Annotated in this window: 34 protein-coding genes and 2 tRNA genes (1 of these 36 running past the window's edge); 13 read left to right on the top strand and 23 right to left on the bottom strand. The window is 49.4% G+C overall.

Annotation, left to right across the window (positions count from 1 at the left end; all coding sequences use genetic code 11):
* The 6 genes from QL223_RS19430 to QL223_RS19405 form a co-directional block, all read left to right on the top strand.
* On the top strand, positions 1–3,660 hold a 3,660-nt coding region (locus tag QL223_RS19430), incomplete at its 5' end, for an Ig-like domain-containing protein (protein WP_281545678.1).
* An 89-nt stretch (positions 3,661–3,749) separates the two neighbouring features.
* Entirely contained in the window at positions 3,750–5,927 is a 2,178-nt protein-coding gene (locus QL223_RS19425) for a type I secretion system permease/ATPase (protein WP_002540305.1), read from the top strand.
* Positions 5,920–7,302 carry an HlyD family type I secretion periplasmic adaptor subunit gene (locus tag QL223_RS19420; protein WP_002540307.1) on the top strand — a complete coding sequence of 461 codons (1,383 nt, stop codon included), beginning with the start codon at positions 5,920–5,922 and terminating at the stop codon, positions 7,300–7,302. The genes QL223_RS19425 and QL223_RS19420 overlap by 8 nt, the downstream gene beginning before the upstream one ends.
* A gap of 22 nt (positions 7,303–7,324) precedes the next feature.
* The gene (locus QL223_RS19415) at positions 7,325–8,731 is read left to right on the top strand and encodes a TolC family outer membrane protein (RefSeq protein ID WP_281545677.1); all 1,407 of its coding nucleotides are present in this window, start codon (positions 7,325–7,327) and stop codon (positions 8,729–8,731) included.
* A complete protein-coding gene (locus QL223_RS19410) occupies positions 8,731–9,324 on the top strand; it encodes an OmpA family protein (protein WP_281545676.1) in 594 nt (197 codons plus the stop codon). Before QL223_RS19415 ends, QL223_RS19410 begins: the two co-directional genes overlap by 1 nt.
* Positions 9,325–9,385: 61 nt before the next feature.
* Entirely contained in the window at positions 9,386–11,323 is a 1,938-nt protein-coding gene (locus QL223_RS19405) for an EAL domain-containing protein (protein WP_281545675.1), read from the top strand.
* A 48-nt stretch (positions 11,324–11,371) separates the two neighbouring features.
* Here QL223_RS19405 and rimI read toward each other — a convergent pair whose 3' ends face one another.
* From rimI to QL223_RS19385, 4 genes are all read right to left on the bottom strand, one after another.
* Complete coding sequence (rimI, locus tag QL223_RS19400; protein ID WP_281545674.1) at positions 11,372–11,818, bottom strand: ribosomal protein S18-alanine N-acetyltransferase; 447 nt, start codon at positions 11,816–11,818, stop codon at positions 11,372–11,374.
* The gene (locus QL223_RS19395; RefSeq protein ID WP_281545673.1) at positions 11,808–12,203 is read right to left on the bottom strand and encodes a DNA polymerase III subunit psi; all 396 of its coding nucleotides are present in this window, start codon (positions 12,201–12,203) and stop codon (positions 11,808–11,810) included. The genes rimI and QL223_RS19395 overlap by 11 nt, the downstream gene beginning before the upstream one ends.
* 115 nt (positions 12,204–12,318) lie before the next feature.
* Complete coding sequence (locus tag QL223_RS19390) at positions 12,319–12,822, bottom strand: N-acetyltransferase (RefSeq protein ID WP_281545672.1); 504 nt, start codon at positions 12,820–12,822, stop codon at positions 12,319–12,321.
* Positions 12,806–13,333 carry an SCP2 domain-containing protein gene (locus QL223_RS19385; protein ID WP_281545671.1) on the bottom strand — a complete coding sequence of 176 codons (528 nt, stop codon included), beginning with the start codon at positions 13,331–13,333 and terminating at the stop codon, positions 12,806–12,808. The genes QL223_RS19390 and QL223_RS19385 overlap by 17 nt, the downstream gene beginning before the upstream one ends.
* Positions 13,334–13,532: 199 nt before the next feature.
* Between QL223_RS19385 and QL223_RS19380 the strand changes: the two genes are divergently transcribed.
* From QL223_RS19380 to QL223_RS19370, 3 genes are all read left to right on the top strand, one after another.
* Entirely contained in the window at positions 13,533–15,575 is a 2,043-nt protein-coding gene (locus QL223_RS19380) for a GGDEF and EAL domain-containing protein (RefSeq protein WP_281545670.1), read from the top strand.
* Between the two features lie 172 nt (positions 15,576–15,747).
* Positions 15,748–16,743: a peptidase U32 family protein gene (locus QL223_RS19375; protein WP_281545669.1), complete on the top strand. Its 996-nt coding sequence runs from the start codon at positions 15,748–15,750 to the stop codon at positions 16,741–16,743.
* Positions 16,744–16,754: 11 nt separating this feature from the next.
* A complete protein-coding gene (locus QL223_RS19370) occupies positions 16,755–17,639 on the top strand; it encodes a U32 family peptidase (protein ID WP_281545668.1) in 885 nt (294 codons plus the stop codon).
* Between the two features lie 202 nt (positions 17,640–17,841).
* Here QL223_RS19370 and nlpI read toward each other — a convergent pair whose 3' ends face one another.
* Both nlpI and pnp read right to left on the bottom strand, forming a co-directional pair.
* Positions 17,842–18,747 carry a lipoprotein NlpI gene (gene nlpI, locus QL223_RS19365; RefSeq protein WP_281545667.1) on the bottom strand — a complete coding sequence of 302 codons (906 nt, stop codon included), beginning with the start codon at positions 18,745–18,747 and terminating at the stop codon, positions 17,842–17,844.
* A 78-nt stretch (positions 18,748–18,825) separates the two neighbouring features.
* Positions 18,826–20,955, bottom strand: a complete 2,130-nt coding sequence (gene pnp / locus QL223_RS19360; protein WP_046303875.1) for a polyribonucleotide nucleotidyltransferase — start codon at positions 20,953–20,955, stop codon at positions 18,826–18,828.
* A gap of 74 nt (positions 20,956–21,029) precedes the next feature.
* Here pnp and QL223_RS19355 point away from each other — a divergent pair, with 74 nt between their 5' ends.
* Positions 21,030–21,164, top strand: coding sequence for a hypothetical protein (locus QL223_RS19355; protein WP_256481771.1), 135 nt, complete (start codon positions 21,030–21,032; stop codon positions 21,162–21,164).
* 191 nt (positions 21,165–21,355) lie between these two features.
* Here QL223_RS19355 and rpsO read toward each other — a convergent pair whose 3' ends face one another.
* The 13 genes from rpsO to rlmE all read right to left on the bottom strand — a co-directional run bounded on the left by rpsO (position 21,356) and on the right by rlmE (position 33,732).
* A complete protein-coding gene (rpsO, locus tag QL223_RS19350) occupies positions 21,356–21,625 on the bottom strand; it encodes a 30S ribosomal protein S15 (RefSeq protein WP_002540321.1) in 270 nt (89 codons plus the stop codon).
* A gap of 131 nt (positions 21,626–21,756) precedes the next feature.
* The gene (gene truB, locus QL223_RS19345) at positions 21,757–22,707 is read right to left on the bottom strand and encodes a tRNA pseudouridine(55) synthase TruB (protein ID WP_281545666.1); all 951 of its coding nucleotides are present in this window, start codon (positions 22,705–22,707) and stop codon (positions 21,757–21,759) included.
* Positions 22,707–23,099 (bottom strand): 30S ribosome-binding factor RbfA, encoded by a 393-nt coding sequence (rbfA, locus tag QL223_RS19340; RefSeq protein ID WP_281545665.1) that lies wholly within the window; start codon positions 23,097–23,099, stop codon positions 22,707–22,709. Before rbfA ends, truB begins: the two co-directional genes overlap by 1 nt.
* Before the next feature lie 85 nt (positions 23,100–23,184).
* On the bottom strand, positions 23,185–25,884 hold the full coding sequence (gene infB, locus QL223_RS19335; protein WP_046303873.1) for a translation initiation factor IF-2: 2,700 nt from the start codon (positions 25,882–25,884) through the stop codon (positions 23,185–23,187).
* Between the two features lie 21 nt (positions 25,885–25,905).
* The gene (gene nusA, locus QL223_RS19330; protein WP_165016980.1) at positions 25,906–27,393 is read right to left on the bottom strand and encodes a transcription termination factor NusA; all 1,488 of its coding nucleotides are present in this window, start codon (positions 27,391–27,393) and stop codon (positions 25,906–25,908) included.
* A 21-nt stretch (positions 27,394–27,414) separates the two neighbouring features.
* A complete protein-coding gene (rimP, locus tag QL223_RS19325) occupies positions 27,415–27,870 on the bottom strand; it encodes a ribosome maturation factor RimP (RefSeq protein ID WP_002540328.1) in 456 nt (151 codons plus the stop codon).
* 169 nt (positions 27,871–28,039) lie between these two features.
* Positions 28,040–28,116, bottom strand: a tRNA-Met gene (locus tag QL223_RS19320).
* Between the two features lie 74 nt (positions 28,117–28,190).
* Positions 28,191–28,277: transfer RNA gene (locus QL223_RS19315), tRNA-Leu, on the bottom strand.
* A gap of 8 nt (positions 28,278–28,285) precedes the next feature.
* Positions 28,286–28,618, bottom strand: coding sequence for a preprotein translocase subunit SecG (gene secG, locus QL223_RS19310; protein ID WP_002540329.1), 333 nt, complete (start codon positions 28,616–28,618; stop codon positions 28,286–28,288).
* 211 nt (positions 28,619–28,829) lie between these two features.
* Positions 28,830–30,167, bottom strand: coding sequence for a phosphoglucosamine mutase (gene glmM, locus QL223_RS19305; protein ID WP_046303871.1), 1,338 nt, complete (start codon positions 30,165–30,167; stop codon positions 28,830–28,832).
* Positions 30,164–31,015, bottom strand: coding sequence for a dihydropteroate synthase (folP, locus tag QL223_RS19300; RefSeq protein ID WP_281545664.1), 852 nt, complete (start codon positions 31,013–31,015; stop codon positions 30,164–30,166). The genes glmM and folP overlap by 4 nt, the downstream gene beginning before the upstream one ends.
* Positions 31,016–31,102: 87 nt before the next feature.
* On the bottom strand, positions 31,103–33,052 hold the full coding sequence (gene ftsH / locus QL223_RS19295) for an ATP-dependent zinc metalloprotease FtsH (protein ID WP_281545663.1): 1,950 nt from the start codon (positions 33,050–33,052) through the stop codon (positions 31,103–31,105).
* 50 nt (positions 33,053–33,102) lie between these two features.
* Positions 33,103–33,732, bottom strand: a complete 630-nt coding sequence (rlmE, locus tag QL223_RS19290) for a 23S rRNA (uridine(2552)-2'-O)-methyltransferase RlmE (protein ID WP_002540334.1) — start codon at positions 33,730–33,732, stop codon at positions 33,103–33,105.
* Between the two features lie 131 nt (positions 33,733–33,863).
* Between rlmE and yhbY the strand changes: the two genes are divergently transcribed.
* Positions 33,864–34,160 carry a ribosome assembly RNA-binding protein YhbY gene (yhbY, locus tag QL223_RS19285; protein WP_002540335.1) on the top strand — a complete coding sequence of 99 codons (297 nt, stop codon included), beginning with the start codon at positions 33,864–33,866 and terminating at the stop codon, positions 34,158–34,160.
* A gap of 81 nt (positions 34,161–34,241) precedes the next feature.
* On the opposite strand, the gene greA is transcribed toward yhbY, so the two are convergent.
* On the bottom strand, positions 34,242–34,715 hold the full coding sequence (greA, locus tag QL223_RS19280; protein WP_192815517.1) for a transcription elongation factor GreA: 474 nt from the start codon (positions 34,713–34,715) through the stop codon (positions 34,242–34,244).
* Positions 34,716–35,191: 476 nt separating this feature from the next.
* On the opposite strand from greA, the gene QL223_RS19275 reads away from it, so the two are divergent.
* Complete coding sequence (locus tag QL223_RS19275) at positions 35,192–36,166, top strand: porin (protein ID WP_281545662.1); 975 nt, start codon at positions 35,192–35,194, stop codon at positions 36,164–36,166.
* A 102-nt stretch (positions 36,167–36,268) separates the two neighbouring features.
* Positions 36,269–37,684 (top strand): serine-type D-Ala-D-Ala carboxypeptidase, encoded by a 1,416-nt coding sequence (gene dacB, locus QL223_RS19270; RefSeq protein WP_281545661.1) that lies wholly within the window; start codon positions 36,269–36,271, stop codon positions 37,682–37,684.
* Here dacB and QL223_RS19265 read toward each other — a convergent pair.
* The 3 genes from QL223_RS19265 to carA all read right to left on the bottom strand — a co-directional run.
* Positions 37,659–38,510: a magnesium transporter gene (locus QL223_RS19265; protein WP_281545660.1), complete on the bottom strand. Its 852-nt coding sequence runs from the start codon at positions 38,508–38,510 to the stop codon at positions 37,659–37,661. The two genes, dacB and QL223_RS19265, sit on opposite strands and share 26 nt — an antisense overlap.
* Positions 38,511–39,000: 490 nt before the next feature.
* Positions 39,001–42,234, bottom strand: a complete 3,234-nt coding sequence (gene carB, locus QL223_RS19260) for a carbamoyl-phosphate synthase large subunit (protein ID WP_281545659.1) — start codon at positions 42,232–42,234, stop codon at positions 39,001–39,003.
* 16 nt (positions 42,235–42,250) lie between these two features.
* Positions 42,251–42,468, bottom strand: partial view of a glutamine-hydrolyzing carbamoyl-phosphate synthase small subunit gene (carA, locus tag QL223_RS19255; RefSeq protein WP_281545658.1) — the 3' portion only. The gene runs 922 nt beyond the window's last position; only the last 218 of its 1,140 coding nucleotides appear in the window; the start codon falls outside the window, past its right edge — the gene reads right to left on this strand; the stop codon is at positions 42,251–42,253.

Genomic DNA, 42,468 nt, shown 5'->3' with positions numbered 1-42,468 from the left:
CCAAGTGCCTATCAGTACCTTGGTGAGGGAGAGAAAGAAGTCATCACCTATACCTACGATGTTGTTGAGTATGAAGGCGACACAGAAATCTCTCGCACGCCGACCACGGCAACAATCACGATTGATGGTAAGAATGATGCGCCTCAAGCTGGGGACAATTTGAACAACCCAGATACCGGTGAAGCGTATTGGACCAACAATGATGTGGGGCAAATCGTCACTATCCCCGCAAACCTTATCCTCAGCAATGCCTCTGATACCGATAAGAATGATGCGATTAAGATCGTCTTAAGTAGCCTCAAGCTTGATGACCCTAACGCGGGTGACTTTGAGCTTGTTGTGAAAGTGTCTGAAAGCGAAACGAAAACCGTATCGAAAGACTACCAACTGAAAGATGGCGAGTCGCTGGAAAGCATCATCTTCACCCCTAACCCTGACTATAGCGGACAGGTGAACCTCAGCTATCAGGTCACTGATGGTATCAGCTATTCAAACATCGCCAACGTGCCGATCATTGTGAATGCCGTTTTTGCGGATAATGATGGCCTCACCTCTGCGTTCACAACCAGCAGTGCTGACGGATGGCAGAACCTCGATGGGAATGAGTACTTCACCATCAAAGCCCTGAAAATTGGTGATGACGGTAAACGCGTTAAAGACGGCGAGTTAGTCACGGAAGGCTCTGAGCACATTCACAGCACGGGTATTGGTGTGGCAGATACTGCACGCCCTGAGCACACAGGTGCGTCACACCAAATTGAACACAACCATCAGTATGATGTTTCTGAAGCCATTCAAATTGACCTCAACAATCCGACGTTCAGCATGGATGTGGGTATTGCGAGGCTCTTTGCTACAGAAAACGGTGGTGAAGTCGGTAAATACCTGATCTACGACGGTGATGTGTTAGTTGATGAAGTGACCTTCTCATTTGATGAGGGACACGCCGGTATCATCAATATCAGCTCAGATGTTCCTTTTGATCGTGTCGTTCTTGAGTCTGCTGAACGACAAAATGATGGTGACAGAAACAGTGGCGACTCTACGGATTTCACTATTACTGAAATCACCGTCCATAGCACGGGTGTTTATCAAGTTGTCGAAGGTGACACGTTAGATTCCACAGCAACTATTCAAGGCTCTCTGTTTAGCAACGACATCGATCCTGAAGACCACACGTTTAGCATCACTGAGGTCAACGGCGAACCACTCACCTTTAACGGTGATGAAGCGACTGTCATCTTTGATGAAGGGACACTGACCATTAATAGCGTGACGGGAGAGTTTAGTTTCACAGCCAATGATCGTGATGAGTTGGGTCAAGGTGAAACCGATACCTTTACCTTCGACTACACCATCAAAGACGCGAAGGGCGATACCGATACGGCGAAAGTATATATAGACATTATTGGTAAGGAAGCCGTTGTAAAGCCTCAAGCACCTGAGATTATAATTTCCCCACCTAGTGAGTCACTTCAAGAAGCCAAGCTCGCAGATAACGATGTCGCATTGCCAATCGTATCGGGAACAATTGATATCTCAGATCCCGATTCAGAGCTGGTAGAAAGTAGCGTTTCGCTAAGTATCAATCTGCCTGAAGACAAATCTATTAAAACTGCCTCCGGTGAAACATTGTCTTGGAAATGGATACCTGCAGAAAATGGCGAGACTGCCAAGCTTGTAGGCTATTACCAAGATGCAACCCTAAGCGAGGTGGCTGTTGTCACCGTTGCGCTAACACCACCAGAGAAAGATGCTGAAGGTAAATGGAGTTATGACGTCACATTGCATGAAGCCATTAAGCATTCTCATACGAATAAATCTAACGATGTCCTAAATATCCCAGTAAAAATCACTGTGACTGACGGAGTTCTGACGGATACCGCCGACTTGAATATTCAAGTTGAGGATCACGGGCCTTCAGTCTCAGCACAATCCCCGACGTATGATTCGAACGATAGCAGTTCATTCAAACTTAGCGACAACGACGGAGGAATAACGTTAAAAGGTTATGTGTATACCTCAAACTATCAAAAAATAGATGTCAGCCATGGCGTCGATTCTCACGGTAGTCATGGGTATGGCGTCGTTTCGGGAAATGATCATGGGGAAAATGCTTCAAACAAGCATGAAGTACAGTATTTGGGTACTGATAGCTTTGAATCGATAGAGGCGGTGCTACCTGAAACGGGTTATAGCGCGAAAATCACTCTGGGCTCTCTTCAGGAGAATGACTCATTTGAGACCGAGTTTATTGTCCGCTTCTACAAAGATGGTTCAGTCATCGGCCAAATGCAATTGAGTGAATCTGATCTGGAGTTTACATCGAAAGGACCTGATAAGTTTGGTTCTGTCACTATCAGCACAACTCAAGGTTTCGATCGTGTCGAACTTATCGCTGTAAATAACGATAACGACCGTGACAACAGTGACTTTACGCTAAAAGATCTTGAAATATTTACTGAGCCTCAAACTGATTCCCATCAACAGTCTGGTTCTATCACTGCCAACTTTGGTGGTGATGGTGAAGCGGCGACGTTGCCCTTGCAACTATTGCTGCCAGCTACTCAGCCAAGTCTAACCGTCGCTGGTGAAGCTGTTATCGTGAAGCTAATTGATGGCAATTTGGTCGGTTTGATTAACGAAGATGAAAACCAGCCTGCATTTAAAATAACGCTAAACACCAATATTTCCCCACCAGAATGGGAGCTTGAGCAGTATGAAGCCATTGATGGAGATTCATTCAGCTTTGATATCCAGATCACCGACAAAGATGGAGACACTAACTCGGATTCAGTGACCGTTGAATTCTCCGATGTCCTTCAACTTCCATCACCAGAAGGACCAACACCAACAACGTCAGGGCTTGGTGCAGACGATAGCATTACCATCGACAACAACTCTGACATTAGATTTGTCGGCGGTGCTTTCCCTACAGGCTCAGGGCAAGCGTATACGGAAGAAGCACTTCGAGAGGCTGGTTGGACGGAATCAGAACACGGCTGGGAGCTCCCTCAACCCATCGTTAAGACCGAGTATGACCCACTAACGGGCGCTTACATTAACGGTGGTGGTGGTAACGACAACATTGTTGGAGGAGACGGTGCTGACATCATCCGAGGTGGTTCAAACGGACACGGCTCATCTGGCAACGTCGGAGCCCGCGAAGGGGACCGACTTGAGGGTGGAGCCGGTTCAGATACTTTCCTTTGGATGAAAGAGGATTTAGTCAACATTGGCACGGTAGGCGGATACGACCATATCACTGACTTTATTGGTGATTTCAATCAATACGAGGACAAATTAAACCTTAGCGATCTGGTTGTATTAAGCGACGATAACACTTTGGAAAACATGACTGTCAAATACGATGCTGAATCTCGGATTGTCATTTCCATCGATGTAGACGGTATCGACGAGACCGGCAGCAACGCCGAAGCCGATGGAGAAGTGACACAACATATTGTGTTGGATGAATTCAGCCAAGGTGGTGTCCACAACTCGACAATCTACGAGAGCGACGGCAGCCTGAAAAATGATGGAATTGTTATCAATACCTTGATTAATGGCGAAGAAAAGCGACTCGCTATTACTGATAGTGGTGGCGAATTAAGTGTGCAGGTTATCTCGCCGATGCCCGCACCTGAAGAGTTGCCATAGTTCAAAGATGGTGTTCTGGAGCATCGGCTATGTGGCCGATGCTCTTTCGTTAACTCTTTTTGTTTTTATTTTTTCATAGAGAGAAATAGGTGACTGACGCAGCGATTGCCGAACGCAAACCGCAGCAATGGCGCATTAGTGCGTCAACGCAAGCGGTAGACGACCCGTTGTTAGATTGCTTGGTCTTTTTGACTGAGCACTATGGTTCGCCGTGCTCGGGAGATGCCTTAACGGCAGGTCTTCCGATGACAGATGCCCTGCTGACACCGGATTTATTTCCTCAGGCTGCAGCCCGTGCAGGGCTGACGGCCAAGCTTTCCCGCAGGCAATTAAAAGCACTACCAAAGCTTTTATTGCCCTGCATACTTCTTTTGACCGACAAAAAAGCTTGTATTCTTCGTGAGATAAGCACCAAAGAAGGTACAGCATTAATCCAAACTTCTGAGACTGGAGGCGAGGAAGAAATCTCCTTAGCAGATCTGGAAGCCATGTATACCGGCTATGCGTTTTTGGTTAAACGCCAGTACCGTGGTGACAACAGCATCGATCTGCACCTCCACGACACCAAAATCCATTGGTTCTGGCAGACCGTTAAGGATGCCTCGCCCATTTATCGCGATGCGCTGATTGCCTCTGTGCTGGTAAACATTTTCGCGTTGGTTTCACCTCTGTTTGTCATGAATGTCTACGACAAAGTGGTACCTAACCTTGCGTTTGAATCACTTTGGGTACTGGCAACCGGTGCGCTGATAGCCTTTAGCTTTGACTTTCTGATGAAAAAGATGCGCTCTTACCTGATTGATATTGCAGGTAAGAAAGTCGATATCATTGTGTCTTCTCGTCTGTTCGCTCGCCTTATGGGGATCCCACTTGAGAAGCGAGCAAAAAGTGTCGGCGGTATGGCGAAGCAGCTTGGCGAATTTGACGGCATCAGAGATATGCTGACCTCTGCCACCATCACCACCTTAGTAGATTTGCCGTTCGCGCTTTTCTTCCTGTTTGTGATTTATATCTTCGCTGGTGATTTGGCAGCTGTCCCTGTCGTCGCTGGCATTCTTATTGTCGGCTATGCCCTGCTGGTTCAGCCAAAGCTCAAAGCCGCCATTGAAGAATCAAACAAATATGCCAGCCAAAAGCATGGCCATTTGATTGAAAGTCTCTCGGCACTGGAAGGCATCAAAGCCAATGTCGCGGAAGGAATAGTTCAAAAGAGCTGGCAGCAGATGACCGCTCACACGGCAAACTGGAACCTCAAGGTGAAACAAATCACCAACTCAGTTTCCTACTTTGCCTCTTTTATTGTGCAGGTCACCTCTGTTGCGGTTGTTGTCCTCGGTGTTTATCGCGTAGCAGATGCGCAAATTACCATGGGTGGGATTATCGCAGCGGTAATGCTTTCAAGCCGAGCCGTGTCGCCAATGGCGCAACTGGCAGGTCTCATGAGCCGCTGGAATCAGACACAATCCGGTATGCGTCAGCTCAATGCCATGATGGATCAGGAAGATGAGTTTGCAAACAAAGGCCACTTGGTTAGCCGCAAGCGCCTTAAAGGTGATATCTACGCAGACAATATTGGTTTTAGCTACCCAGAGTCAGAAAAACCAACCCTCCACCCCACCAGCCTGACCATCAACGCTGGCGAGAAAATTGCCATTCTTGGTAAGAACGGTACAGGTAAAAGTACCCTTATCCGAATGCTATCAGGCCTTTATCAGCCAACTGCAGGGAGCTTGCGATTTGATGGTATCGATGCCAAGCAAATTCACCCAGCAGATCTGCGTCGCAATGTGGGTTATCTGGCGCAGGATGTAACGTTATTTCACGGTACGATACGCGAAAATATCATGTTTGGCACAAGACAGGTGACAGAGCACCAGTTAATCCGTGCCACACAACTGTCAGGTGTGGGGATATTTACCTCGCAGGACAGTGAAGGACTTGATAAGCAGGTGGGAGAACGTGGTGAGGCCCTCTCCCGTGGTCAGCGACAATCTGTCGCACTGGCTCGTGCTCTGCTCAATGACCCGCCACTACTCATCATGGACGAGCCAACCGCCAGCCTTGATGCCCATGCGGAAAACCAATTTATTCATGCCATGAAGTTCGCCTCGAAAGACCGCACTTTGGTGATGATCACTCACAAGATGGCGCTGCTTCAATTGGTTGACCGTGTGATTGTGATGGACAAAGGCCGCATTGTCATGGATGGACCAAGGGATAAGGTGCTTGAGCGTCTAAACGCCAACGGAGGAGGTCAAAATGACTAACGCACTAAAGCGTGATGACATTGAAATGACCGATGACGTCTATGGTGCCATGCTGACAGACGCGCCGGTGCGTTACCGTCTTGTTATCTGGGGCGTATTTGCTTTCTTCGCTGCCATTATCGCCTGGGCGGCATTTGCTTCTTTAGACCGTGTCACCCGCGGTGAAGGCAAGGTTATTCCTTCCTCTCAGGTCCAGCTCATTCAAAGCTTGGATGGCGGTATTTTACAAGCCATGTATGTGCAAGAAGGCCAGTTAGTCAAACAAGGCGAGCCCCTAGCCCGCATTGATGATACCCGCTTCCGTTCTGACTTTGCGCAGCAAGAAGAAGAAGTCTCCAGCCTACGTGCCAACATTATTCGTATGCGATCAGAGCTTCGCAGCATTGAGCTGTCTCCTACCGCGCCAAATTGGCGGGAACAAATTGCCATCACCCTGTCTCCGCTTGAGTTTCCTAGCGAGCTTGAAGAGTCAGAGCCTGCGCTTATTGAAGGGCAGCGTCAGGAATACGAAGGCCGTTTATTGGATCTGAAAAACCGCCTTGAGATTTTGGCTCGCCAAATTTTACAAAAACAGCAAGAGAGTCAGGAAGTCGAATCCAAAATTCGCACTTTGTCAGACAGTTTCGGCCTGATAAAGCGTGAACTCAAGATTACTATTCCATTGGCGAAAAAAGGCATCGTTTCAGAAGTCGATTTGCTCAAACTCGAGCGCCAGGTCAATGATCTCAAAGGCGAGTTGGACTCCCTTCGCCTAATGCAGCCGAAAATCAAAGCGACGGTCGATGAAGCCATTTTGAAACGTCGCGAAGCGGTTCTTGCATTCAGCAATGAAACCCGCTCAAAGATGAGTGAGTTGGAAACCCGTCTTTCTCGCTTAAGCCAAGCCCAGGTAGGCGCACAAGATAAAGTAGACAAAGCCGTTATCACTGCGCCAGTCACCGGCACTATCAAAACCATTCATATCAATACCCTTGGAGGCGTCGTTCAGCCGGGTGTTGATTTGATAGAAATCGTTCCTGCCGAGGATCAGCTTCTTATCGAAGCCAAGATCGCACCGAAGGATATCGCGTTCCTGCACGCGGGCCTGCCTTCCGTCGTTAAGGTAACGGCATACGATTTTACGCGTTATGGCGGCCTCAACGGTACGTTGGAGCACATCAGCGCGGACACTACGCAGGATGAAGAGGGTAACAGCTTTTATCTGGTTAGGATCAGGACAGAGAAATCCAGTCTAGAGAAAAAGGATGGCAGCGAACTGCCGATCATTCCGGGCATGTTGACCTCTGTCGACATCATTACCGGTAAACGGACAGTTCTCGACTATTTGCTAAATCCCATACTGAGAGCGAAAGAGTCAGCGCTCCGTGAGCGCTGATAATAATAACAAGGAGAGAGTAATGAAAAACAGTGTTGGCCACTCGCTCAGAAGAAGTGTTACCGCTTTGGCAGTTGCGGCGACCTTACTTCCTGCAGCGGCTGCTGCTCAATCACTCGAGCAGGCAGTAGCAACAGCACTGGATACCAACCCGCAAATCAGGCAAGCATTCAATCGCTTTAAGGCAAGCGAAGAGCAAGTCAATCAAGCCAATGCGGGCTACTATCCAACCATCGACTTTGATGCTGGTATTGGCCGAGAGTGGACGGAAAGTCCGTCTACCAGACGAGACTCTGTAACCTACGGTGTCGATGAAGAAGTTGAATTGACGCGCCGCGAAATCGGCGTATCACTTCGTCAGGTGCTTTTCAGTGGTTTCCAAACCACTAATGAAGTGAAACGGACCGAATTCGAAGCCAGTGCCGAACAGTGGACCCTATACGCTACTGCAGAAGATTTGGCACTAGAAGTCTCGCGCGCTTATCTCGAGTTCTTGCGTGCAGAGCAAATAGTAGGGCTCGCACAACATAACTTGGAAAGCCATCAGGTTATCTATGATCAGGTCAAACAGAAAACCGACTCTGGTCTTGGCTCAACCGCTGACTTGTCCCAAGTCACCGGTCGACTGGCTCGTGCACACTCAAACCTAATCTCAGCGCAGAACAACCTCTCTGATGCCAAAATTTCCTACCAACGCATTGTGAACCGCGCGCCAGAAGATACTCGTATTCCGGTGCCGGATGCCGTGATGCTGCCAACCTCTTTGGAATCAGCAATGGAAATGGCAAAAGCAGTGCATCCAACCTTACGAGCTGCAGGCAATGACATCAAAGCAGCCAAAGCACAACGCGCGGCCGCAAAAGGTAACTACTATCCGGAAGTGACTTTTGACTTGTCAGCCAGCTGGGATGACAACCTAGATGGTAACGACGGCACTTCTTTGAGTGGTGGTCCTGATGTTGGCGGAAACAATGATGAAATCCTTGCTATGGTTCGTGTCAATTACAACCTGTTCTCTGGCGGTGCAGACAAAGCCCGTGAGCGTGAAGCGGCATACAACATCAATGAATCAAAAGCAGTTCAGCTCAATGCCTACAGGGACATTGAAGAAGGCACCACCCTAGCTTGGAATGCCCGCGTTTTCCTGAAACAGCAAATGCAGTACCTCCGCCAGCACGTTGAAGCAGCAACAGAAACACGAAATGCTTATGAAGATCAGTTCAAACTGGGTCAACGCACACTGATTGATGTGCTGGATTCAGAAAATGAACTGTTCCAGGCACGTCGGGAATATCTAACAGCGGAATATGATGATCTGATTGCCCAATATCGACTGCTGAATGCCATCGGGCAGTTGTTGGCATCACTGCGCATCACCACCCCCGAAGTATGGAAAGGTGACGAGAACTACGAAGGAGGGGTACAGTAATGAAAAAGACACTAGCTATTCTTTCAGTACTGCTCTTGTCAGGCTGCAGCTCACAAGACATCGTGACCATGCAGGACGAATCACCACAAGTGAACGATCTTCGCGACCTTGACTATGACGGCGTGATCAAAGCCCGTGAAAAATGTGAAGAGACACTGCATGGAGCAGCTGTCGACAACGATGGTTGCCCGAAAGATAAAACCGTTAAGCAGAGCTTTCGTCTGAATGTCACATTCCCGAATGACTCTTCAGAATTACGTCCAAGCAACTATGCCAAACTTGAGCAGTTGGCGGATTTTCTAAACGATCAAACTGATGCCAATGTCACCATCGAAGGCCACGCTAGCAAAGTCGGAAGTCCCGACTATAACCTCGCACTGTCTCAACGTCGCGCTGACGCAGTAGCGAAAGCATTAGTCAACGACTTCGGTATCGATGCATCTCGTGTTGAGGCCATTGGCTACGGCGACACCGTACCACTGATCGACGAAGACTCTGAATATGCACATGATGTGAACCGACGTGTCATGGCAACCCTTTCAGGTAGCTACAGCACTACGGACATGCGCTGGACCATTTTCACAGCCAATTGATGGGTAAAGGCCGGCAGCCCATGCCGGCCTGCACTTACTGTGTGTTAATTAGAGATTCACTATGTTTACACGACGCTCGCCACTGGTTGGGGTTTACCTGTCGGCCATTTTGTTACTCATGCTGTCGCTACTCGCCATGTTGTCGAGCGGCATTAGTCAACAACGACAACAATTGACCCGATATGCTGACACTGTCGAAAGCCAGTTGAACCAGGTTCTGCCTACCTTGGTGGCTTATTACGACACAGATGCAATTTCTCGTATCACTGAAGCAACTCTTTCATCTGAATTGACCCAAATAACATTGACCGACCAGATCACGGCGGAGCAAGGTATTTGGTCTAGGGAAGACGCCGTTGTCCAAACAGCCTTCTGGTTTGAAAAACTGGATTCAGTGCAGCCTATCGAGCGGGCTATTCAACTGCGCCACGATGGTTCAGAAGTGGCGACCTTGACTCTGTCATTCTCATCCCATTTCGCCAACCAGCAAATTGCGAAAGACTTCAATCAAAGCGCACTGACATTGAGTGCGGCGATTGCTGCATTGCTGGCTATTTTCACACTCGCGTTCAACCGTGGAAAGAGAGCCGTAGCACGCGTCACTAAAACACTAAATAGCCTGGCTGAACAAGACTTCACGTCCTCTCAGGCAAAGCAACGTTCTGGAGTGCAATCGTTGGATGCCGCACTGGATAACCTTTCTTCCCACATCCAGCGGATGATCCAATCGCTCCACAAAGAACTGAAAACCCTGAACAACAGCATGATGTATGATGCTGCCTCCGGTCTCCCCAACCGTCAGTTTTTTATTCACCAGCTCAACAGTTGGATGGGCGATGATGAAAGTGTCCCGGGTGCTGTTGTGATCGCTAATATGGGGTGGCTGGACACCATCTACCGCCGCTATGGCTATGCCGCACGCGATGAAACCTGGCGCCTGCTGTCCACTTCATTGCAATCAGCTTTCAGTGCCTTCCCCAATGTGTGCGTGGCACGCATCAGCGAAACGGAAATTGCACTGATCCTTCCCGAGTGCAGCGAAGAGCAAAGCCGCAATAGTCTTCACACTCTTATCAGTACCCTCAACAACGAAGTGAACATGGCAGGGTTTGATACCAATGAGGGTTTTCACATTGGTGTGGTGCATGGTCATGGTTTGCCAGGAACGAAGCTGATGTCATTAGCTGACAACGCTCTGCAACGCGCTATAAAACAGCATGATGTGTTTGTGTTTAACCGTGGTTCAGAAGAGCAGGTTATCGACCGAGAAACCTGGCGTTCATTGCTCAATGGTGCGTTGAAAAATAAGGCTGTTCGCCTGTTATCCCAGCCCGTATATCGTTTATCTGGCAACACAACAGAGCCACTACACCAAGAAGTCTTTACTCAGGCCAATATTGAAGGAACCTGGCAATCCGGTGGCAGACTGATGCCTTATATCCAGTTGTTTGAGAAAGGCGTTGAGTTTGATCGTGTGGTGGTGGAGCAGTTAGTGAAACTTCACAAAGAAGCCCCTATTACCCAACCTTTTGCCTTGAACCTGACAGATGAAAGTCTGGAAAACAGACTTTTCACCAGTTGGCTTCAGGACTTGCTGAAAAGTGAACTGCCAGCAGATAAAATCTGTTTTGAGATCAGTGAAGCCAGTGCCCGGAATAATCTCACGGCTTGCATCAGCTTTAGCGAAGCAATGCGAAAAGTCGGCGCCACGATAGGCATCGATCACTTTGGGCGCTATTTGCAGGAGGTCGAATATCTGTCTGCATTGAAGCCAAATTACGTGAAGTTGGACCAGGCATTCAGCCAGAACCAGAATGCACAGAACCGCGTGTTTACTGAAACGCTGGCTAACATTGCTGAGTCAAAAAACATCATTGTGATTGCCACTGGCGTAAAAGACGATGAAAGTAAATCGAGGATAAATGCCAATTTCATCGATGCTTACCAAGGATTTATTCACCCACCAGCGCCAATCAGCCAACCAGAACAAACCGCGTAAACAAGAAAACCCGCTAGTGCGGGTTTTCTTTTAAGGCATCTGGCCGATTTATTCGAACCAGTAGCTCATGATGAGCGCATCTTCTCTGCCGGATGTTGTCGGGTAATAATCATACCTGCGGTCAAACTCGTTAAAACCGAGTGCTTCATATAGCCTGATGGCCGCTTGATTACTCTCTCGCACTTCCAGCCAGGCTTCTTCTCCACCCGCTTCGCGCATGCAATCAAGAAATGCCTGAAGTAGCTGCTTGCCATACCCCTTTCCCTGACATTCTGGAGAAACAGCAATATTTAACAAGGATGCTTCGCCCACCACACATTGAGCAAAGAAGTAGCCTATCAGTTGATTATTAAGAACCAATACGCGGTTGCAGCCAAATTTGGTTTCGGGTTTTCTTAGCAGGCTTTCAGCCCAAGGGTGGGTATGTGCAGCTTTTTCTACGCGCACGACTTCATCCAGCCACTGGCTGTCCATCGGAAGAATTTCAGGATTCATATTGCTTTATCTGCTGCCAAAGCTGTTTTTTGGCGAGTTGATCATTATCGAGGGCGGACAATGAGGGAGAGATTAAACGCTTTACACCCTCAATATCTGCATCTTGGGTGCCAGCAAACCAACACCAATCCAACTGGTGCTTTCCAAGTAAATTAACTGCCTGCGGAGGAAGATAAAGTGCCTGCTCAACAGATAACTTCATGCTGGCAAGCACCTTACTGAATAGCCAAGCTTCCTGCTCAGTCGGCTTGGATTCACACACCAGCAGCAGCTTACAATCATCAGGCAAAGAAACAAGCTGAGGAGACACTCCGGGATAACACTCAGGGCGTCTCACATCCCATACTGTGATCCCCATTTCCTTGAGCCTCTGTAAATCATTCATACCTGCCTCGCTTACTCTGCTGTGTGAATAAATGCTATCAAAACTAAGGGAGAACAACACAAAGAAAAAGAGCTGCCGATGCAGCCCTTAACATTTTCAGTTAGACCAAGATGACTTACAGCGCATCAAACTCTGGGCAGTAAGCCACTTCACCACTGGCTTGCTCGAATGCACCTTGAGCAAATTCAAACGCCATGAAGGCTTCTGCCGGTACATCCCATGTACAGCTAAGGCCGAAGTCGGCTGCTGGCTTAAAGCCAAATCGACTGTAGTAAGCCGGGTCACCCAGCACCACACAAGCGGGATAACCAAATTCGTTCAGTGTATCAAAGCCTTCACGAACCAGCTGAGCCGCAATGCCCTGTTGGCGATAATCAGGGTGCACACACAAAGGGGCTAAACCCTGAACGCCAGTATCAGTCTCACCAACTTGTACAGGGCTGAACATAAGATGTCCCACCACTTCACCGTCATCGTTACAGGCAACCAGTGACAAGGTGTTATGACCATTCTCACGCAGCGCACGGACCAAAGCTGCTTCCGCCTCGGTCGGGAATACGTTTTTCAGCAATCTATCAATGGCCAGCTGATCAGCCAGCGCTTCAGATCTTATGAGCATATTGGGCCTCGTTGACATTGGGTGTCGATTGTAGCCCTTTTTGTACGAAGTCTGCCAATGTAAATAGAGCTTGGCGCAATGCGGAAGGCAGTGAATCCAAGTCGACGCTGTCCATCAGATTCTTCACTTCCAGACCCAGCTCAGTGTCACCCTCGATCAGTAATCGACGTTGGAAGAACAGAGTGTCTGGATCTTCCTTTCGAGCGGCAATAAGGATCAGGTCGTTAATATCGCCACTAAAACGCACATCGGCATTATCAATGTCACTGCGCACCACCAGCTTATCATCGACAAAACTGATGAAGCTCTTCAAATTGATGTCGCGCACATGCACTTCAAGCCAACGGTTTTCAAGAAACTCGAATTCACCATCATCCAGAGCTTCATGAAAAACACGCTTCAGGGTTTCCAGCATAACTTTTTGCTGAACCGAAGCAGGAACAAGCTTTACAGGAAAGCGCAGAAATCCAGGTGCCTGTTGCACCAGCGTTGAATGGAGTTTGTCGAACAAAGTGATGTTCCAATATGAATGGGCCGAAAGTATTCGCCATTGTATGACACTGCTCGCGTGTTTTTTCATGCCTTGAGTCAAAAAAACAAAGCTCTTCCCCATAAAGGTTTAACGTTGAGCTCTCACATTATATAGTGTTGTCTCAATAATGGAGTTGAATTTGGATATAGCTTCACTAGCTACGATGTATGGTGCCTAAATGCCCGTTGAGCAGTTGACCTATTGGTTTTCACGTCTTACGCAAAACAGTCCGTTTCTCTTTGCCGTTCTCGATAAACATCACCAATACCTCTGGGTGAGCCAGCGCTATTGTGAAATCAGCGGACTGGATCAGGACGAGCTGGTAGGAAAACAGGATCGAGAAATCCTTGGCGCCAGTTTTTATGATGCGCTAAAGCCTCACTACGAACGTGCCTTTGGTGGCGAAGCCACTGAAGGAGAAATCGTCCTGAACGATGGCATTCATGACTCCAGCTTCCATTTCAGCGTTACGCCACTCACCAACAGCGAGTGGGCCGATGGCGCGGTCATTTTCCATGCGGCAGATACCTCAGAAAGGCAGGTTCTGACTAGCGCACTCGAATCTTCAGAAAGCCGATTCAATAACCTTTGCCAACTCGTTGGTGAGGGATGCTGTGTGCTGGACGACGGTGTGGTTCTGAGCGCCAATCAGCATGCGGTGAAACTGCTTGGCTTTGACAGCCAGAATGAGATTCTCGGCGAAGACATCGAAAACCTGCTGGTGCCCCCAGTGAAAGGCCAATCGGTCGTCGCCTCCCTGACCTCACTGAAATCGGGGCAACAACTGGTATGCCAGACTAAAGGAACCGGTGACAGTCAAACCATTAATGTGTCTTATGGCTCGGTGAGTCTGCTGGGTGGCAGTGGTGCGATCATCACGCTTTCCCGCACCGCAGCCGTCACTGACCACAAACAGACGATTGAGAAGCTGGCACAATTTGACGCCTTAACGGGTCTTTACAACCGTCATGGCTTCTCCCGACGTCTGGAACAGCTCATCAAAAGTAATACGCCGCTTCTGATGTTTTACCTTGATGTCGACAACTTCAAAAACATCAACGATTCCCTTGGTCATCATATTGGCGATCGCGTGTTGCAGGACATTGCACAACGTCTTCGAAAGCAACTCCCTGCAGATACCATTCTTGGGCACCTTGGTGGTGATGAATTCGCAATTTTGCTACCAGAACAAAGCAGCGATGAAGTGGCTGAAGAGCTTTCACAGAAGGTGGTCGACGTGATAAGCCAGCCTTTTGACCTCTACCATTTCAGTAAGTACCTCGCCTGCTCTATTGGCTTGGTGAAATTCCCCGGCGACGGTAAAGATGCCCGCAGCCTGCTGCAAAATGCCGATACCGCGATGTACGAGGCGAAAGAGCAGGGTCGCAACCGTGTAGTGACTTACAACCAGCACATGAACAAAGAAGCGCGCATGCGTCTTTGGCTGGAAATAGAACTTCAAAAAGCGCTGCAAAACAACGGATTGGAAGTCTGGTATCAACCTAAGGTGAACGCCAAAGACTACACCATTAATGGGGCAGAAGCACTGGTACGCTGGAAGCACCCAGTGGAAGGGTACATCAGTCCTGGGCGCTTTATTCCGGTCGCTGAACGCTCTGGCATGATTGAACTGCTGGGTCGCAATGTCATGCGTGAAGTGTTCCAGACTGTCCGTCGCTGGCAGAACATGAAAGTACTGCCGGGCCGCGTGGCCATCAACCTGTCACCACAGCAGTTCCGTAACCCGAACCTGACCTCACACATGAAAAAGCTGCAAGCGGCGACCCAAACCGATCCTTCGCTCATAACCTTTGAGCTTACAGAGAGTGCGGTGATGAATGACGGCGAGCACGCAATCCAGATGCTCAACGCCATCAAAGATCTTGGCTTCTCACTATCGATTGATGATTTTGGTACCGGTTACTCCTCGCTCTCTTATCTCGCCAAGTTCCCATTGGATGAGATTAAGATTGACCGAGCCTTTATCTGCGACATGGAAACCTTCCCCAAGCAGGTCACTTTGATTGAAAATATCATCAATCTTGGCCGCTCGCTGAACATGTCCGTGGTAGCCGAAGGTGTCGAATCCGGGAAACAGGCCAGTGTGCTTGCAAACCTAAAGTGCGACACGATTCAAGGGTTCCATTTCTACAAACCCATGCCTCGGGCTGAGTTTGAAGCATTATTGAACAACAACCGCAAAGCAAAAATTGCGTCTTAACGATTACAACTAGAGAGGTGCCATTGACACCTCTTTTCCCCTCCCTCTTATCCGTTTGTTGGCACTAACCTGCCTTACATCAAAATCCCTCTCCCCAACACTCCCTACAATTCAGGGTTTATCGAAATACGAATAACCAGCCTGATGCTGACCACGCGACGTGGGGAGAAATATGGAATTGCTTTGCCCGGCAGGTAACCTTCCTGCCCTGAAAACCGCCATCGATAATGGCGCGGATGCGGTATACATTGGCTTTAAAGACGGCACCAATGCCCGCCACTTTGCTGGTTTGAACTTTGATGGTAAGAAGCTGGAAAAGGCCGTTTCTTACGTTCACGACCGCCAGAAACATATCCATGTTGCGCTAAACACTTTCGCGCATCCAGATGGCTTTCAACGTTGGACTGACGCCGTAGATGCGGCAGTGGATCTGGGCGTCGATGCACTGATCATTGCCGATCTCGCCGTGCTTGATTATGCCGCCACCAAGCACCCTGATATGGAAATCCATCTCTCGGTACAGGCATCGGCCACTAATAGCGCAGCTATCAAGTTCTACAAAGACCATTTCAATGTTAAACGTGTAGTGCTGCCACGCGTGCTGTCCATGCATCAGGTTAAGCAACTGGCACGCACCACAGACGTAGATTTGGAAGTGTTTGCCTTCGGTAGCCTTTGCATCATGTCAGAAGGTCGCTGCTACCTGTCGTCATACCTGACCGGTGAATCCCCGAATACTGTTGGTGCATGCTCTCCGGCTAAGTACGTACGCTGGCAAGAAACCTCAGAAGGCCTCGAATCACGCCTGAATGACATATTGATCGATCGCTATAAAGCGGGCGAAAACGCTGGTTATCCGACGCTGTGTAAAGGCCGCTTCGTCACTGATGGTGAGCCTTTCCATGCACTAGAAGAACCCACCAGCCTCAACACCCTATCGATTCTGCCTGAACTGTTTGAAGCGAATATCGCATCAGTGAAAATCGAAGGTCGTCAGCGCAGCCCTGCCTATGTTGAGCAGGTCACCCGCACCTGGCGTCAGGCAATCGACAGCTATCAACGCAATCCGGAAAGTTATCAGGTGCTACCTCAATGGAATCAGTGTCTGGACAGCGTTTCAGAAGGCGCGCAGACCACCCTTGGTGCTTATCACCGTAAATGGCAGTAAAGGAGACTTCTATGAAATACTCACTTGGCCCACTCCTCTACTTCTGGCCAAAAAACGATGTAGAAACCTTCTATCAAAAAGCGGTACGTAGTGATGCCGACATCGTCTATCTCGGTGAAACCGTGTGCTCCAAGCGACGTGAGATGCGTCCTGCAGACTGGATGAACTTAGGCCGCGAACTGGCAGCCAGTGGCAAACAAGTCGTGCTTTCCACTATGGCGCTGCTGGAAGCGCCAAGCGAAGTGAAAGTGATGCAGACCTATATCGACAATGGCGAATTCATTGTTGAAGCCAATGATGTCTCCGCCATCCAACTGGCGCACGAAAAAGGCATCCCTTTTGTCGCTGGGCCTGCACTTAACCTTTACAACGCACAAGCACTTCAAGTGATGCTGAAAAAAGGTATGACCCGCTGGTGTATGCCTGTTGAGTTGTCACGTGAATGGCTGCAAAAAGTGCTGACAGAAGCAAAAGCGATGGAGATTCGCGATCAGTTTGAAGTGGAAGTCTTCTCTTACGGCAACTTGCCACTGGCCTATTCCGCCCGCTGCTTCAGCGCACGTGCTGAGAATCGCCCAAAGGATAAATGCGAAACCTGCTGCATCAACTATCCGCAAGGTCTTGAAGTAAAAAGCCAGGAAGGCCAATCCGTGTTCACTCTGAATGGTATCCAGACTCAATCTGGCTACTGTTATGACCTAAGTGCAGATATGGCATCGATGGAAGGTCTGGTGGATGTCGTACGTATCAGTCCGCAAAGCGACGCAACGCTTGATGTGCTTGCTGGCTTTAAACGTGGCGAGTCAGGCTTTGCACCGAAAAGTCATTTCTGCAATGGCTACTGGCACAGCATTGAAGGGATGGCGACACAACCTTATACCAATCACAGTAAATAGGTGATCAGAAATAGCGCAGGAAAAATGCTCGAGAATAAGGCGGAAATTTTCGATAAGTAGTTATTCTACAGTCAAATTTTCCAACGCTGTTATCGAGCATTTTAACAAGCTAGGATGAGTAGATATTTACTACGATTGGTATTGAGCCGCCTGAAAAACGAGAAAAGCCGCGAACGCGGCTTTTTCTTTGTCTAAAACCCCATCATGAAGATGGTGGATGACTCAGGTCGTAAGCGATACGGCTCAACTCCAACATGGAGTAGCGGTGTTCAACGAAGTCATACACATTGCCAGACATTGCAAGCTTATAAAGGGCCACAGCGGAATTAATATCACCCTGCGCCTGATAGCGCTTGGCAAGATAGAAGTAACCTTCGCAGAGTCGTTCTGCAAGCTGAGCATTGTCCGTACTGGTATTCATCACTTCACGGAAGAAAGCGTCTTCACTGATGTCGTTCAGATACATCCTTGCCAGCAACCAGCCCCAATCAAGCTTATCTGAGCGGTCATAGCGCGCTCTCAAACCCTGCTGCGCTTTTTCCGGGCCATCTTTTTCGAGCTCAGCAAGATACAACCACAGTGCGCGGTAGGCGTCATTCTCGTTATCGTTGTAGTGCTTGAGTAGATCGCGGACAGCCAGGTCGTAACGGCCGCCGTAATACAAAGCGATACCGCGGTTTCGCTCGGCAAACTGGTGCTGCTCGTTCAGTTCAAGGCTGGAGTCGAAAGCTTCATAGGCGGCGTCATACATACCACTTTGGGTAAAATAGACACCCAGAATGTTAAACACATCTGGCTGAGCAGGGTTATAGGAAAGTGAACGGTTAAAATCCAGACGCGCCAGATCGCGAAGACCCAGACTGTCATTAATCAGGCCACGCTCGTAGAAAAGCTGCGCCCTGTCTTTTTCGGTTAAGTCATCACGCAGTAAAATTTGGTCGATACGCGCCAGCTGCACTTCCTGCTGCGTGGTTGGCTGCAGTGGTACCGCCATTGGCAGCATGTGCCAAGGCTGGTTGTTGTTCACTGAGTTGCCCGAGGTCACACAGCCTGATAACAGCAGTGCAGAGCCTAGAACCGTCAGTGGCAGCCAGTTAAGTTTTCGCATTCGCGCTTCTCTCCTGAAAAACAAAAAGGGGGCATTGCCCCCTTTGTTATACCGTGTTTCACGCTAAAGCGTAAACCGTTATGCGTCAGCTTCTGGCTGTGCGTCAGTTTCTGAAGCTTCCGGCGCTTGCTCTACCGCTTCTTTCATTGACAAGCGGATACGACCCTGACGGTCGATTTCCAGAACCTTAACCTGTACTTCCTGACCCATTTCAACGTAGTCAGACACTTTCTCGATTCGCTTATCAGCCACTTGAGAAATGTGTACCAGGCCTTCTTTGGTGCCGATAACAGACACGAAGCAACCGAAGTCTACGATGCGGGTGACTTTACCGGTGTAGATACGACCTACTTCCACTTCTGCAGTCAGCGCTTCGATGCGCGCGATAGCCGCTTTCGCTTTCTCGCCGTCGGTTGCTGCGATCTTCACAGTACCGTCGTCTTCGATTTCGATAGTGGTTTCAGTTTCTTCAGTCAGCGCACGGATAACCGCACCGCCTTTACCGATAACATCTTTGATCTTCTCTGGGTTGATCTTGATGGTATGGATACGTGGTGCGAACTCAGAGATATCGTCACGTGCAGAAGAGATAGCCTGATCCATCACGCTCAGGATGTGCAGACGCGCACCTTTTGCTTGGTTCAGAGCGATCTGCATGATCTCTTTGGTGATACCTTCGATCTTGATGTCCATCTGCAGCGCAGTCACACCGTCATCAGTACCCGCTACTTTGAAGTCCATGTCGCCCAGGTGGTCTTCGTCACCCAGGATGTCAGACAGAACAACAAAGTCTTCGCCTTCTTTCACAAGACCCATCGCGATACCCGCAACAGATTTCTTGATTGGCACACCTGCGTCCATCAGCGCCAGCGATGAACCACAAACAGAAGCCATTGAAGAAGAACCGTTAGATTCAGTGATTTCAGATACTACACGAACTGTGTACGGGAATTCTTCCTGAGATGGCATCACTGACTGGATACCACGCTTCGCCAGTTTACCGTGGCCGATTTCACGACGCTTAGGAGAGCCAACAAAGCCGGTCTCACCTACACAGTATGGAGGGAAGTTATAGTGGAACAGGAAGTTATCCGTTGTTTCACCAGTGATTGAGTCGATGATTTGCGCATCACGCTGAGTACCCAGAGTTGCCGTTACCAGCGCCTGAGTTTCACCACGGGTGAACAGTGAAGAACCGTGGGTACGTGGCAGAACGCCAGTACGAACGTCCAGTGCACGAACCATGTCTTTCTCACGGCCGTCGATACGTGGTTCACCGGCAATGATACGGCTACGTACTACGTTCTTTTCAAGGCTGTACAGCATGCCTTGGATTTCACGTGCGTCCAGCGTCTCGTCTTGTTCAAGCAGTTGCTCTTTCACGCTTGACTTGATTTCGCCAACACGGTCGTAACGCGCCATTTTCTCAGTGATTTGGTACGCTTCGGTGAATTGTGCCTCAGCCAGTTCAGCAACACGCGCTTTCAGCTCAGTGTTTACTTCTGGTGCAGTCCAATCCCAAGCTGGAGTAGCAACTTCTGCTGCGAACTCGTTGATAGCCTGAATAACCACTTGCTGTTGATCGTGACCGAACACAACCGCTTGCAGCATTTGCTCTTCAGACAGACGGTCAGCTTCTGATTCAACCATCAGAACTGCGCCTTCAGTACCAGCAACAACCAGATCCAGACGGCTGTTCTCAAGCTCAGTGTTGCTTGGGTTCAGTACCAACTCATCGTTGATGAAACCAACACGCGCAGCACCGATTGGGCCGTTGAATGGGATGCCAGAAATCGCCAGCGCCGCAGAAGTACCAATCATGGTCACGATGTCTGGGCTAACGTTCGGGTTTACAGAAACCACAGTCGCGATAACCTGCACTTCGTTTTTGAAGTTGTCAGGGAACAGCGGACGGATTGGACGGTCGATCAGACGCGCAGTCAGGGTTTCGCCTTCAGAAGGACGACCTTCACGCTTGAAGAAACCACCTGGGATTTTACCTGCCGCGTAAGTACGCTCTTGGTAGTTAACAGTCAGAGGGAAGAAGTCTTGACCTTCAACCGCTTCTTTTTTACCAACAACAGAAACGAATACCGAAGTATCGTCCATGCTAACCATAACTGCAGCAGTCGCCTGGCGAGCCATTACGCCAGTTTCCAAAGTCACGGTGTGGTTACCGTACTGGAACGTTTTTACGATTGGATTCACGAGAGATTCCTTGTAGTTGTGCGCGAATACGCGCGGTTTTACTTTTCTTTCAAAGGTCTCACCAATCGCGACTAATGAGAAAGTTTTCGCCTTGGCTGGAAAGCTTTCTCAATAGTCGCGACCTGATGGTCGACTTCGTTGACTGTGAGTCCGATGAAAGCGCCAACATTATACACGGCTACACGATGAACGGTAACGTGAGACCGTAAGTTTCGTGCGTAAATGCCACAAAAATCTACGGATGTTGAAGGTTTATCCACAATCGCCCTTTTAGGCATTGTGAGGAAAGCGCACCGAAGGCTAAGCCTAGTCGAAGGGAGGAGGTTTCGGGGAGCAAAAACGAGAAAAGGAGCCACAAGGGCTCCTTTTCGGAATGCGATACTTAAAAGCCAGAGGCTTATTAGCGGCGCAGACCCAGACGCTTGATCAGCTCCAGGTAACGGTCAGCATCTTTACCTTTCAGGTAGTCAAGAAGCTTACGACGGCGAGAAACCATGCGCAGCAGACCGCGACGGCTGTGGTGGTCACCTTTGTGCTCAGCGAAGTGGCCTTGCAGGTGGTTGATAGAAGCAGTCAGCAGAGCTACTTGTACTTCTGGAGAACCAGTGTCGTTTGCGCCTTGCGCGTATTCAGCAACGATTGCTGCTTTAGTTTCTGCATTCAGAGACATAGTCTTTTCCTAAATGTAAAAGGTTTTAATTTGTGTCAGCCAATCTCTGATTCAGCCGACACCCGAGGCGGCGAATTCTACAGCGATTCCCAACATAAGGCAACTGCCGCAGGCTTCATCACGCCATAAATTTATACGTCGTGCGTACGCACCAAACGGCGCGGCTTCAACATGCCTTCAGCATCGATTTCACCGACACCGATAAAGGTATTGTCTTCACCCATGGTCACACGGACAACTTCGCCTTCTGCTGGCTCATTGGGGATTTGAACCGCCTGGCCTTGCAGTGCGTAACTCGCCACCACTGGCAGCAGGTTCACTTCACGCAAATCCTGTACAGCAGTATCCAATGGCAGAAGCAGTGGATCCAGCAGCTCACGCGGCTGAATGTCTTGCTCGCGCGCTTGTTCAAGCAGTGCTTCCAGTTGCTCAAGTGTCACCATTTTCTCATATGGATAGCCTGAAACGCCGGTACGACGCAGCATAGTCACGTGCGCACCACAGCCCAGCATCTCGCCCAGATCGTCAACGATAGTGCGGATGTAAGTGCCTTTCGAGCAATGGACTTCCATCTCGACTTCCTGGCCTTCAAAGCGCAGCAGTGAGATTTCGTACACAGTGATCTTACGGGCTTCACGCGGTACTTCAATGCCTTTGCGTGCGTATTCGTACAGCGGCTTACCTTCGTACTTCAATGCTGAAAACATAGAAGGAACCTGCATGGTTTCACCGCGGAACGACGCTATGCTTCGCTCCAGATCACCCATGCTCACTTTCACTTCGCGGGTTTCGACCACTTCACCGTCAGAATCTGAGGTGTTCGTGCGCTCGCCAAGCTTGGCAATCACACGGTAACGTTTGTCAGAATCGAGAAGGAACTGTGAAAACTTGGTCGCTTCACCGAAGCAAATTGGCAGCATACCGGTTGCCAGTGGATCCAACGCACCGGTATGGCCTGCTTTTTCAGCGAAGTAGATGTTTTTTACTTTCTGTAGTGCGGAGTTCGATGTAATGCCTGTCGGCTTATCCAGCAGGATAATACCGTCGACAGGGCGTCCGCGACGACGTGGACGGCGACCCATTATTCTTCGTCTCCGTTTTCATCCACACGGCGCTCTTCGTCTGATTTCACGGCTTGAGAAACCAGGTTAGAGATACGCATACCTTCTGTCAGTGATTCATCAAAGAAGAAAGTAATTTCAGGAGTGACGCGCAGACGAATCGCTTTGCCCAGCAGGCTTCGGATGTAGCCAGTTGCTTCTTGAAGCGCTTCCAGACCACCTTGTGGGGTTTGCTCACCCATGGTCAGGAAAGTCACGAATACTTTTGCGTAAGCCAGATCACGGGACACTTCTACGCCGGAAACTGTGACCATACCAATGCGTGGGTCTTTAATTTCGCGTTGCAGGATCAGGGCAATTTCTTTTTGCAGCTGCTGCGACACGCGTTGAGTGCGGCTAAATTCTTTTGCCATAACGCTCTTCTCTCATAAGAAATGGGGGGAAAGCGCTGAGCACTTCCCCCCATGGTGTTTATAAACAACCTGTTACGGTCGGTTATTATTCGATAGTACGTTTCACTTCAACGATTTCGAATACTTCGATTTGGTCGCCTACACGTACATCGTTGTAGTTCTTAACGCCGATACCACATTCGTAACCTTTCGCCACTTCTTGTACGTCGTCTTTAAAGCGACGCAGTGACTCAAGCTCACCTTCGTAGATAACCACGTTATCGCGCAGTACGCGGATTGGGTTGTTACGCTTGATGGTACCTTCAGTAACCATACAGCCTGCAATTGCGCCCAGTTTCGGTGACTTAAACACGTCACGTACTTCTGCCAGACCCATGATTTCTTGTTTGAACTCAGGTGCCAGCATGCCGCTCATCGCTTGTTTCACTTCGTCGATCAGCGCGTAAATCACTGAGTAGTAGCGAAGATCCAGACTTTCAGCGTCGATGGTCTTACGTGCAGATGCATCAGCACGCACGTTAAAACCAACCAGAATCGCGTTAGATGCCGCTGCCAGTACTGCGTCAGTTTCAGTGATTGCGCCCACACCAGAGCCAACAATCTTCACTTTCACTTCGTCAGTAGACAGTTTCACCAGTGAATCAGCAATCGCTTCAACTGAACCTTGTACGTCTGCTTTCAGAACGATGTTCAGTTCAGACACTTCGCCTTCAGCCATGTTAGAGAACATGTTCTCCAGCTTCGCTTTCTGCTGGCGAGCCAGTTTCACGTCGCGGAACTTGCCTTGGCGGTACAGTGCAACTTCACGTGCTTTACGCTCGTCACGTACAACAGTCGCTTCGTCACCTGCTTGAGGAACACCTGACAGACCCAGGATCTCCACAGGGATAGAAGGACCTGCTTCTTCAATCTCTTTACCGTTCTCATCGCGCATCGCACGAACACGGCCATATTCCAGGCCACACAGAACGATATCGCCACGCTTCAGCGTACCTTCCTGAACCAGAACAGTTGCTACTGGACCACGGCCTTTATCCAGACGTGATTCAACAACCACACCACTCGCCATGCCGTCACGTACTGCTTCAAGTTCCAGAACTTCTGATTGCAGCAGGATAGCTTCCAGCAGCGCATCAATGTTCAGACCTTGCTTCGCAGAAACGTGAACAAACATGTTCTCGCCGCCCCAGTCTTCCGGGATAACGTTGTGCTGTGCCAGCTCATTCTTCACTTGATCTGGGTTAGCCGCTTCTTTATCGATCTTGTTCACTGCAACAATCAGAGGAACTTCAGCCGCTTTCGCATGCTGGATTGCCTCGATAGTCTGTGGCATTACACCATCGTCTGCAGCAACAACAAGAACAACGATGTCCGTTGCTTTCGCACCACGAGCACGCATAGACGTAAACGCTGCGTGTCCAGGAGTATCCAGGAAGGTGATCATGCCATTGTCGGTTTCAACGTGGTATGCGCCAATGTGCTGGGTAATACCACCCGCTTCACCCGATGCAACGTGCGCTTTACGGATGTAGTCCAGCAGCGACGTCTTACCGTGGTCAACGTGACCCATGATAGTAACAACTGGCGCGCGTGGTTCACGAACCGCATCACCATCACGATCTGACAGTACTGCTTCTTCCAGCTCGTTTTCTTTGCGAAGAACAACCTTGTGGCCCATTTCTTCAGCTACCAGCTGAGCGGTTTCCTGATCGATAACCTGGTTGATGGTTGCCATTGCACCCATCTTCATCATGGCCTTGATCACTTCCGTCGCTTTAACCGCCATCTTGTTTGCCAGTTCAGCAACAGTGATGGTTTCGCCGATTTCTACATCACGGGTAACTTTCTGAGCAGGCTTCTGGAAGCCGTGCTGCATTGAGGTTGGCTTAGCCATACGGCCTTTGATCTTGCCACCCTTACCACCGCGTGGACGAGAAGATGAAGAGTCATCTTTCTCTTGTGCTGATTTTTTCTTCTTACGACGACGTGGTGCAGCTTCTTGACGGCGATCTGCCTCATCTTCTGCTTCACGTGCGTATTTCGACGTCGTGGTGTGGTGATCAGCTGTTTCCATTACTTCAACAGCAGCTGCGTCTTGTTGACTCCAGCGCTCTTCGTTCAATTCTGCCATTTTGCGTGCCTCTTCTAGCTGGCGCTGACTTTCTTCTTCAGCTTTACGCTTGGCTTCCTCTTCCTGGCGACGCTTGAGTTCATCAGCTTCTTTCTTTGCTTGCGCCTCAGCTGCTTCACGAGCTGCAGTTTCTTCCGCAGTTTCGTTCGAAGCTTTTGCTTTCTCAGCCGCAATACGTGCTTTTTCTTCTGCTTCGCGCTTGGCCTTCTCTTCAGCCTCACGTTTTGCTTTCTCTTCAGCTTCACGTTTCGCTGCTTCTTCAGCTTCACGACGTGCCTTTTCCTCGGCTTCGCGTTGTGCTGCTTCTTCAGCTTCACGTTGTGCAGCTTCCTGAGCTACACGCTGTTCTTCCAGTTCACTGCGCTTCACGTAGGTGCGCTTTTTGCGCACTTCTACCTGAACATCCTTACTCTTTCCGCCAGCACCTGAAACACTCAATGTGCTGCGTTTTTTGCGCTGTAACGTCAGTCGAGTTGGAGCGCTACCATCATCACCATGCTCACGCTTAAGGTGAGACAGTAAGGTTTGTTTCTCATCTTGGCTTACATTGTCGTCTGCCGATTTCTGAATGCCTGCATCTTGAAATTGCTTCAGCAAACGTTCTACCGGCGTGTCAATTTCGCTCGCCAGTGCTTTAACTGTAACCTCTGACATTCTGCTCCTCCTTTGCTGCGCTTAAGCTTCGTCGCTGAACCAGCAAATATTGCGCGCAGCCATAATCAGCTCGCCCGCTTTAACTTCATCCATTCCCTCGATATCCAGAAGATCATCTGTGCCTTGGTCAGCCAGATCTTCCAGAGTGCAAACGCCTTTCGACGCCAGGCGGAACGCCATTTCACGCTCCAAACCTTCCAGACCAAGCAAGTCTTCTGCTGGCTCTGCACCATCAAGGATTTCTTCTTTTGCCAACGCAATAGTGGTCAGTGCTTCTTTCGCACGGTTACGCAATTCATCAACGGTGTCTTCATCCAGACCATTGATTTCCAGAAGCTCTGCTGCTGGTACGTAAGCCACTTCTTCCAGCGTCGTGAAGCCTTCTTCAACCAGCACTGCAGCGAAGTCTTCATCGATGTCCAGATGTTTGCTGAACAGTTCGATAGACTGACCAGCTTCTTCCTGGTGTTTCTTCTGAAGATCTTCCACGGTCATTACGTTCAATTCCCAGCCTGTCAGCTGAGACGCCAAACGTACGTTTTGACCGTTACGGCCGATAGCCTGTGCCAGGTTGTCAGCTTCAACAGCGATATCCATCGTGTGGGTGTCTTCATCCACAATGATGGAAGCAACGTCTGCTGGTGCCATTGCGTTGATAACGAATTGCGCTGGGTTGTCGTCCCACAGCACGATGTCGATACGTTCGCCGCCCAACTCACCAGATACTGCCTGAACACGCGCACCGCGCATACCCACACACGCACCTACTGGGTCGATACGCTTGTCGTTGGTTTTCACCGCGATTTTTGCACGAGAGCCCGGGTCACGAGCCGCGCCCATCACTTCGATCATCTCTTCGCCGATTTCTGGCACTTCAATGCGGAACAGTTCGATCAGCATTTCTGGCTTTGAACGGGTCATGAAAAGCTGGAAACCGCGCGCTTCTGGGCGTACAGCATACAGCAAACCACGAACGCGGTCGCCTGGGCGGAAGTTTTCACGTGGCAGTTGATCGTCACGCTGGATTGCCGCTTCTGCGTTGTTACCCAAGTCAACGATAATCACATCGCGATTAACTTTCTTAACCACACCGGTGATCAACTCACCTTCGTTGTCCATGAACTGCTCAACCACTTGAGCACGCTCGGCTTCACGTACTTTCTGCACGATCACTTGCTTCGCAGTTTGGGTCGTGATGCGGTCGAACGTCACTGATTCGATTTCGTCTTCAACGAAACCACCCAGATCCAGTGTCTCATCTTCGAATTGTGCCGCTTCCAACGTGATTTCACGCGTTGGCAGCGCCACTTCTTCTACCACCAACCAGCGGCGGAAGGTGTCAAACTCACCAGTTTTACGATCGATAGCAACACGTACATCGATGTCAGCTTCGTATTTTTTCTTTGTAGCTGTAGCCAGCGCCGTTTCCAGTGCTTCAAAAATGCGCTCACGTGGAACTGCTTTTTCGTTGGATACCGCTTCTACGACAGCCAAGATTTCTTTGTTCATGAACTAATGCCTCATTTAACCTTAAAATGAAGGAACCAGGTTGGCCTTGGCGATATTGCTCAGGGCGAACGCTTCTTCGTTGCCATCGACCTTGATGGTGACGGTTTCGCCTTCGACAGAAAGAATTTCACCTTTCCACTTGCGGCGGTTCTGCATGGCCATCTTCAGCACAATGTTCACTTCGTGGCCAACAAAGCGCTGATAATGTTCTGCTTTAAACAGTGGTCGCTCCAAACCAGGAGACGACACTTCCAGGTTGTAAGCCACAGTAATTGGATCTTCTACGTCCATTACTGCGCTAACCTGGCGGCTAACTTCAGCACAGTCTTCAACTGTGATGCCGTTTTCGTGATCAATATAGATACGAAGGGTGGAGTGTTGTCCTGCACGAACAAACTCGAGCCCGACCAGTTCGTAATCTAATGCCTCTACAGGCGCTTCAAGCAAGGCATGAAGCTGTTTCTCTAGTCCGGTCATACAAACCCCAGAAATAAAAAAAGGGCCTAAAAGCCCAGTTATCCATCCGAATGGTCATCTTCAGATAACAAAAAACCCCGAATGTCGGGGTTTAATGTAACTGGACCCTGATGTCATGATTTCTCATGACCAGTGACTGTTTTGGTCTCTATAAACAATCACCTCAAAGTGGTTGCGGGGGCCGGATTTGAACCGACGACCTTCGGGTTATGAGCCCGACGAGCTACCAAGCTGCTCCACCCCGCGTCCGAACGGCGCACATTATATCGTCGCCTCATGTACTAATTCAAGTACGATGGCCTTATTCAGGACTTTTAAATTGGTGCTGAGAGCGGGACTTGAACCCGCACGCCTGTTAAGGCACTGCCCCCTCAAGACAGCGTGTCTACCAATTCCACCACCTCAGCGAAAGGTATTAGTTCGGGATGTCGCTGTTGTTACCAGCAGCTGGCACATCACCTGACTGGATCTGTTCCACTGGAACACTCAAGTCGTCATATTCTCCGCCGGCATTGGTCTGCTTTGCAGTCAGATTACCTAGCACTAGGCTGAGAATAAAAAATATCGTCGCGAAGATCGCGGTCATTCGGGTGAGGAAGTTTCCAGAGCCGCCAGAGCCAAACACAGTGTTTGATGCCCCAGCCCCAAATGAGGCTCCCATATCTGCGCCTTTACCTTGTTGAACCAGAACCAGGCCAATAACAGCAAGTGCGGCCAACAGATAAATCACAAGTAGAATTTCGTACATGGGTTCCACCTATGTTCCAAATTGTTGAGCCAGATGACCATTTCAAGTTCACCAGCGCAACTCCCATCATTGGGAGCGGGAGAATACTAACGAATGCCAGCAGGTGAAACAAGTGAAAAATGCAAAAAAACAGCACTTTTCATTTCGTTTGCACATCTTGTAACCAACCGGACACTCCCGCCCCATCACCATCCTTGTAAGGACTTTGAAATTAGCAGTTTGCTTTCACTGCATCTGCAATTTCTAATGCGTAGGCTTTTACGTCTTCCGCATTTTCGCCTTCCACCATAACGCGGATCAGCGGTTCAGTGCCAGACTTACGCAACAACACGCGACCTGTCTCGCCAAGTTTGGCTTCTACAGACGCTTTCGCTGACAGCACGGCGTCGGACTCCAGAGGATCGCTGTCACCGCTGAAACGCACGTTTTCTAGTACTTGTGGGAACATGCTCATGCCATCGCACAGCTCTTTCAGCGACATACCCGTACCGACAATACTTGCCAGTACTTGCAACGCAGCCACAATCGCATCACCGGTCGTCACTTTATCCAGCAAAATGACATGACCTGAGTTTTCCGCACCGATCGTCCAGCCGTTTTCCAACAGCTTTTCCATCACATAGCGATCGCCCACTTTGGCTCGGGTAAATGGAATACCAAGGTTTTTCAGCGCCACTTCCATGCCCATGTTGGTCATCAACGTACCCACTACCCCGCCTTTCAGTTCACCACGGCGCAGTGACTCTCGGGCGATGATATAAGCGATCTGATCACCATCAACTTTGTTACCCTCATGGTCGACCATGATGACTCGGTCACCGTCACCATCGAAGGCGATACCCAGCATAGCTTGTTCTTCGACTACACGAGCCTGAAGCGCACGTACATCAGTTGCACCTACCTCATCGTTGATGTTGGTACCGTTTGGCTCAACACCCATCGCGACAACATCAGCACCTAACTCCTTAAACACGGAGGGTGCAATGTGATAGGTCGCACCGTGGGCACAGTCAATAACTATCTTCATGCCCTTCAGGTTCATTTCAGAAGGGAAAGTGCCTTTACAGAATTCGATATAGCGCCCTGCTGCATCGACAATACGTTTCGCCTTACCCAACTGCGCCGACTCGACACAGGTCAGTGGCTTTTCAAGCTCTGCTTCAATCGCATGCTCGATAGCATCGGGCAACTTAGTTCCTTCTGATGAAAAGAACTTGATGCCGTTATCATAGTAAGGGTTGTGTGAAGCTGAAATCACAATCCCCGCTTCAGCGCGGAACGTTTGCGTGAGGTAAGCGATAGCAGGGGTTGGCATTGGGCCAGTAAAAGCAGCCTGTAGACCTGCTGCTGAAAGACCAGCCTCGAGTGCCGATTCCAGCATGTAACCAGAAATACGGGTATCTTTGCCAATCAATACTTTCTTAGTGCCCTGCTGACTCAGTACGCGACCTGCCGCCCAACCAAGCTTCAGGATAAAGTCAGGCGTGATTGGGAATTGACCCACCTTACCGCGGACACCATCAGTGCCGAAGTACTTACGTTCTGTCATTGTGTATCTCCAAATAAACCAGCTGCTTCTCGCATTGTATTCACAACACGGACGACATCAGAGGTTTCAGCCACGTCATGAACGCGGATGATTTGAGCCCCTTTCATCGCAGCTATGGTGGCGCAAGCTAAGCTCCCCCCGAGAATCTCGGTCGGGGATTTTTCTAATAATTTAAAAATCATAGACTTTCGTGACATTCCCGCCAGAACTGGCAGGCCAAATTGATGAAAGTCTTCCAGCTTTGCTAGTAGCTGGTAGTTATGTGTCAGTGTTTTCCCGAAGCCAAATCCAGGGTCGAGAATAATTTTTTCCCGCTCGATCCCAACATGTTCACAGGCCGAAATACGACCTTCAAAGAAGGTAAAAATATCGCCAAGCAGATCATCATAGGTAGGATTGGTTTGCATGGTGCGCGGTTGCCCCTGCATGTGCATCAAACAAACTGGCACGTTGGCTTTTGCAGCCTCTTCCAAAGCCTGTGCCTCTTGAAGTGCACGGACGTCGTTGATGATATCGGCACCGGAAGCTACCGCTTCACGCATGACGGCTGCTTTGCTGGTATCAATGGATATCCAGCAGTCAAAGCGAGAACGAATGGCTTCAATAGCAGGAATCACACGTTCCAACTCGTCTTCCAAGGAAACGTCTGCGGCACCAGGACGGGTCGATTCGCCGCCGATATCGAGTATGGTCGCACCCGCTTTCAACATGGCTTCTGCATGCTTTAGCGCTGTATCCAGTCGATTGAATTTTCCACCGTCAGAAAACGAATCCGGTGTCACATTGAGGATCCCCATTACCTGTGGTGAAGACAGATCGAGAATCTTATTTTTGCTGACGAGTTTCATATGAAGGCTTTGTTCGGGAAGATAATTTTCTACAGATAAAAGAAAAACCCCGAGTTATCCCGGGGTTTTGTCGGTATGAGTCACCAATTACGCTTCCGACTTGCCGTCTGGGTCGACTGACTTATTGCCAGACTCGACATCATCAGAAGAAGGAGGAACGTCAGATGCTTTCGCTTCAGCACTTGGCTTGGTCGGTGTATTGTCTGAACTGTCGTCAGTTGACCAGCCAGCTGGCTCTCGCACTGGGCGACGCGCCATCAGGTCATCGATTTGCGCCGCATCAATAGTTTCGTACTTCATCAGCGCATCTTTCATGGCATGCATGATGTCCATGTTTTCTTCAATAATCTTACGTGCACGCAGGTAGTTGCGGTCAATCAGTTCACGAATTTCACCATCGATAAGACGAGCTGTCTCATCAGACATATGCTTACTCTGTGTCACTGAGCGACCCAGGAATACTTCACCTTCGTCTTCTGCGTATAGCAGTGGACCTAATTTCTCAGAGAAGCCCCATTGAGTCACCATCTTACGGGCGATATCTGTCGCTCGCTCGATGTCGTTAGATGCACCGGTAGACACTTTGTCTACACCGTAAATGAGCTCTTCAGCCAGTCGGCCACCGTACAGGCTTGAAATCATCGACTCCAAGTGTTGACGGGACATACTGACACGGTCTTGCTCGGGCAAGTACATGGTTACACCCAGCGCACGTCCACGTGGGATGATCGATACCTTGTACACAGGGTCATGCTCTGGCACCAGACGGCCAACAACAGCGTGGCCTGCTTCGTGGTATGCCGTTGATTCTTTGATCTCTTCAGACATCACCATAGACTTGCGCTCTGCGCCCATCATGATTTTGTCTTTCGCCAGTTCAAACTCAACCATTGAAACAACGCGCTTGTTACCACGCGCAGCAAACAGTGCTGCTTCGTTGACAAGGTTAGCCAGATCTGCACCCGAGAAACCTGGGGTACCACGAGCAATCAGTGACGCTTCAACATCACTACCCAATGGCACTTTACGCATGTGAACTTTCAGGATCTGCTCACGACCACGAACATCTGGCAAACCAACAACAACTTGGCGGTCGAAACGGCCAGGACGCAACAATGCTGGGTCAAGAACGTCTGGACGGTTAGTTGCTGCAATAACAATGATGCCTTCGTTACCTTCAAAGCCATCCATTTCAACCAGCATTTGGTTCAGGGTCTGCTCACGCTCATCGTGACCACCGCCCAAACCCGCACCACGCTGACGGCCAACTGCGTCAATCTCATCAATGAAGATGATACATGGTGATGCCTTCTTCGCTTGTTCGAACATGTCACGCACACGCGATGCACCCACACCCACGAACATTTCAACGAAGTCAGAACCGGAAATGGTGAAGAAAGGTACTTTCGCCTCACCGGCAATAGCTTTTGCCAGCAAAGTTTTACCGGTACCTGGAGGACCAACCATCAGGACGCCGGTCGGGATCTTACCGCCCAGCTTCTGGAAACGGCTTGGGTCGCGCAGGTAATCAACCAGCTCTTTGACGTCTTCTTTTGCTTCGTCACAACCAGCAACGTCTGCGAAAGTCGTTTTGATTTGCTCTTCGCTCATCATGCGCGCTTTTGACTTACCAAAAGACATCGCACCTTTGCCACCGCCGCCTTGCATCTGACGCATGAAGAAAATCCATACACCGATAAGTAGCAGCATTGGGAACCAAGAGATGAAGATAGACGCTAGAATGCTTGGTTCTTCAGGTGGTGTACCACGCACCTGAACTTTCGCGTTGATCAGATCGTCAAGCAGCTTAGGATCTTGAAGTACAGGCATATACGTGACATAGCCAGTGCCATCACGACGTGTCACTTTCAGTTCGCGGTTATCGAACTGTACATCCTGTATTTTATCCTGTCCTATCTCTTGGACGAACGTTGTGTAGTCGACTTGACGGCCAGCACTGTCGCCTGGTCCAAAACTTTGGAACACAGACATCAATACAACAGCGATAACCAGCCATAAAATCAAGTTTTTTGCCATGTCACTCAAGGTGTTAGCCCCGCAAAAACTATATTAATAATGGTAGAGTACTACAGTTTATACCCTGTAGCCACAATGTAGACCTCACGCGAGCGCGCACGGGAGGAATCAGGTTTGCGGATTTTCACCGCTTTAAACATCTTACGCACTTCGGCCAAGTACTGATCAAAGCCTTCACCTTGGAAAACCTTAACAATAAATGAACCATTCGGTGCCAAGACTTCACGACACATATCCAATGCAAGCTCAACAAGATACATGGCTCGTGGTTGGTCAGACGCTAAATTACCGCTCATGTTAGGTGCCATGTCTGACATCACCACATCCACCATGTCCGGTTGGATACGGTCAAGTAACGCATTCAGCACCGCTTCTTCGCGGAAATCACCTTGCAAGAAGGCCACGCCTGGAAGCGAGTCCATAGGCAGAATATCACAGGCAATCACCTGTCCACTATCACCGACTTGCTCTACTGCGTATTGAGACCAACCGCCAGGAGCGGCACCCAAATCCACAATCGTCATGCCCGGTTTTAGCAGTTTATCCTTACCCTGGATTTCATCGAGCTTAAAAATGGCTCGGGAACGAAAGCCTTTTTTCTGGGCCTCTTGAACATATTTATCATCAAAATGTTCTTTCAACCAGCGACCAGAGCTCGCTGAGTGTTTCTTTTTGCTCATGTTTTACCTAGCCCACAATACTGCCACAAATTTCTTGCGGTCGATTCAGGGGGATATTTGTTCAGTTTGGATAGAGATGGCGGTAGAATGTCACGTTTTCAACCCCGATAAAACAATAAATCGAGTCATCAATGAATCTAAGCACAAAACAAAAACAGTATCTGAAAGGTCTTGCACACAACCTGAAGCCGGTTGTACTCATGGGTGCGAATGGCCTGACAGAAGCCGTGCTTGCTGAGATTGAAATCGCTCTCGATCATCACGAATTGATCAAGGTGAAAGTGGCATCAGAAGATCGCGACACTAAGAACCTGATTGTAGACGCAATCGTTCGTGAAACTAAAGCAGAGAAAGTACAGGTTATCGGTAAAGTTCTGGTTCTGTACCGTCAAAGCGAAGAGCGCAAGATCGAATTGCCACGCAAATAAAAAAGGCCGCTTAGCGGCCTTTTTTGCATCTGGTGCTTGTAACAATCACTAACATTTTTATTGTTCGCAAGCACCTAATCATCACACGTATTGGACGCTGTCGATCTCAAACTCTTTCACACCGCCAGGCACAGTGATAGACACTTCGTCGCCTTCTTCTTTTCCGATAAGACCACGTGCGATTGGCGAGTTAATGGAAATCAGGTTCTGTTTGATGTCCGCCTCGTCATCACCCACGATTTGGTAAGTCACCTCGTCGTCAGTGTTACAGTCAATTAGCGTTACGGTTGAACCGAAGATGACTTTGCCGTTATTTGGCATTTTCGCAATGTCGATCACCTGAGCGACAGAAAGCTTGTACTCGATATCACGGATTTGTGCTTCACAAATGCCTTGCTCTTCGCGAGCAGCGTGGTACTCCGCATTCTCTTTCAGGTCACCAAGTTCGCGAGCTTCTGCTATCGCTTGAGTAATAAGCGGACGGCGTTTCAACAGGCGATCCAGCTCTTCTCTCAATTGCTGTTCGCCACGCACAGTCATTGGTACTTTATCCATAAATGACATTACCTCTGTGACCAAAACCATATGTTTTGGCAAAAACAAAGCCACGCCCAGACAGAGTTTGAGCGCAGCCAACGAATTACTTTCATCTCAGTGTAAACAAGTTATCTGTTCAGGTCACCAACGATTTGAAAGCCTAGCTTCCCAAAATCGTGAGCGGAAAAGCCAAAACATACTTTAGAGTGCAATTCTCAAATGCACATCACATATTAAACCAACACCGTAGAGATTTAGTTCGCAATTAAATATAAAAAATTCTAAATCACCCCACATCCAATGAACTTTGCCAAGACGACATAACCACCTGTTATTAAAGCCATTAACAATCTTCACTCACATAAAAAACAGTGTTTTCTATTTGTTTTTTGATTGTTTTACTAACAGTCCCAAATCGGGAGCGGTTACAAACAAGGCATCGTGACGTTTGGAGATAACGTCCCGAAAATCAAATTCATATAAAGGACAACGTAATGAACAAAAAGTTGATTGCTCTTGCTGTAGCTGCTGTAGCTTCTACCTCTGTCTCTGCTGCAGAAGTTTTTAACGACGGCACTTCTTCTATGGCTATCGGTGGCCGTATCGAAGCGCGCGCCCTGATGCAAGACGGCGACATGACTGACAAGAGTCGTGCTCGTATGAACATCCTGGGTCAAACTGAAATTGCTGAGAACGTCACTGGTTTTGGTTTCTTCGAGCACGAGTACACAACGACTACTGACGAAGTACGTTACGGCTTCGCGGGTATCGGTACCGAGTTCGGCAAAATCGCTTACGGTAAAACTGACGGCTCTCTGGGCATGATCACTGACTTTACCGACATCATGTCTTACCACGGTGCTGGCGCGAGCGGTAAAATCGCCGTTGCTGACCGTATTCAAAACAACCTGGCTTACATGGGTGAGTTTGGTGGCCTGACTGTTAAAGCAAACTACGTGGGCGAAACCACTGACCTGAACGGCGACTTGGTTGTTGACGGCGGTTACTCTATGGCTGCGGTTTACGCGATGGAGAACGGTCTGGCTCTTGGTCTGGGTTACGCTGACCAAGGTAAAGACACTCTGAACAGTGCTGCTGAAAGCCAAATGCAAGCAGCAATGTCTTACACCATTGGTGATTTCTACTTCGCAGGTCTATATAAAGATGGTGAAAGTAAAGAAGCAGGTGTGAAAACTGACCTGACTGGTTACGAAATTGCGGCCGCTTACAAAATGGGCCAAACCAAGTTCACTACGACTTACAACAACGCAGAAGGTAAGATCGGTAGTCACACTGTTCGTGCTGAAAATGTTGAAGCAATCGCAATCGACGCAACTCATTACTTCAACGACAACTTCCGTGCTTACACGTCTTACAACTTCAACCTGCTAGACAAAAACGAAGTGGAGATTGGTAAGCCTGAAAAAGCAGAAGATCAATTTGTTGTTGGCCTGCGTTACGACTTCTAATTCTCTGTTAAGTTAAATACTTAATATTGAATATCAAAACGCCTACCTACGTGTAGGCGTTTTTTGTACCATACTGGATCTGCCTTCTTTGCCGGAGAATTCATGGTGCGCCTTCTTACTCTGCTATTTTTCATCTCGCTTTCTTTCTCAACTCACGCCGTCCCGCTCAATAAAATTCAGGCAATGCTCCCCGCAGGAAGCCAATTGGCACTCTCTGTCCATGATGCAAATTCTGGCTCTGAGATTGTGTCAGTCGGCGACGACATTCTTCTACCACCAGCCAGTACCCAGAAGGTGGTCACTGCCCTTGCAGCCAGCCTCTATCTTCCTAAAGACTTTGCCTTTGAAACAAAAGTTGAACAGGCTGGCAATGACATCGTATTTACCTTTTCGGGTGATCCTACTTTAACGCGAAAAGACCTCCAGCTTATGGTTAGCGCCCTTAAAGCCAAAGGCGTGAAGCGAATCAGAGGCGATGTTTGGCTGGATGGGACTGTGTTTGCAGGCTACGAGAGAGCAGTAGGATGGCCGTGGGATATCCTGGGCGTTTGTTATAGCGCCCCTTCCAGCGCAGTTGCATTGGAACGAAACTGTGTTCAAGGCTCGATATACAGTGAAAAAAATCAAAAACTCACCCGTGTCTTTGTCCCTGAACACCAGCCTGTACAAGTCAACACTGACGCGCTCGCCGTGACCAAAAGCGAGCAGGAAGCCAATCTGTGTGATTTAGAGCTTCATTACGACAACAACAACCAGTATTTACTAAGCGGGTGCTTACAACACCGTGCGAATCCGCTCCCTCTAAAGTTTGCGATTCAGAATCCACAGAAATATGTCGAAGATGTGTTGGCTTCAGAGCTCAAAAGTGCCGCTATCAAATTGGATGGAAAGATTCGACAGGGCGCAGCCAAGGACGACCGCACATTGCTAGCAAGACATACATCGGATCCGCGGGATGCACTCCTAAAGGTCATGCTGAAGCGCTCTGATAACTTGTTGGCCGACAACCTTTTAAAAACCATGGGGCACCGTTATTACGGTCAACCCGGTACTTTTGCAAACGGCGCTGCAGCGGTGAAAGCGATTTTGCAGGAAAAAGCTGGGCTGGATTTAACCCATGCAGTGATAGTTGATGGTTCTGGTTTGTCACGTAACAACCGCATGACGGCTTCTCAGCTGATGAACGTCATGCATTACGTTTATGAAAACCCGAGTCTCGGCGTGCTTTCCATGCTGCCAGTTTCAGGCGTCGATGGCACCCTGAAATACCGCTCCAGTGTGCGCCATGCGCCTTTAAAACAAAGACTCGCTGCAAAAACAGGCTCGTTATATGGCAGTCATAACCTCGCTGGCGTACTGAAAAATCAGCAAGGTAAAGATATCTTGGTCGTGCAACTAGTGACGAACTATCACATCCCCAAATCGGATGACAGGCCAGCCAATGTCGCCAGCCCGATCACCCAATTTGAACGGGAACTTTATCAGGCACTTCTTACGTCAAGCCTAACCATGCGTTAACAGTGACGAAGTAAATAGCCATTCCACTGATATCGACCACTGATGCCAATACAGGGCTAACCAACACAGCAGGGTCAAGCTTTAGCTTTCTTGCCACCAAAGGCAGCACTCCACCAAGGGTGGTCGAAATTGTTACTTGAATGCTCAATGCCAGGCCTATGGCTATGGCGATATCAATTAAGGTCATGCCTGCTGGCAGCGCACTGTCATCACTGAATAACATCACCCTCGCCATGATGACGGTCGCCAGTGCGATCGCGATGATCGCCGCGATCCTCACTTCTTTCCACATCACCTGAAGCCACTGCCCCGGTCTGACTTCATTCATCGCCAACGCCCTGACCACCAGTGTCGCGGCTTGTGAACCTGCATTACCGCCTGCGGCTGCAATGACTGGCATATAGATAGCCAGCAACACCAACTGGCTCAAAGTATCTTCGTAATGCGAGATGATAAGTCCCGAAACAATACCAAGCAGTGCTAATCCGACAATCCAACCAATCCGTTGACGGACATGGCTCAATACCGAGTTAGTCAAGTAGTTGCCATCAGGCTCTGCTTCTGAGCTGATAAGCCCAAGTCCAGTGGCAATTTGCCTCACACGCACTACCTCCCCAGTTTCAGCCAGGTCATCAAGCAGCCGTCGAACCAATGCCACCGGGCACTGATTTAATACTGCAATCGCCTCACTAACGGGCATCACAGAGAGTAAGCGAACACGCTCATTGTTTTCATGAAATAAAAATGCGCTTCTTGCTGCTTCAATTTCTCTCGCAGCAAAAGCAGTTGGCTGGTTTCCCAGCGAAGTAGCGTTCATTACCGCCATAGCGAACCTCCCGATTGGCTAGGTGTAACGACCAAAGAAAAGCGACTGATTTCAGACGAAAAAGTGCAGAAGCCTTTTAACGACATACGAATGCAGTCAGTTTTCTCACTCAGAATTTTCGGGAAGCACAGGGAATAAAAAGGAGCTTTAAAGCGGAGCATTCCAACCGGACGGTTGAAACGCGAAATGATCACGAACGTTACCGTCTGGGATTACAGGCTTCCCTTGCAACTCGGAGGCTGGTCGATAACGTTCATGGTTTTCTCCATTTCAGTCGCAGCATTGCGACCCGTAAATTCTATGTGGAACGTACAAGAACTCAACTAAAAACAAGGCAAAAAATATCAAGTGTGAAAAACTAAAAACATAAAAAAGCCCGCCATTAAGGCGGGCAAGGAGGTTATCGTAACGGTCGGCTTACTGCCGACTCATTAGTCTCCCCTCACAACTCAAAGCGTCAACTCCAAATCGTTCGGGGCAGTTTTGTTAATTATTTACCGTACTTTTCTGCCACGCGTGCATGCAGTTCTTGTACTGAATTCACTTTCGACAGGTCAGCTGCTGCATGAGCCATACAGGTTGCGAAGGCTGCGTTCAGCGTAGTGGTGTAGTTCACCTTCTCTGCCAGTGCGCCGCGACGAAGTACCTTCGAGTCCTCAATCGCTTGACGACCTTCGGTGGTATTGATGATGTAGCTGTACTCACCGTTCTTGATACGGTCAAGAATGTGAGGACGACCTTCGTGTACTTTGTTCACCAGACGCGGGTTGATACCCGCTTCACCAAGAACAACCGCAGTACCGTGAGTTGCATCCAGCTCGAAGCCCAACTTGATAAGCTTGGCTGCCAGATCAACGACACGTTGCTTGTCGTTGTTACGAACAGACAGCAGTGCACGACCTTGCTCAGTGTAGGTTTTGCCACAGCCAAGGTCTGCTTTCGCAAACGCTTCTGCAAACGTGTCGCCCACACCCATAACTTCACCGGTTGAACGCATTTCAGGGCCAAGCAGTGGGTCAACGCCAGGGAACTTGTTGAATGGCAGAACCACTTCTTTCACTGAGTAGTAAGGAGGAATGATTTCCTGAGTGAAACCCTGTGATTCCAAAGATTGACCCGCCATAACACGAGCAGCAATCTTCGCCAGTGGTGCGCCGGTCGCTTTTGATACGAAAGGTACGGTACGCGCTGCACGTGGGTTCACCTCAATCAGGTAAACTTCTCCGTCTTTTACTGCAAACTGAGTATTCATCAGGCCACGAACGCCCAGCTCGAAAGCCAGTTTCTCTACCTGACGGCGCATCTCGTCCTGAATATCTTGGCTTAACGTGTAAGCAGGCAGTGAACATGCAGAGTCACCGGAGTGAACACCCGCTTGTTCGATATGCTCCATGATGCCGCCAATCACCACGCGCTCACCGTCGCAGATTGCATCGACGTCAACTTCGGTCGCGTCATCTAGGAAACGGTCCAGAAGTACTGGTGATTCGTTAGATACGCTTACCGCTTCGTTGAAGTAACGGCGCAGGTCGCTTTCGTCGTAAACGATTTCCATTGCGCGGCCACCCAGTACATAAGAAGGACGAACCACCAGCGGATAACCGATTTCACGGGATTTCTCTACCGCTTGCTCCAGTGCCGTTACTGTCGCGTTTTCAGGCTGTTTCAGGCCCAGACGCTCAACCGCCGCCTGGAAACGCTCACGGTCTTCTGCACGGTCGATAGCATCAGGGCTAGTACCGATAATTGGCACACCTGCTGCTTCCAGCGCACGCGCCAGTTTCAGTGGTGTTTGGCCACCATACTGAACGATAACGCCTTTAGGCTTTTCAACACGCGCAATGGCCAGTACGTCTTCCAGTGTTACTGGTTCGAAGTACAGACGGTCTGAAGTGTCGTAGTCAGTCGAAACCGTCTCAGGGTTACAGTTAACCATGATGGTCTCAAAGCCGTCTTCACGCAGTGCCAGTGATGCATGTACACAGCAGTAGTCGAATTCGATACCTTGACCGATACGGTTTGGACCGCCGCCCAGAACCATGATCTTGTCTTTATCTGAAGGGTTCGCTTCACACTCTTCATCGTAAGATGAGTACATGTACGCCGTATCAGAAGAGAACTCCGCTGCACAGGTATCAACACGCTTGTACACAGGGTGAATGTCGTACTGGTCGCGCAGTTTGCGGATTTCGCTTTCGCTCACACCCAGCAGCTTGCTTAGGCGTGCATCGGAGAAACCTTTGCGCTTCAGTTTGCGCAGTACTTTCGCATTCAGGCCAGCAAAGCCGCCTTCTTTGATTTCCGCTTCCAGCTTCACAATCTCTTCGATTTGAACCAGGAACCAGCGATCAATGTTGGTCAGTTTGAACACGCCGTCTACGGACATGCCCGCACGGAATGCATCTGCGATGTACCAAATACGCTCTGCGCCTGCATCTTTCAGCTCGTGGCGGATTTTGGTCAGTGCATCTGGTTCATCCAGGTCAACCATCTCGTCGAAACCGGTCGCACCAACTTCCAGACCACGCAGCGCTTTGTGCAGTGATTCCTGTTGGTTACGGCCGATAGCCATGACTTCACCCACAGATTTCATCTGGGTAGTCAGGCGGTCATTTGCGCCCGCAAATTTTTCGAAGTTGAAGCGTGGGATCTTGGTAACCACGTAGTCGATGGTCGGTTCAAAAGACGCTGGCGTTGCACCGCCAGTGATGTCGTTCATCAGCTCATCAAGGGTGAAACCAACAGCCAGTTTCGCTGCCACTTTTGCAATCGGGAAACCCGTTGCTTTCGATGCCAGTGCAGAAGAGCGTGATACACGTGGGTTCATTTCGATGATAACCATACGGCCATCTTTCGGGTTGATACCGAACTGAACGTTAGAGCCACCAGTTTCAACGCCGATTTCACGCAGAACAGCCAGCGATGCGTTACGCATCAGTTGGTATTCTTTGTCAGTCAGGGTCTGAGCAGGTGCAACCGTGATGGAGTCACCGGTGTGGATACCCATGGCATCGAAGTTCTCGATAGAACACACGATGATACAGTTGTCCGCTTTGTCGCGAACCACTTCCATTTCGTACTCTTTCCAACCGATCAGAGATTCGTCAATCAGCAGCTCATTGGTTGGAGACAGATCCAGACCGCGGCGACAGATTTCGTCGAACTCTTCTTTGTTATATGCGATACCGCCACCGGTACCACCCATGGTGAAAGAAGGACGGATGATACATGGGAAGCCCACCATATCGAGGACTTTGTAAGCCTCTTCCATGGTCTTCGCCGTGTCAGCGCGTGGACATTCCAGGCCGATAGACTTCATGGCTTTGTCGAAGCGTGAACGGTCTTCTGCTTTATCAATCGCATCCGCCGTTGCACCGATCATTTCCACACCGAACTCAGCCAGTACGCCGTGTTTTTCCAGATCCAATGCACAGTTCAGTGCTGTCTGGCCACCCATGGTAGGCAGAACCGCATCTGGACGCTCTTTTTCGATAATGTTGCGTACCACTTCCCACTGGATTGGCTCGATGTAAGTCGCATCAGCCATCTCTGGGTCAGTCATGATGGTGGCAGGGTTAGAGTTCACCAGAATAACGCGGTAACCCTCTTCACGCAGCGCTTTACACGCCTGTGCACCTGAATAGTCGAACTCACACGCCTGACCGATAACAATCGGGCCTGCGCCAAGGATAAGAATACTTTGAATATCTGTACGTTTTGGCATTCTCTGCTACTCCGGATTACGCGCTGTGTTGCTTGATCAGTTCAATAAAGTGGTCGAAAAGCGGTGCCGCATCGTGCGGACCTGGGCTCGCTTCAGGGTGGCCCTGGAAGCTGAATGCCGGCTTATCCGTGCGGTGGATGCCTTGCAATGAGCCGTCGAACAGAGATTTGTGCGTCGCGCGCAGGTTAGCTGGCAGCGTTTCTTCGTCTGCTGCAAAGCCGTGGTTCTGGCTGG

The organism is Grimontia sp. SpTr1 (genome assembly GCF_947387585.1).
Classification (GTDB): domain Bacteria; phylum Pseudomonadota; class Gammaproteobacteria; order Enterobacterales; family Vibrionaceae; genus Enterovibrio; species Enterovibrio indicus.
The sequence above is the reverse complement of the archived record's forward strand: the minus strand, read 5'-3'. Positions and strand labels throughout refer to the sequence as shown.

Coding starts and splice junctions, on each gene's coding strand:
- QL223_RS19420 (WP_002540307.1), top strand. CDS start 5,920: ATGACTAACGCACTAAAGCGTGATGACATTGAAATGACCGATGACGTC.
- QL223_RS19415 (WP_281545677.1), top strand. CDS start 7,325: ATGAAAAACAGTGTTGGCCACTCGCTCAGAAGAAGTGTTACCGCTTTG.
- QL223_RS19410 (WP_281545676.1), top strand. CDS start 8,731: ATGAAAAAGACACTAGCTATTCTTTCAGTACTGCTCTTGTCAGGCTGC.
- QL223_RS19405 (WP_281545675.1), top strand. CDS start 9,386: ATGTTTACACGACGCTCGCCACTGGTTGGGGTTTACCTGTCGGCCATT.
- rimI (WP_281545674.1), bottom strand. CDS start 11,818: ATGAATCCTGAAATTCTTCCGATGGACAGCCAGTGGCTGGATGAAGTC.
- QL223_RS19395 (WP_281545673.1), bottom strand. CDS start 12,203: ATGAATGATTTACAGAGGCTCAAGGAAATGGGGATCACAGTATGGGAT.
- QL223_RS19390 (WP_281545672.1), bottom strand. CDS start 12,822: ATGCTCATAAGATCTGAAGCGCTGGCTGATCAGCTGGCCATTGATAGA.
- QL223_RS19380 (WP_281545670.1), top strand. CDS start 13,533: ATGCCCGTTGAGCAGTTGACCTATTGGTTTTCACGTCTTACGCAAAAC.
- QL223_RS19375 (WP_281545669.1), top strand. CDS start 15,748: ATGGAATTGCTTTGCCCGGCAGGTAACCTTCCTGCCCTGAAAACCGCC.
- QL223_RS19370 (WP_281545668.1), top strand. CDS start 16,755: ATGAAATACTCACTTGGCCCACTCCTCTACTTCTGGCCAAAAAACGAT.
- nlpI (WP_281545667.1), bottom strand. CDS start 18,747: ATGCGAAAACTTAACTGGCTGCCACTGACGGTTCTAGGCTCTGCACTG.
- QL223_RS19355 (WP_256481771.1), top strand. CDS start 21,030: ATGAGAAAGTTTTCGCCTTGGCTGGAAAGCTTTCTCAATAGTCGCGAC.
- rpsO (WP_002540321.1), bottom strand. CDS start 21,625: ATGTCTCTGAATGCAGAAACTAAAGCAGCAATCGTTGCTGAATACGCG.
- truB (WP_281545666.1), bottom strand. CDS start 22,707: ATGGGTCGCCGTCCACGTCGTCGCGGACGCCCTGTCGACGGTATTATC.
- rbfA (WP_281545665.1), bottom strand. CDS start 23,099: ATGGCAAAAGAATTTAGCCGCACTCAACGCGTGTCGCAGCAGCTGCAA.
- infB (WP_046303873.1), bottom strand. CDS start 25,884: ATGTCAGAGGTTACAGTTAAAGCACTGGCGAGCGAAATTGACACGCCG.
- nusA (WP_165016980.1), bottom strand. CDS start 27,393: ATGAACAAAGAAATCTTGGCTGTCGTAGAAGCGGTATCCAACGAAAAA.
- rimP (WP_002540328.1), bottom strand. CDS start 27,870: ATGACCGGACTAGAGAAACAGCTTCATGCCTTGCTTGAAGCGCCTGTA.
- secG (WP_002540329.1), bottom strand. CDS start 28,618: ATGTACGAAATTCTACTTGTGATTTATCTGTTGGCCGCACTTGCTGTT.
- glmM (WP_046303871.1), bottom strand. CDS start 30,167: ATGACAGAACGTAAGTACTTCGGCACTGATGGTGTCCGCGGTAAGGTG.
- folP (WP_281545664.1), bottom strand. CDS start 31,015: ATGAAACTCGTCAGCAAAAATAAGATTCTCGATCTGTCTTCACCACAG.
- ftsH (WP_281545663.1), bottom strand. CDS start 33,052: ATGGCAAAAAACTTGATTTTATGGCTGGTTATCGCTGTTGTATTGATG.
- rlmE (WP_002540334.1), bottom strand. CDS start 33,732: ATGAGCAAAAAGAAACACTCAGCGAGCTCTGGTCGCTGGTTGAAAGAA.
- yhbY (WP_002540335.1), top strand. CDS start 33,864: ATGAATCTAAGCACAAAACAAAAACAGTATCTGAAAGGTCTTGCACAC.
- greA (WP_192815517.1), bottom strand. CDS start 34,715: ATGGATAAAGTACCAATGACTGTGCGTGGCGAACAGCAATTGAGAGAA.
- QL223_RS19275 (WP_281545662.1), top strand. CDS start 35,192: ATGAACAAAAAGTTGATTGCTCTTGCTGTAGCTGCTGTAGCTTCTACC.
- dacB (WP_281545661.1), top strand. CDS start 36,269: ATGGTGCGCCTTCTTACTCTGCTATTTTTCATCTCGCTTTCTTTCTCA.
- QL223_RS19265 (WP_281545660.1), bottom strand. CDS start 38,510: ATGGCGGTAATGAACGCTACTTCGCTGGGAAACCAGCCAACTGCTTTT.
- carB (WP_281545659.1), bottom strand. CDS start 42,234: ATGCCAAAACGTACAGATATTCAAAGTATTCTTATCCTTGGCGCAGGC.